This is a genomic window from Mesorhizobium sp. M0077 (assembly GCF_040322955.1).
GTDB lineage: Bacteria > Pseudomonadota > Alphaproteobacteria > Rhizobiales > Rhizobiaceae > Mesorhizobium.
Window position 1 is genome coordinate 169,103 of record NZ_JAMYUL010000009.1, and the last position, 56,148, is coordinate 225,250.

The following is a 56,148-nucleotide window of genomic DNA, read 5'->3' on the forward strand; positions in this document are numbered from 1 at the left end:
CATTGCGGTAGAGCCAGTCGACAAGGCCGAACTGCGCCGGTTCGATCGTCACCGTCAATTCCTCCAGTTCGCCCGACATCCTGGTCTCGATCAGCGCCTTCAGCGCATCGATGCCTTCGCCGGTGACGGCCGAGATGGCGATCGGCGGCGCCTTGTTGGCGTCAGTGCCGTCGGCGAGCAGGCGCTCCCGGTTGCCGTCGTCGAGAAGGTCGACCTTGTTCCACACTTCGACGACGCGCTTGGCATCGCCGGCATCGACGCCGAGATCGGCGAGAATGCGCTCGACGTCCTCGGCTTGCGCTGCGGTATCCGGATCCGAAATATCGCGCAGGTGGATGACCAGATCGGCCTCGACGACCTCTTCCAGCGTGGCGCGGAAGGCGGCGACCAGATGCGTCGGCAGGTCCGAAATGAAGCCGACTGTGTCCGACAGGATGACCGGCGTGCCGTGCGGCAGGCGCACGCGGCGCAGCGTCGGGTCGAGCGTTGCAAACAGCATGTCTTCGGCCAGCACGTCGGCCCCGGTCAGCCGGTTGAACAGCGTCGACTTTCCGGCATTGGTGTAGCCGACAATCGCCACCACCGGGAACGGCACCTTCTTGCGCTTGGCGCGGTGCAGGTCGCGGGTGCGGCGCACCGTTTCCAGCTCATGCTTGAGCTTGATGATTTTTTCCTGCAGCTGCCGCCGGTCCGACTCGATCTGGGTTTCGCCGGGGCCGCCGAGGAAGCCGGCTCCGCCGCGCTGGCGTTCAAGGTGGGTCCAGCTCCGCACCAGGCGGCCCTTCTGGTAGTTGAGATGGGCAAGTTCGACCTGCAGCGTGCCCTCCTTGGTCCGCGCGCGCTCGCCAAAAATCTCCAGGATCAATCCGGTGCGGTCGAGCACCTTGGCATTCATTTCTTTTTCGAGATTGCGCTGCTGCACCGGCGTCAGCGGATGGTCGACGATGACCACCTCCGCGTGACCCTCTTTGACGATCTCGGCGAATTCCGCGACCTTGCCGCTGCCGAGCAAGGTTGCCGGGCGTGGATCGTTGACGGTGACCACCGCCGTGTGGATCAGATCCAGGTTGATGGCGCGGGCAAGGCCGACCGCTTCGTCGTGGCGCGCATCCGCCGAACGCGTCAGCCGTGGACGGTTCGTTTCGTCATCGTTGCGCTGATGCCGGGTAAGCACCGGCACGATGACAACCGCCCGGGTCGGACCTGTGGCTTCCGTCCCGGAATTATGTGCTGGTTTCCCGCGGACGCCGCGGTCCGCGTCTTTTTCACGTGCCAATCAGGCGCCCTGGCTTTCCTCGCCATCGAACATCTGAACCGGCTGGCTCGGCATGATCGTGGAAATGGCATGCTTGTAGACGAGCTGGGAGTGGCCGTCACGGCGCAGCAGAACACAAAAATTGTCGAAGGAAGTGACCACGCCGGTCAGCTTGACGCCGTTGATGAGAAAGATGGTGAGTGGATTTTTGCTCTTGCGAACAGAATTCAGGAACAGGTCCTGAAGGTTTTGCGATCGTTCCGCCATTGTTCTTGTCTTTCGCCGATCCCCTTCGGTTTGCAGGCTAATGCGCCAAATTAGCGGGCACATGTCAAGCTTGCAAACACCCCCTTGCCGTCAGTAACGACAAGCAGAACGAGATATATTGATGTGCAGTCCGTCTGTGCGGTTATCAGGCTGGACTTTTTTCCGCAACGTCAAAAAAGGCTTGCCGCAATGAAAGTGTTATCGAACCGGGGTGCCCATTGGCGACCGCGGCACCGTCGATTGCCACGACCGGCATGGCGATTGTCGTTGCCGAACTGATGAAAGCTTCTCGCGCCGCCTTGGCTTCAGTGACTGAAAACCCGCGCTCCTCGATCGTCAACCCGAGCTTTGCCGCCACTTCGAACATGGTCGTGCGGGTGATGCCGCGCAGGATGCCATGCTCCGCCGGCCGGGTGACCAGAACGCCGTCCCTTGTAACGATCCAGGCGTTGGACGAGCCGCCCTCCTTGACGTTGCCATCGGTGTCGACGAACCAGGCTTCCTGGGCGCCGGCCTCCTTGGCCTTCTGCTTGGCCAGCACGTTGGGCAGCAGGCCGGTGCTCTTGATGTCGACCCGGTCCCAACGGTTTTCCGGCACGGTGATGACCTTGATGCCCGCCTCGGCTCGCTTGGCGGCCGCCACCGGGTCGGCCTTTCTGGCCGTAATCACCAGCGATGACGGTGTATCGGCCGGGAAAACGAAGTCGCGGCTGGCAACACCGCGCGTAACCTGGACATAGACCAGGCCGTTGACGACGTGGTTGCGCCGGACGATTTCGCGCAGAAGAAGCGGCAGCACACCCTTGGTGACCGGCCAGTCGATCGACAATTCGCTAAGGGAGAGGCTCAGCCGGGCAAGATGGCGCGGCATGTCGACGATAAAGCCCTGCGCCACCTCGCAGACCTCGTAGACGCCGTCGGCGAACTGATAGCCGCGATCCTCGATATGCACGGCAGCGTCGGCATGGGCGACATAGCGCCCGTTCACATAGGCAATGCGCGGCATGGGTTATCCCTCAGAACAGTCTCGCTATTTCTAGGCGATTCCGCCGCTGCCGTAACCGGCAATTGCACGGGCCACGGCCCGCTGGACCAACAACAATGGGGATCAGACCCCCAGCGACTTCAGTTTCCGGTGCAGCGCCGAGCGCTCCATGCCAATGAATTCCGCCGTCTTCGAGATGTTGCCGCCGAAACGGTTGATCTGGGCGATCAGATAGTCCTTCTCGAACTGTTCGCGCGCCTCGCGCAGCGGCAGCGCCATGATGTGCTGGTCGGACTGGTTCGGCGTGCGCGGCATGACATCGCCGATCTCCGACGGCAACAGGTCGGCGGTGATCGGCGCATCGATATCGTCGCCACGCGCCAGGATCATCAGCCGTTCGACATTGTTGCGCAGCTGGCGGACATTGCCCGGCCAGTTGTGCGCCTGCAGCACGGCAAGCGCATCGTCGCCGATGCGGCGCGGCTTGATGCCGGCCTGGCGAGCGATCTGCTTCATGAAATTGTCGACGAGATAGGGAATGTCCTCTCGCCGCTCGGCCAGGCCCGGCACCATGACCGGAACCACCGCCAGGCGGTGATAGAGGTCTTCGCGAAAACGGCCGTCGGCGATCATCGCCTCCAGGTTCTGCGAGGTCGAGGAGATGATGCGGACGTCGACTTTGACCCGCTTGGTGCCGCCGACCCGCTCGAACTGCTGTTCGACCAGCACGCGCAAAATCTTGTTCTGCGTCTCGCGCGGCATGTCGGCCACTTCGTCGATGTAGAGAATGCCGCGGTGCGCCTCTTCAAGCGCGCCGACCTTGCGCTCGGTGCCGTTCGATTCGGTGCCGAACAGCTCGATCTCCATGCGCTCGGGCGTGATGTTGGCCGCGCTCAGCGTCACGAACGGCGCGCCCTTGCGCGTCGACAGCGTGTGGATGGCGCGCGCGGCGAGCTCCTTGCCCGAGCCGGACGGACCGATGATCATGACGCGGCTGTTGGTCGGCGCCACGCGCTCGATGGTCTGGCGCAGCTGGCTCATCGCCGACGACATGCCGATCAGGTCGAAAGTTTCGCCGCTGCGCTGCTTGAGGTCGGACACCTCGCGCCGCAATTTCGAGGTTTCGAGCGCCCGCTCGGCGATCAGGATCAGCCTGTCGGCCTTGAACGGCTTCTCGATGAAATCATAGGCGCCGCGGCGGATGGCCGACACCGCTGTCTCGATATTGCCGTGGCCGGAGATCATCACCACCGGCAGGCTCGGATGCATCGTCTTGATCTCGTCGAGCAGCGCCAGCCCGTCGAGGCGCGAGCCCTGCAACCAGATGTCGAGGAAAATCAGCCGCGGCGCCCGGTCGGCGATTGCCGCGAGCGCGCTGTCGGCATCGAATGCCGTGCGGGTTTCATGCCCTTCGTCGCTCAATATGCCCGCGACGAGTTCACGGATGTCTTCCTCGTCATCGACGATGAGAATATCAGACGCCATTACCGACCTTTTCAGTTTCTCGTTCGTGTTCCGTTTCGCCTTGACCGCGTGGCGGCGCGGTTGCGGCAGCTGGCGGCAGGATGATCGAGATCATCGCGCCGCGTCCACCGTGGAAATCCGCGGGCGCATCGTGCAATTCGAGCCGCCCGCCATGGTCCTCCACGATCTTCTTGACGATGGCGAGACCGAGCCCGGTGCCCTTCTCGCGCGTCGTCATGTAGGGCTCGAGCAGCCTTTGGCGGTTCTCGCGCGGCAAGCCTTTGCCATTGTCGATGACGTCGATTCTGATCGCGCCATTCTGCCGGGCAGCTTGAATCCGGATTATGCCGTGCGAACCGTCCTTTTGTTCCAGCCCGTCAATCGCCTCGGCCGCGTTCTTGATGACGTTGCCGAAAGCCTGCGCCATCAATCGGCTATCGAACGTGCCCTTGAGCGGTTCGTTGCCGAACACGCGTTCGAAAGCAATGTCGGCGCGGCTGACTTCGACCAGGAACGACGCCTCGCGCAGCGATTCACGCAGATCGATGGCTTTCATCTCGGGCTTGGGCATGCGGGCGAAAGCCGAGAACTCGTCGACCATGCGGCCGATATCCTCGACCTGCCGGATGATCGTGTCGGTGCACTGGTCGAAAATCTCGCGGTCTTCGGTGATGACCTTGCCGAAGCGTCGCTTGATGCGCTCGGCCGAGAGCTGGATCGGCGTCAGCGGGTTCTTGATTTCATGTGCGATACGCCGCGCCACATCCGCCCAGGCCGACGAGCGCTGTGCCTGGACCAGATCGGTGATGTCGTCGACCGTCACGACGTAGGATTTCTCCTCCTCGCCGTCGTCGCCGGCCTCGATGGTGATCTGCACGTTGAAGGTACGCTCGGCGCCGGTGCGATAGAAGGTGACCTGCTCGCGATAGACCGGCTTGCCGGATTTGCGGCCGATCTCGAAGACACGGCCGACATGCGGTAGCACGGCGGACAGGTTCTGCCCCAGCGCCGCCGTGGCCGATATGGCCAGCATCGTTTCGGCCGATTTGTTGACGATGGAGACGATGCCGTAGGGATCGACGCCGATGACGCCGGCGGTGACGCCGGCCAGCACCGCTTCCGAGAAACGACGCCGTTCGTCGATCAAATCCTTGGCCGACAGGATCTCGTTGCGCTGCGATTTAAGCTCCAGCAGCATCTTGTTGAACGTATCGCCAAGCGAGGCGACATCGCCGTCGGAAGGCCGTACCGGCACGGCGACATCGAGATTGCCGGTCGCAACCTCGTCAGCCGCGCCGATGAGCTGACGGATGGGCCGCACCAGACGGTCGGCCACCGCTATGCCGGTCCAGATGGCCGACAGGATGATGATCAGCGTCAGCGACAGATAGGGCAGCGCGAACGCCACCTGCGACGTCCGCCTGTTGTCTTCCAGGCCGCGATATTCGGCGGTGTTGGACTGGACGATCGCCCTCGCCTTGATCACTTCGGGGTCGACCAGGCGATTGGTGTAGAGGTAGAGGCCTTCGATCTCCCGCAGCTTGATGATGGCGCCCATGATGTTGCGCGTCTTCGGCTCGATCAGCACCGGCTTGCCGTCGGCCGCACTTGCCACCGCGCCCTCAGGCGGTGCCGGCATGGCGAAGTCCGCATCGGTCTGGGCACTCACGACAAAGGAGCCGTCTTCCCTGACCAGCGCCGCATGCACCAGGCTTCTGCCGACGGCTTCCTTGTTCATCAGGTCGAGAAAGCCGGTTCGATCGAGGCCGTAAAGCGTGCGCGACGCATCGAGATCGTAGGCCATCGACAGCGTCGTGCCCTGAAGATTGCGAGCGTTTTCCTGCACATAGGCGTCGGCGATCGACAGCGACGAGTTGACGATCGCCTTGGTGCGGATCTCGAACCAGCGGTCGAGGCCGATATCGAGCGTGATCGAGGCGATGATGGCCACCATGATGGCCGGGATGGCCGCGACCAGCGCAAACATCGTCACGATGCGCACATGCAGCCGCGACGCCGCCTTGCCGTGCCGGCGCGCCATGGTGATGCGATGCACCTCGCGGCCGACGAGGGCAATCAGCGCCAGCACAAATAAGGCATTGGCCGCAATCAGCGTCAGCGTTGTGTTTGCGTCTGGCGTGATCGGCGTGGCGCCGACAAGAATGGCAAACGAGATTGCCGCCGTAACCAGCGCGCCGGCAATTGCCACAACGCCAGGCAACGCAAGCAGCCGGCGTCCATCCCTCTGGCCGGGTCTGCTGAAAAGCGGTTCGTTTGATGTCAGAGCTTGCGAAGCCATGTCGCCGTCTAAGAGCCAGTGATTGCGTCGGATGTATGCAACGCATTGTGGCGATTATGCAACAAGTGTGGCCGTGACGGAAATCTTTCGGCCACCGATCCCCTGAAAAGGGGATGACCTGGCGTCACATCGGGCGGTAGGCGCTCACGATCTCGACGATTTGTAGACGTTGACGCCCAGCTCGCGAATCTTCTTGCGCAGCGTGTTGCGGTTCAAGCCGAGCAATTCGGCCGCCTTGATCTGGTTGCCGCGCGTTGCCGTCATGGAAGCGAGCACCAGCGGATATTCGACCTCGGACAGGATGCGCTGATAGAGACCTGCCGGCGGCAAATCACCGGCGAAAGATGCGAAATAGCGCTGCAGGAAGTGCTCCACCGCCTGGCCGATGGACAGATCGTCCGGGATCAAATTGCCGCCGCCGGGAACGACCGGCCTTTCGCCTGTCTTCAGTTCGGCTTCGATGATTTCGGCTGATATTTCGTCCTGCGAATAGAGCGCCGCAAGCCGGCGCACCAGGTTTTCCAGCTCGCGCACGTTTCCCGGCCACGGATAGCGCTTCATCAATTCGATGCCGCCGGTCGAAATGCGCTTGGTCTGCAAGCCTTCGCTGGCGCCGATCTTGAAGAAATGCCGCACCAGATCGGGAATGTCTTCCGATCTCTCACGCAAACCCGGCAGCCGAAGCGGCACGACATTCAGGCGATAGAACAGATCCTCGCGGAAAAGCCCCTGGTTGATCAGCGTGCGCAGATCCTTGTTGGTAGCGGCGACGATGCGCACATCGGTCTTGATCGGGGTGCGCCCGCCGACCGTGGTGTATTCGCCCTGCTGCAGCACGCGCAGCAGCCGCGTCTGCGCCTCCATCGGCATGTCGCCGATCTCGTCGAGGAACAGCGTGCCGCCCTCGGCCTGCTCGAAGCGGCCGGTCGAGCGGTTCTGTGCGCCGGTGAAGGCGCCCTTCTCGTGGCCGAACAGCTCCGATTCGATCAAATCGCGCGGGATCGCCGCCATGTTGATGGCGACGAACGGACCGCCGCGGCGACGGCCATATTCGTGCAACGCGCGCGCCACCAATTCCTTGCCGGTGCCGGACTCGCCCGAGATCATCACCGTCAGGTCGGTCTGCATCATGCGCGCCAGCATGCGGTAGATGTCCTGCATGGCGGCCGACCGGCCGACCAGCGGCATCGCGTCAGGCTGTTCTTCCGGTCGCGTATCGATCTTCGGTCGGCGCGGCTCTGACAGCGCCCGGTTGACGATGTTGAGCAGTTCGGTCAGGTCGAACGGCTTCGGCAGATACTCGTAAGCACCTGTTTCGGAAGCACGAATCGCCGTCATGAAAGTGTTTTGCGCGCTCATCACGATGACCGGCAGCTCGGGGCGCGCCTTCTTGATGCGCGGCAGCATGTCGAAGGCGTTCTCGTCCGGCATGACAACGTCGGTGATCACCAGATCGCCCTCGCCCGCCGCCACCCAGCGCCACAGCGTCGAGGCGTTGGAGGTCACGCGCACCTCATGGCCGACGCGCGACAGCGCCTGATTGAGCACGGTGCGGATGGCCGCATCGTCGTCGGCGACGAGAATATTGCCGCGAACCGTCATTTGCGGTCTCCTTCGCCTTCATCATCGGCAGTGTCGATGGGTGTTTCTTTCCAGGCCGGCATCAGGATTCGGAAGGTGGTGCCGCGCGGCGTCGAATCGCATTCGATGATGCCGCCATGCTCGCCGACGATTTTCGCCACCAGCGCCAGGCCGAGCCCCGAGCCGTTCGGCTTGGTGGTGATGAACGGATCGAACAGGATCGGCAGAATGTCTTCCGAAACGCCGGACCCATTGTCGCGCACGCAGAATTCAAGCGGTAGCGACACGCGGTCCTGGGTTCCGGGAACGGAAACGCGGATGCCCGGCCTGAACGCAGTCGACAGCACGATCTCGCCCTGCGGGTCGCCGCCGATCGCCTCGGCGGCGTTCTTGACCAGGTTGAGAAACACCTGGATCAGTTGGTCGCGGTTGGCGAAAACCGGAGGCAATGATGGATCATAGTCCTCCAATATCCTGATTCTCTTGGCAAAACCGTTCTTGGCGATTGCCTTCACATGATCCAGCACGACATGGATGTTGACAGGATAGCGGTCAATCGGCCGCTCGTCTGAAAACACTTCCATGCGGTCGACGAGGGAGACTATGCGATCAGTCTCGTCAGTGATGAGGCGGGTCAGCGCGCGATCCTCGTCCGACGCCGAGAGTTCGAGCAGCTGTGCGGCGCCACGAATGCCGGACAGCGGGTTCTTGATCTCATGCGCCAGCATGGCGGCAAGGCCGGTGACCGAACGCGCGGCACCCCTGTGTGTCATCTGCCGGTCGATCTTGTCGGCCATCGAGCGTTCCTGGAACATCACCACGATCGAGCCTGGGAATTCCGGCACCGGCGCGACATAGAGATCGACGACCTTCTCGATGCCGAGACGCGGCGACGACACGTCGACACGGTATTCGTTGACCGGCGCACGGCGCTCGCGCACCTGATCGACCAGCTGCAACAGCGGGCTGCCGAACGGGATCAGCTTGGACAGTGTGTTGCGGGCAAGCATGTTGGCACTTGAACGGAAGAAGTCTTCCGCATCGGCATTGGCGTAGGTGATGAACCCGTCCGGATCGACCATGATGACCGGACGGCGGATGGTGTTCAGCACGATACTGGCGGCATCCGCCATATCGGCGCTCGGTGTAACGGTGGCGTTCATGCGGCGCTCCGCAAGGGCGTGGCTTCGCCGGAAAACACCTCATGCAGCAAGGCAATGACGCGGGCGGGTTCGAAAGAGGTGAGGATGGCTTTCCGCCGCTCATCGGAAACGCCAGCAGAGTGGCGGTCGAGATACCAGCCGAGATGCTTGCGCGCCTGGCGCAAGCCACTTTCGACGCCGTAAAGCGTCAGCATGTCTTCGTAGTGGGAAACGATGTAGTCCGCCATGGCTTGCGGGCTTTCCGGCACGCCGGAGGGCGCGTCGCCCGCAGCCGTTGCCGCGATGTGGCCCGCCGTCCATGGCGCGCCATAATGCGCGCGGCCGATCATCACCGCGTCGGCGCCCGACTGTTCAAGGATTTCGGCGGCCTCCGCGGGCGAGCCCACATCGCCGTTGGCGACCACCGGGATCGAGACGGCGTCCTTGATACGGGCGATGGCGCCCCAATCGGCCTTGCCTTGATAAAACTGGCAGCGCGTGCGCCCATGCACGGTCACCATTTTAACACCGGCCTCTTCGGCGCGGCGCGCCAAAACGGGTGCATTGAGCGCATTGTCGTCCCAGCCGAGCCGCATCTTGACCGTGACCGGCACTTGGACCGCGCCGATCACCGCTTCGATCAGCGACAGCGCGTGGTCGAGATCGCGCATCAGCGCCGAGCCGGCATAGCCGCCGGTCACCTTCTTGGCCGGGCAGCCCATATTGATGTCGATGATGTCGGCGCCCTCGCCGGCAGCGATGCGCGCGCCCTCGGCCATGTGCTCGGCCTCGCGGCCGGCAAGCTGGACCATATGGACGGGCAGCCCGGAATGACGGATGCGCAGGTCGCAGCCGGCCCTGCCCTTGGCAAGCTCGCCGCTCGCCACCATTTCCGACACGACCAGGCCCGCGCCATGCGCGTAGGCGCGCTGCCGGAACGGCTCGTCCGTTATTCCCGACATGGGAGCGAGGAAGACGCGGTTGCGGATCGTCACGCCGCCAATGTCGAGCGGCGAAGGCAATTTTATCACTTCAGGCATGCACAAAAACCAAGCATATCGGATTGCTGCACATTCTCTAGCCATAAGAAAGGCATTGTGCAACGCGCAATGACGTCACATTGCGGCGCATTTGGGAAAATGCTGGCCTTCGCCATAAGCCGCGACTAAGCCTCTCGGCATGACAGACGCAAGCGAAAAACCGGCCGAGGCGACGACCGACAAGGTCGGCGTGGTCATCGTTGCAGCCGGCCGCGGCGCGCGTGCCGGACAGGCCGACGGGCCGAAGCAATATCAGCGCATCGGCGGCCGTGCCGTTATCGCGCGCACGCTGGAGACTTTCCTGGCGCATCCCGAAATTGGTCCCGTCGTCGTCGCGATCCATGCCGATGACCACGCGCTTTTTGACAAGGCAGCCGGCGTATATGCCGAGCGGGTTACCGCCGTGGTCGGTGGCGAGTCGCGCCAGGCCTCGGTCCGGCTCGGCCTGCTGGCGCTGAGGGACCGTACGCCCGGCCGTGTCCTTGTCCATGACGCAGTGCGGCCCTTTGTCGACGCGGCCCTGATCGACCGCACCATTGCGGCCATTGGCGAGCGCCAGGGCGCGCTGCCCGCTTTGCCCGTCGCCGATACGCTGAAGCGCGAGTCGGGCACCGGCATGATCGAGGAGACGGTGCCAAGGGCCGGCCTTCATGCCGCGCAGACGCCGCAGGGCTTTCCGTTCTGGCCGTTGCTCGCCGCGCATGAAAAGGCCCATCATCTCGGCAAGGCGGATTTCACCGACGATGCCGCGATCGCCGAATGGGCGCATATTCCGGTGAAAATCGTCGAGGGATCGCCGGACAATGTCAAATTGACCTGGGCAAGGGATATCGCGATGGCGGATCAACGGCTTACTGGCGAGCGTTTTCCAGACATTCGCACCGGCAATGGCTATGACGTGCACGCCTTCGAGGCTGGCGACCATGTCACTTTGTGCGGCGTCGCCATCCCGCACGGCAAGAAGCTTTCGGGCCATTCGGATGCCGATGTCGGCCTGCACGCGCTGACCGATGCGCTGCTCGCCACTTGCGGCGCCGGCGACATCGGCACGCATTTCCCGCCTTCCGATCCGCAATGGAGGGGCGCGGCGTCGAAGATCTTCGTCGAGCATGCGGCCAGGTTGGTGCGCGAACGCGGCGGCCGCATCGCCAATGCCGACATCACGCTGATCTGCGAGGCGCCGCGCGTCGGCCCGCATCGCGAGGCCATGACCAACGCGTTGTCGGCGATACTGGGCATTTCCAGCGATCGCATCTCCATCAAGGCGACGACCAACGAAAAACTCGGCTTTGTCGGCCGCGAGGAAGGCATCGCCGCCATCGCCACAGCCAGTGTCGTCTTCCCCGGGGAGGTTCCCGCATGAACAACAGCGATCTTGCCAACGCCCTGCTCCAGGTCTGCCAGCAGCGCGGCATCATGCTGGCGACGGCCGAGAGCTGCACCGGCGGCATGATCATCTCGGCACTGACCGACATTGCCGGCTCGTCCGCTGTCGTCGATCGCGGCCTCATCACCTATTCCGATGAAGCAAAGATGGAGATGCTCGGCGTCTCGCCCGCCACACTCGAGGCGCATGGCGCCGTCTCGCGCGAAACGGTTCTGGAGATGGCGGCGGGCGCTCTGGCGCGCTCGCGCGCCGGGCTGGCGCTTGCCGTCACCGGCATTGCCGGCCCAGGCGGCGGTTCGCCGGAAAAACCGGTCGGCCTCGTCTGGTTCGGAGTTGCCCTAAGACGTGGGCCGGTGGCTGCCGAGCTCAATATGTTTGCCGACAATGGCCGCGACTTCATCCGCCGCGAGACGGTCAAGCATGCGCTGGAGATCGGGCTGCGCGCGCTCGGCGACACTCATGAGATGGGCGTCGTTCCGTAGATGACGTCCGCACGTTTTTCGAAGGCTTCGGAAAACATGCGGAAGGCGCGATCGAACATGGTGCCCATCAACACGCCGAGGATACGGCTCTTGAACTCGTAGTCGATGAAGAAGCGAACGTTGCAGCCGCCGCCGTCGGCCGGCTCGAAGCGCCAGATATTGCTTAGATATTTGAACGGCCCATCGATGTATTTGACGTCGATTGTGTTCTCGTCCGGCTTCAACAGCACCTGCGTCGTAAAGGTCTCGCGGATCGCCTTGTAGCCGATGCTCATATCGGCGAGGAGAATGGTGCGGCCATCACGCTCCTTGCGAGAGCGCACCGTCAGCGCCTCGCAAAGCGGCAGAAATTGCGGATAGGTCTCGATATCGGCGACCAGAGCAAACATCTGCTCCGGCGTGTGGGCAACGCGGCGTGTGGCTTCGAATTTCGGCATTGAAGCAGGATTTAACTGGCTTTTTTGAGCTGCGCCTCACGCGCCGCCCGCAGCCTGGCGAAATCGTCACCGGCATGATGCGAGGAGCGCGTCAGCGGGCTCGACGCCACAAGCAGGAAACCCTTGGTCTTGCCGATCGTCGCGAAGGAGTTGAACTCCTCCGGCGTGACGAAGCGGATCACCGGGTGGTGTTTCTTCGACGGCTGCAGATACTGGCCAATGGTCATGAAGTCGACATTGGCCGAGCGCAGGTCATCCATCAGTTGCAGGATCTCGTTCCGCTCTTCGCCGAGGCCGACCATGATGCCGGACTTCGTGAAGATCGACGGGTCGAGCTCCTTGACCCGCTGCAACAGCCGGATCGAGTGGAAATAGCGGGCACCCGGCCGCACCGTCAGATAGTTCGACGGCACGGTTTCGAGATTGTGGTTGAAGACATCGGGCTTGGCCGCCACGACGATCTCCAGCGCGCCTTCCTTGCGCAGGAAATCGGGCGTCAGGATTTCGATCGTGGTCAGAGGTGTCGCTGCCCGGATCGCCCGGATAACCTCGGCGAAATGCTGCGCGCCGCCATCGGCGAGATCGTCGCGGTCGACCGAGGTGATGACGACATGGGTCAGCCCCATCTGCTTGACGGCATGCGCGACACGCGCCGGCTCATCGGCATCGAGCGCGGTCGGAATGCCGGTGGCGACATTGCAGAAGGCGCAGGCGCGCGTGCAGATCTCGCCCATGATCATGAAGGTGGCGTGCTTCTTTTCCCAGCACTCGCCGATATTGGGGCAGCCGGCCTCTTCGCACACCGTGACCAGCTTGTGCGACTTCACGATCTCGCGAGTTTCGGCATAGCCCTTCGACATCGGCGCCTTGACGCGGATCCAGTCGGGTTTGCGCAGCACGTCCTGATCAGGCTTGTGTGCCTTCTCGGGGTGCCGCAGGCGCGGAGCGTTGGCGATCGTGTCGAGAACAGTGACCATCTCAAACCTGACTTGTTGGCGTCTGCCCGTCGGCATTCGCCCTTCTGGCGTCATCTAGGACTTTTCGGTGCAAAGAAAAAGGCTGCGGCGGCGCATGCCGCCACAGCCTTTTTCGCATAGCGGGGATCCAGAGCAATTCCAGGAAAAGTGTGACACGGTTTTCCGTCCGGAATTGCGTCAGAAGAACGAGATAAAACGGCGAGCCGTTTTATCGGCGAATGAGCCGCCCGGCAAAGATCAGCAGGCAGGCGCCGATGAAGCCGGTGATCAGGTAGGCGAGCCAGCCGACACCGAAGGGTTCGATGTTGAGCGCCCTGAGAATTGCGTTCAGCACCACCGCGCCGACAATGCCCATAATGATGTTCATCAAGACGCCGGTATTGCTCTTCATGACCATCTCGGCCAGCCACCCGGCCAAACCGCCGATGATGATGGCCGCAATCCAGCCCACGCCATTCACGTCCATATGCCAACTCCTCCAGTGTCAGGTGAAAATGCATCCGGAAACGAACTGTCTTGCCGTAAGGTTCCTCCGGCGCATGCGTCTGAGTCTCGCGGCACCAATTTATCACGCGTTGAGCGCACGGCCATAGGCATCGAGCACGCTTTCCTTCATCATCTCCGACAGCGTCGGATGCGGGAAGATGGTGTGCATCAGCTCTTCCTCGGTGGTCTCCAGGTTCATCGCCACGACAAAGCCCTGGATCAGCTCCGTCACCTCGGCGCCGACCATATGCGCGCCGAGCAGCTGGCCGGTCTTCTTGTCGAAGATGGTCTTGATGAAGCCCTGGTCCTCGCCAAGCGCGATCGCCTTGCCGTTGGCGCCGAACTGGAAGCGGCCGACACGAATGTCCTTGCCTTCGGCCTTGGCCTTGGCTTCGGTGAGCCCGACCGATGCGACCTGGGGGTTGCAATAGGTGCAGCCCGGGATCTTCAGCTTGTCTGTCGCATGCACGCCCGGGAAACTGGCGATCTTCTCGATGCAGACCACGCCCTCATGCTCGGCCTTGTGGGCGAGCATCGGCGGCCCGGCGACATCGCCGATGGCGTAGATGCCGGGCACATTGGTCTTGCCGTAGCCGTCAATGACGACGCAGCCGCGGTCCGTCTTCACGCCGAGCGTCTCGAGGCCGAGATTTTCGACGTTGCCCTGCACGCCGACGGCGGAGATCATGCGGTCGGCGGTGATCTTCTCGACCTTGCCGTCCTTCATCTCGACGTGTGCGGTGACGGAGTTGGCGCCCTTTTCGACCTTGGTCACCTTGGCCTCAAGGATGATCTTCATGCCTTGTTTCTCGAACTGCTTTTGCGCAAATTTCGAGATCTCGGCGTCCTCGACCGGCATCACCGCCGGCAACAGCTCGACCACCGTCACCTCGGCGCCCATGGTGCGATAGAAGGAGGCGAACTCGATGCCGATGGCGCCCGAACCCATGACCAGCAGCGATTTCGGCATCTCCTTCGGCACCATCGCTTCAAAATAGGTCCAGATCAGCTTGCCGTCCGGCTCGATGCCGGGCAGCGCGCGAGGCCGGGCGCCGGTGGCGAGAATGATGTGCTTGGCGGTATAGGTGCCCTCGCCCTTGACGCCCTTCGGCACCGGCGGCTGCGGCTCCATCGGTTTCTTGGCCGTCTTGGAGACGACGATTTCACCTGGCTTTGAAAGCTTGGCCTCGCCCCAGATGACGTCGACCTTGTTCTTCTTCATCAGGAAGGCGACGCCGCCATTGAGCCTCAACGACACTTTGCGCGAGCGGTCGACGACAGCGGCCGTGTCGGCGCTGACCTTGCCGCCTTCGAGCTTCAGGCCGTAGTCCTTCAGATGGTCGGAATAGTGCATGATCTCGGCCGAGCGCAGTAGCGCCTTGGTCGGGATGCAGCCCCAGTTGAGGCAGATGCCGCCGAGATGCTCGCGCTCGACGATGGCAGTCTTGAAGCCGAGCTGGGCGGAGCGCACCGCCGTGACATAGCCGCCGGGGCCCGAGCCGATGATTATGACGTCGTAGGATTCTGCCACGGGGTTTCTCCCTGATTTTCTCTAGAGTTCCAGCATCACACGCACCAATGGCGCCAATGCGTCACCTATATTGCGCGTGTTTTCGGCATCGAGATGGACCCCGTCGATCGGTGTGGTCTCGGCCACCGTGCCGGCATCGAAAAAGCCGCAGCCGGCCTCGTCGGCGAGCGCGCAATATTGCGGCGCCAGCCGCTTCGAGGCCTCGTCGCCGCCGGCAAACATTTCCTTGAATTCGGCATTGTCCGTGCGGCTGACCGCTGGTGGCGCGACGATCAGGATTTGCGGCGCGGCCCAGTCGAACGGATAATCGTGGCCGCGCACGATGTCGATCAGCCGCTGCACGCCCTGCTTGGCCGCGACCGGATTGCCGTGGATCCAGGGCTTCATGTCGTTGGCGCCGAGCATGATGATGATCAGGTCGAGCGGCGCATGGCTGGTCAGGATCGTCGGCAGCACCTTGGCGCCATTGCGGTCGGCACCAGCCAGGTGATCGTCGAAAGCCGTGGTGCGGCCGTTCAGACCTTCGGCAATGACTTCGATATCATCGTCGCCCAGCGCCGCCTTGAGCACGCTCGGCCAGCGGTCCTCCAGCGCATGGCGCCCGAGGCTTGCCGCGTCATAGCCCCAGGTCAGGGAATCGCCGTAGCAGAGGATCGTCTTCATGCACCCGCACCCGCCTCCGCCTTAAGCCCGCGCCGCACGCGCCATCCCACGAACAGCCACTGCACGATAACCGTGGCGATGCTTGGCAAAATCAGACCGGCGACAACGGGGAGATCGCCCGACCACTGGGCCTTGCCCGGCGGCTGAGAGAAGGTCCAGGCAATCAGCCCGATCCCGGCCAGCACGAACAACGCAACCCCAACAAGCCCCGTCAGATTGATCGCCCTTTGTAGGTTTGGCACCAATTGCGCGATGAAAAACGCCACCGTCGCAACGATAGAGACCAGCGCCGAGGCCATGAAGACAAGGATGAATTCCGAGTTCGCATTGGTGGCGATTGCCAGCCACAGCGCCACCAGCCCGCCGGCCAGGCCGGAAAGGATCAGGGCGAAAAGGCTGGTGACGAATTTCCGCACAGCCTTTCCTTCCTAGACCAGCATGCCCATCGGGTTTTCGATCATGCGCTTGAAGGCGACCAGAAGTTCGGCGCCGAGCGCACCGTCGACGGCGCGGTGGTCGGTCGACAGCGTCACCGACATGATATTGGCGATTTTGATCTCGCCATTCTTGACCACCGGCCGCTGCTCGCCCGCACCCACCGCCAGGATCGTCGCATGCGGCGGGTTGATGACGGCGGCAAAGTCCTTGATGCCGAACATGCCGAGATTGGAGACAGCCGTCGTGCCGCCTTGATATTCCTCAGGCTTCAGCTTGCGGCTGCGGGCACGGCTCGCCAGATCCTTCATCTCGTTGGAGATAGTGGACAGCGTCTTTTCGTCGGCGTGGCGGATGATCGGCGTGATCAGGCCGCCGGGGATTGACACGGCAACGCCGACATCGGCGTGCTTGTGCTTGACCATGGCGCTTTCGGTCCACGATGCATTGGCATCCGGCACCGCCATCAGCGCCATCGCCATCGCCTTGATCACCATGTCGTTGACCGAGAGTTTGTAGACGGGAGCCTCGCCCTTGTCGGTCTTCTTCGTCGGAGCAGCCGCATTGATCTGTGTGCGCAGCGCCAGCAGCGCATCGAGCTCGCAGTCGAGCGTCAGGTAGAAATGCGGGATGGTTGTCTTGGCCTCGACCAGGCGGCGCGCAATGGTCTTGCGCATATTGTCGTGCGGGACGAGCTCATAGGACCCTTCGGCAAACAGCTTCAGCACCTGTTCGTCCGACATCGCCTTGGGTGCCGCAGCCGGAGCCGCAGGTGCCGGAGCGCCGGCAGGTGCGGCTTTCGCGGCCGGTGCAGCCTTGGCGCCACCGCCGGCAATCGCCGCCTCGACATCGGCCTTGACGACACGGCCATGCGGGCCGGTGCCGGTTACGGCGGACACGTCGACTCCGGCATCCTTGGCGATGCGACGAGCCAGCGGCGAAGCGAAGGTGCGCTCGCCTGACGATTGGCTGATCTCCCCCCTTGTGGGGGAGATGGCCGGCAGGCCAGAGGGGGGCGCGACAGACTGAGAGGTCGGCGGGGCAGCGCCCCCCTCTGTCGACTTCGTCGACATCTCCCCCACGGGTGGGGAGATTGACGCCTTATCCTGCTTGGCATCGGCTTTCGCGGGCGCGGCATCGCCACCACCCTTTGCCGCCGCCCCTGCATCCTCGCCTTCGCCGGCGAGAATGGCGATCAGCGCATTGACCTTGACGCCTTCGGTGCCGGCTGGAACGACCAGCTTGGCGACCGTGCCCTCATCGACGGCCTCGACTTCCATCGTCGCCTTGTCGGTCTCGATCTCGGCGATCACGTCGCCCGGCGAAACCTTGTCGCCTTCCTTGACCAGCCACTTGGAAAGATTGCCCTCTTCCATCGTGGGCGACAGCGCCGGCATGGTGATGTTGATTGGCATGATGTCCTCCCGACCGGCTCAGCGATACGTGACGGCTTTGACCGCCTCGATGACCTCGCCGACATTGGGCAAGGCCAGCTTTTCGAGGTTCGCCGCATAGGGCATCGGCACGTCCTTGCCGGCGATGGTGATGACCGGCGCGTCGAGGAAATCGAAGGCGCGCTGCGACACCTGATTGGCGATGTGGTCGCCGACCGAGCTTTGCGGGAAACCTTCTTCCACCACGATCAGGCGGTTGGTCTTCTTTACGGAGGCAATGACGGTGTCGAGGTCGAGCGGGCGGATGGTCCGGAGATCGATGATCTCGGCATCGATGCCCATGCCGCGCAGTTCGGCTTCCGCCTTGATGGCATAGGTCATGCCGATGCCGAACGAGACGATGGTGACGTCCTTGCCCTGCTTGTGAATGCGCGCCTTGCCGATCGGCAGCACGAAATCATCGAGCTTCGGCACGTCGAAGGACTGGCCGTAGAGGATTTCGTTTTCAAGGAAGATGACCGGGTTCGGATCGCGGATCGCCGCCTTGAGCAGGCCCTTGGCGTCGGCAGCCGTGTACGGCATCACCACCTTCAGGCCGGGAATATGGCTGTACCAGGCGGCATAGCACTGCGAATGCTGGGCGCCGACGCGGGCGGCCGCACCGTTCGGTCCGCGGAACACGATCGGTGCGCCCATCTGGCCGCCCGACATATAGAGCGTCTTGGCCGCGGAGTTGATGATCTGGTCGATCGCCTGCATGGCGAAGTTGAAGGTCATGAACTCGACGATCGGCTTCAGGCCGGCCATCGCCGCACCGACGCCGACGCCGGCAAAGCCGTGCTCGGTGATCGGCGTGTCGACGACGCGGCGCGGCCCGAATTCCTGCAGCAGCCCTTGCGTGATCTTGTAGGCGCCCTGGTATTCCGCGACCTCCTCGCCCATGACGAAGACATCGCCGTCGCGGCGCATTTCTTCAGCCATGGCATCGCGGAGCGCTTCGCGCACCGTGGTCGAGACCATCTCGGTGCCGGCGGGAATATCCGGATCGGCGGCAGGTTTGGCCGCCGGAGCGGCGGGAACTGCCTTCGGAGCCTCGCCGGCATCCTGGGGAGCCGCTTTTGTACCTTCCTCGGCTGCATCGGTCCGCTGACCGCCAGCGGAAACGGCATCCTGGGTGGAGGCAGGCTTGCCGCTCTTTTCGACATCGCCTGCACTTTCACCGTCCTGCAGCAACACGGCGATCACCGCGTTGACCTTGACGCCTTCGGTGCCGGCGGGAACCACGATCTTGCCGATCGTGCCTTCATCGACGGCTTCGACTTCCATCGTCGCCTTGTCGGTTTCGATCTCGGCGATGACATCGCCGGCGACGACCTTGTCGCCCTCGTTCTTCAACCATTTGGAAAGATTGCCCTCTTCCATGGTCGGCGAGAGAGCGGGCATGAGAATTTCGATCGGCATGTCCTTGCCCTCCCGTTACAATACGATGTCGGTCCAGAGCTCGGACGGATCCGGCTCTGCGTCGTGCTGGGCAAATTCGGCGGCGTCGGCGACGATGTCGCGGACTTCCTTGTCGATGTTCTTGAGTTCGTCCTCGGTCGCCCACTTCTTGGCCGTCAGCCGCGCCTTGACCTGCTCGATCGGATCATGATCCGAGCGCATCTTTTGCACTTCTTCCTTGGAGCGGTATTTTGCGGGATCCGACATCGAGTGACCGCGATAGCGATAGGTCTGCATCTCGAGGATGATCGGACCGTTGCCGGCACGGCACCATTCGGTCGCCTGATCGCCGGCGGATTTGACCGCACGCACATCCATGCCGTCGACCTGAATGCCGGGAATCTTGAACGAGGCGCCGCGATGCGAAAAATTGGTTTCGGCCGACGAGCGCGACACCGAAGTGCCCATGGCGTAGCGGTTGTTCTCGATGATGTAGATCACCGGCAGCTTCCACAGCGAGGCCATGTTGAAGCTTTCATAGACCTGACCCTGGTTGGCAGCGCCATCGCCGAAATAAGTCAGCGACACATTGTTGTTGTCGCGGTAGCGGTTGGCGAAGGCGAGACCGGTGCCGAGCGAGACCTGCGCGCCGACAATGCCGTGGCCGCCGTAAAAATGCTTCTCCTTGGAGAACATGTGCATGGAGCCGCCCTTGCCCCTCGACAGGCCACCACGGCGTCCGGTCAGCTCTGCCATGACGCCGCGCGGGGAAAGTTCCATCGCCAGCATGTGGCCATGGTCGCGATAGGCGGTGATCATCTGGTCGCCGTTGATCAGCGACATCTTCATGCCGGTGACGACCGCTTCCTGGCCGATATAGAGGTGGCAGAAGCCGCCGATAAAGCCCATGCCGTAGAGCTGGCCGGCCTTTTCCTCGAAGCGGCGGATAAGCAGCATGTGCCGGTAGGCGGCAAGCTCCTCGTCCTTGGTGAAGTCAGCCGGCTTGGGGGCGGAAAGCCCCGTTGATTTGGCGGACGTCGATTTAACGGATTTGGCAGGCGCTTTTTTGGCGGCGGTGGCCATGCATCACTCCCTGTTGGCGTCTCTTTGCGGACACTAAAGCAGACCATGTCTGCTCCGGGGAGGATCAGCTCCTCCCCACCGATTGGAGGGAAGCTAACATGCGAGACCGCGTTTCGCCATGCAGAAAAATGCATGGCTGGCATGCGCCTAAACGCCCAGAATCATTAGAGATAACAGCGATTAACTGAAACTTGGTTATTTCGAATTGGCCGGCAGCATGATGGTGATTTCATCGGGCTGGGACAGATTGAGCGCCCGGCGTGCCTGCTCGTCGAGCATATCCTTTTCAAGCGTACCCTCATGCATCAGCTGGACACGCCGCTCCAGATCGACCCGGCGCGCCTTGATGGCATCGTACTTGGCCTGCAATTCGATGGTCTGCGCTTCGAGCTGATATTTGGAATTGATGCCGAACTCGCCATGATAGGCATGGAAGCCGAAATAGGCCAGGAACGCCACGCAAAGGGACGGGATGATCAGCCGGCCGGTGTTTCTCTGCTTGTGCTGGCGTGTCCACATGGTCGCAATCCTTTGACCGCCATTTGTCGCTCGATTGTGCTTAATGGACGGTTACGGACAGGTGCATTAGCCAGCGGCCGCAACGAAAAGGGCGGGAAAATCCCGCCCTTCCATCGTTTTCGCCAGTTCGGCAGAATTTAGGCTTTGACCACCGACTTGCCAGCGTAGCGCGCCTGCTTGCCGAGCTCTTCCTCGATGCGGATCAGCTGGTTGTACTTGGCCATGCGATCCGAGCGCGACAGCGAACCGGTCTTGATCTGCCCGCAATTGGTGGCGACGGCGAGGTCGGCGATGGTCGAATCCTCGGTTTCGCCCGAACGGTGCGACATGACTGCGGTGTAGCCTGCCTTATGCGCGGTCTCGACAGCGTCGAGCGTTTCGGTAAGCGAGCCGATCTGGTTGACCTTGACCAGGATCGAATTGGCGACACCCATGCGGATGCCGTCGCGCAGCCGCGCCGTGTTGGTGACGAAGAGGTCGTCGCCAACCAGCTGCGTCTTGTTGCCGATCAGGTCGGTCAGGTACTTCCAGCCCTCCCAGTCGTCCTCGGCCAGGCCGTCCTCGATCGAGATGATCGGATAGTCGGCGGCAAGCTTGGCCAGGTACTTGGCCTGCGCCTTGGGATCGCGGGTCCTCTTCTCGCCCTCATAGACGTAATTGCCGTCCTTGAAGAATTCGGTCGCCGCACAGTCGAGACCAAGCGCGATCTCCTCGCCCGGCTTGAAGCCGGCCTTCTCGATCGATTCCATGATGAAATCGAGCGCCACCGGCGCACTCTTCAGATTGGGCGCGAAGCCGCCTTCGTCGCCGACATTGGTGTTGTGGCCGGCATCCTTGAGCTTCTTGCGCAGCGTGTGGAAGATTTCCGAGCCCCAGCGCACGCCTTCGCGCAGCGTCGGCGCGCCGACCGGCAGGATCATGAATTCCTGGAAATCGATCGGATTGTCGGCATGCGCGCCGCCATTGATGATGTTCATCATGGGCACCGGCAGCAAATGCGCCTTGGTGCCGCCGACATAGCGGTAGAGCGGCAGGCCGGCGGCTTCCGCCGCGGCCTTGGCGACCGCCAGCGAGACGCCGAGGATGGCGTTGGCGCCGAGCCGGCTCTTGTTGGGCGTGCCGTCGAGCTCGATCATGGTCTGGTCGATGTGGATCTGGTTTTCGGCTTCCAAGCCGCCGATCGCCTCGAACAGCTCGCCATTGACGGCCTCGACCGCCTTGAGCACGCCCTTGCCGAGATAGCGGGCGCCACCGTCGCGCAGTTCGACGGCCTCATGCGCGCCGGTCGACGCGCCCGACGGCACCGCGGCGCGGCCCATCGAGCCGTCTTCGAGGACGACGTCGACCTCGACGGTCGGATTTCCACGGCTGTCCAGGATTTCACGCCCGACAATGTCGATGATGGCGGTCATTGCGATGTCCCCGATTGATCGATTGAAAGCGTCGCGCCCCTCTTAGCCAAAGTGCCGCAAAAGGCAATCAGGAATGGCATGAAATAATGGTGACGATCGCCCCATGCGCTCAGGCCGTGGGGCATGGGCGACGCCATCTGAACGCAAACAGCCCGCCCTGACGTCATATGTCTGGCGCGGCATGGGGTGGGTGCCCCGCCCCTGCGGCAATGCCTTTGTCACGAAACCAGGCGGCACACAAACTCCACCCGATGCTTCAAAAGAGGCTACCGCCAACGTGACAAACTTCACAATGCAGAGAATTCGAAGATGTTAGCGTCACATCTACAACGCGAACTATTTGGCGACCACAGTGAAATCAACACACTTGAACTCTTTGGGGAGGCGGCAATGGCAGCGATTTCAGGCACTGGCTGGGAACTTCTTATTAGCCGCAAAGTCGAGCATATGAGGGGCACCAGACGCAGGACGGTTGGTACCTATAAAGTCTTCCACAACGGCACGGCAGTAACGGGTCTATCGGGGTTCGTGTGTGAATCTCGCGGCCCAGGCGACAATTCCAAAGAAGACAATGGCAGGCGCATCGAGCCCGGCACCTATCCGCTGGCGACACAGGCCGGAGGCAAATATGTGACCATCGGCTACACTGGCGCCAAGACGCCACCCAAACCTGGACTCGAACTGCTGAAGACCAACAAGCGCACCGAAATCCTGATCCATCCGGGCGTCAATTTCCTGTCCAGCGTCGGATGCATCAACCCGACGAAGAAGGTGAGCGGTCCGCTTTCCGACATGGATTTCACGGAGAGCCGGACACGCGTAATCGCCCTCATTGACGATCTGAAAACCTTTGCCGGCGGTGGCTTCCCGAAAAGCAACGGCAAGCGAATTCCCAATGCTTCGGTGGTCGTCGAAGGCGAACCGGTGCTGTCGACCGAGAGTGTCGAGAGCGTGCTCGAAGCGGTTGCGGGCGATCCGAACAAGGGTTTGCCGGCAGCGGTCTTCCAGAAATTCGCGCCGAGACCGGCAAGCGGTTCCAAGCGAACAATCTATGACGGTTACATCGGCGCCTTTACCTCCGACAAGGGCCTCAAGGCACTTGGCGATCATGGCGTGTGCAACAATTATGATCGGCTGATGCATTTCTTCGCTCAAGCGGCGATGGAAACCGGTGGCTTCACCCTCATTCGCGAATCCCTGACCTACACGACCGTGGCGGCAATCCGGAACGCATGGAGGTCGCGAGCCGCGGGCAAGACCGATCAGTGGATCGGGGACAACCTGCTGCGCAAGCCGCAAGCCCTGGGCGACTGGGCCTATGGCGGCCGCATGGGCAATGTGAAAGGAACGTTGGACGGCTTCAATTTCCGCGGCGGCGGCACGTTCCAGACCACCGGGCGCGACGCGTACACGGCCAAGGGCAAGCTCGCCAAGGTTGACCTCGCCAATCATCCTGAACTGATCGAGGATCCGCAGACTTCGCTGCTCGCAGCTTGCGCCGAATGGAAAGGGTCAGGCTGCAATGCCTTTGCCGATGCCGGCCTGATCAAAAAGATCTCGCGCGCGATCAACGTCGGCAACGCCAATTCCGCCACGCAGGCCAATGGCGAAGCGGATCGGATCGCCTGGCACGAAAAGGTTTTCAAGGCGGTGAAGAATGCCGGACTCCTCGGCTGAGCATGCCTCGGATCACGTTCGACAACACCACGTCATCATAATTCAGAGATAACAATCTCTGTGTCGACTAGGATGGTGATGCGCGGGGCGAAACAGGAGGAGTTTCGCCATGTCCGAGTTGAGCGGTATCGTGAGTTTGTTCCTGATCGCGGCGGCGTTCCTGACGTCCTGCGATACGCAGCAGCCGCCCAGGGCGGCGACGCAGCTGTCTACGCTTCATGCAGCAGAATAATTTAGAAACTGTCGGGTTGCACTGAAAAGGCCCCCGTTTCGGAATTCGGGGGCCTTTTCACGTCAGGCGTCAGCGCAGCTGATCAATGCCAATACGGCGTGACCTTGTAGTAATCATAGGAAGCATCACGTGCGGCCTCGCCATCGGCGCCGGCCAGTTCATTGATCGAATAGGCGGGTGCTGCCTTCAGCTGCTCCTTCGAGAACGGCACGACATAGCCGCCCTTGTCCTCGTCATAGTCGAGGCTCGCCCACGGAATGGCGTGATACTTCTCGCCAATGCCGAGAAATCCACCGAACCCGATCACCGCGAACATGATGCCGTTCGACGTCTTGTCGAGCATGATGTCCTCGATGCTGCCGATGCTCGTGCCCTCGGTGTTGTAGACCGACGTGCCGATGACGCGCGAAGCGGCGATTGCTTCGGTGTGGCCTGTTTGGGTGGTCATGGCTGATGCTCCTCATGTCATTGATCTATACTTTGACAATGAGGTGCGCGGGCGAAAGTTCCCGTTTTTTCGAGCGGGCGGTTACTCCGCGAGGATGAACGTCACCTTCATGTTGACGCGATACGCCGCGATCCTGCCGTCCTCGACGACGATCTTCTGGTCCTGGATCCAAGCGCCTTCGACGTTCTTCAGGGTTTTGGATGCGCGCTCAATCCCCTTCTCGATGGCGTCCTGAAAGCTCTTTTTCGACGACGACGTGATTTCGGTGACGCGGGCGACGGACATGGCTTCCTCCTGCCAAGACGCTCATTTGCAGGAGCGAGCCTACAGCCGGCTTATGCCTTCCACAAGCAGGGCAGCGCGCGCGCCATAGCCGAAACCATCAGCCTCGGTTCAGGTCAGCAGCATTCTTGGCGATGCGGTCGAATGCCATCAGTCTTTCGAGCAGCGCCGGCATGTCCTTCAGCGGCAGCATGTTGGGCCCGTCGGAGGAGGTCGAATTGTCGGGATCCTGGTGGGTCTCTATGAACACGCCGGCGACGCCGACGGCAACGGCAGCCCGCGCCAGCGTCTCGACAAAGCGGCGCTCACCACCGGAGGAACCGCCCTGCCCGCCCGGCTGCTGCACCGAATGGGTGGCGTCGAAAATCACCGGCGCGCCGATCTCGGCCATCACAGGCAAAGCCCGCATGTCCGACACCAGCGTGTTGTAGCCGAAAGACGCGCCGCGCTCGGTGGTCAGCACATTGAGGTTGCCCGAACCGGTGATCTTGGCCACCACGTTCTTCATGTCCCAAGGCGCCAGGAATTGCCCCTTCTTGACGTTGATCACCTTGCCGGTCTTGGCGGCGGCGACCAGCATGTCGGTCTGGCGCGACAGGAAGGCCGGAATCTGCAGCACATCGACATGGTGTGCGACGATCGCGCACTGCTCCTCGGTGTGGACATCGGTCAGAATGGGAAGCGAAAACGCCTTGCGCAACTCGTCGAACACCGGAAGCGCCGCGTCCATGCCGGCGCCGCGCGTTGCCGACAGCGAGGTGCGGTTGGCCTTGTCGTAGCTGGTCTTGTAGACGAGGCCGATGCCGAGCTTGCCGGTCAGTTCCTTCAGCGCGCCGGCCATGTCGAAAGCGTGCTGGCGCGATTCGAACTGGCACGGGCCGGCGATCAACGCCAAGGGCCCGCTGTTGTCGAAGACGACGTTGCCGACGGTTACTGACGAATTCGGCGCCAGCGAATTGGGCCCTTGCGGCTTGCTCATGGGGTCTCCCGGAAGATGAAAGCCGCGCCCTGTCCGGATGCCGGCTGCACGACGATTTCGTTGCCCGCTATATCGTGCCCGACGGCGTTGTCTGCAAGCAGCCTCGCGACAGCGCCGATACTGCGGGCCGAAAAGACGATCGCGGCGAAGCGAAGGTCCGTCGGCGCGCCAGCCGACATGCCGAAGCGCTCAGCGAAAGCCGCGGGCTTGAGAACGCTCAAACGCGCGTTCGCCAGGTCGAACGCCGTGCTGCTCCTCTGCCTCGAACCCGTCGCTGTCTCGATCAGGTGGCGCTTTTCGGATGGCACGCCGCTGACCGCGACGATTTCGGCAATGCCGGTCACGCCGTTGGCATGGGCCTGCAGTGCCGTACGGTCGATTTGAGGGGCGTTGATCCGCTCGCAAGCGAACAGAAAGGCGTCCATCGTCTCGGCGCCGGCGGCGAAAGCCAGTTTGAACGAGGCCATGTCGCTCTTTCCGGCCGTGTCGGTGAAGGCGCGGGAAAAGCTCAGTACGTCTCCCGCCGACAGGCCGGCTTTGATAAAGCGCGCATGGTCCGCATCGGCATCGTCGGTGGCCAGCACCACGGCGGAAAAGCCCTCATCGCCCAGCCTGGCGCGATAGAGCCGGTCGCGCGCGACAAAGACATTGCCACCGGCAAATGCCTCGTCTGCAGCCTGTTCATTCCCGACCGCCAGCGGTTCGAGGTAGGTGCCGTCAGCGAAGAAGACGCAGCAATTTTCGGTGCCGAAAGGGTGGATGCCGGTTGGTGCGACGATGAAGCCAAGCGATGTCAGCCGCGCCCGCGCCACGGCGAGGCTCGCCGTCGGCAACACAAGATGGTCAAGCGGATGGATCGTGCTGGTCATGCCGGCGCGGTGTGCATCATTCCGGAAATCGGTTCAAGGCCTCTTGCCAGCCCGATCAGGCCATCGCCACGACATCGGCCGAATAGCGCAATTCGCGCAATGGTTTGACCCGACTGGTCGTCTCGGCATAGAGCGGGTGCGCCTTGTAGGCGGCAAGCGCGGCATCATCCTCGAACTCGGCATAGACGACCACGTCGATCGCATCCGACAGCGGATCGACCTTGGTGTTGAGCGTCACCTCGAAGAGGCTTGAATGCGGGATCTTGCCCAGCGCGAGCAAGCCCGTGCGCACGGCCTCGACATCGTCCTTGCGCCGCGCGCTGAAGAAAACGATATGCCGGATCACACCTGCCTCCACGTTCGATTTGCGGCATGTTTTGTGTGAGCGGGACCGTCGCGTCAACCGCCACGATGTCGCGCCCGGCAATGCCGGCAGGCGACTTTGCAGAGGCGCAAAAGCTAGGCTTTGCCGGTGACGTAGCGCACGACGCGCGACATTTCCCTGACCGTCGTGTCGAGATAGCGGCCCTGATTATAGAGGCCATCCCAGATCAGGAAAAAGGCGATGGCGGTGATGACGATGACGTAACGCATGGCTGAAACTAACGTATGTGGCTGTTCCTAACCATAGCGATTTCACCGGCGGTCGCTCGCCCTCACCGATTCTGGCCCCAGGCACGCCACCTGGGCCAGTGCCGGGCACGGCTTGCCTCTTGAAGTTCCGGTCGATGCGGTGGAAGATTGTGGCGAAAATTTAAGCAGGCTACGGCGTTCGCGCCTGGCGAATGAAAGTGGAGGATGTGGAGGCCGGCAGATCTTGCGCCGCCCCCGCGGAAGTCCAGGGGGGTGTGAGATGGCTGTCAGGGAATACAAAGGCATCGGCGACGCCATCAGGCTGGACGAACTCAATTTCGCCGAGATCGTCAAGGGCCTGCCGGCCAAGGCGCGCATGGTGCTGTCGGCGGCGATGAAATTGCCGCGCGGTTCGCTGAAGGTGAGGATGCCGGATGGCCGGGCGGTGCTTGTCGGCGGCAACGGACCCGGGCCGGATGCCGAGCTGGTGTTGAAGAACTGGCGCCTGCCCGGCCGTGCCTTTTCCGGCGGCACCATCGGCGTTGCCGAATCCTACATGGACGGCGACTGGGAAAGCCCTGATGTAACCAGCTTCCTCGAACTGTTCGTCGTCAACTCGGCCGTTGGGGAACGCATTGCCGGCGGCGCCAACTGGCTCATCAACACGGTCCAGCGCATCCGCCACTGGTTCAACGAAAACACCCGCACCGGCTCGAAGCGCAACATCTCGGCGCATTACGATCTCGGCAACGCCTTCTACAAGCAATGGCTCGATCCCAGCATGACCTATTCGTCGGCGCTCTATGCGACCGGCGCCAACGACCTGGAAAGCGCTCAGGCCGCCAAATACCGCGCGCTGGCCAAGGATACCGGCATCGGCAAGAAGGACCATGTGCTCGAGATCGGCTGCGGCTGGGGCGGTTTTGCCGAATTTGCCGCGCGCGAGATCGGCTGCCGCGTCACCGGCCTGACCATCAGCCGCGAACAGCACGATTTCGCCAAGGCGCGCATCCAGAAGGCGGGACTGTCTGACAAGGTCGACATCAAGCTGCAGGATTACCGAGACGAAACGGGCACTTACGACCGCATCGCCTCGATCGAGATGTTCGAGGCGGTCGGCGAAAAATATTGGCCGGTATTTTTCGGCAAGATGAAGGCGTGCTTGAGGCCCGGCGGCACCGCCGGCCTGCAGATCATCACCATCAACGAGGCCGCCTACGACACCTATCGGGCGAGGCCGGATTTCATCCAGCGCTATGTCTTCCCAGGCGGCATGCTGCCGACGCCGTCGATCCTGAAGACGCTGGGCAGCGACCATGGCCTTGCCCATCTGCGCGAGCGCGTCTTTCCGGACGACTATGCCCGCACGCTTGCCGAATGGCGCAACCGCTTCTGGGCGTCGTGGGAAAAGATCGTCCCGCTCGGCTTCGACGACCGCTTCAAGAAGCTTTGGGAATTTTATCTCCACTATTGCGAAGCCGGCTTTAGAGCCAGCTACATCGACGTGCGCCAAGTGGTCTACAAAGCCTGATCCGAAGCGTGATTGAGCGGGCGTATGCCCGCTCGTTTTCCCTGTTAGCTGCACGTTGCCTCAAAGCAGGATGCGATACTTCGCAAACCCGGATTCGCCCTCGCCGGCCGGCTCGATCTTGAGCGATTTCACTCCCGATATAAAATCCTTCGCTTTGGGGCCGGTCTCGAACACGACGCTGGTGCCGGGCAGCGGCGTGAACGACCAATTGTCGTCGGCCGAGGGATTGATCGTGCCTTCGCTGACGACGTAGCGCACGATCACGTCGCGGTTGGTGTCCGGCGCCTCGTAGATGATCTTCGAGGCATTGATGTCGGGGAAATTGCCGCCACCGCCGGCGCGGTAATTGTTGGTGGCGACGACGAATTTCGCTGCCGGATCAATAGGCTTGCCGTCGAAGCTGAGGCCGACGATGCGGTTCGAGCCGGCATTGGCGACGCCACCCTTGGCATCGTATTTCGGCAGCTGCGACAGGTCTATTCCGTAGCTGACGCCATCGATCACATCGAAATTGTAGGACGGGAATTCGGTGTCGATGAGCGCCTGGTCGGCCTTGCCCGGCTCGATCTTCCTGAAAATGCCGGCCGACATTTCCAGCCATTCCTTCACTTGCGCGCCGGTGATTTCGACGGCGCGCACCGTGTTCGGATAGAGATAGAGGTCGGCGACGTTCTTGATGGCGATGTCGCCCACCGGCACGTCGGTATAGTAGTCGGCGCCGTTGCGCCCGCCGGCCTTGAAGGGTGCTGCCGCCGACAGCAGCGGCACATCCTTCCACTGCGTGCTCTTCAATATGTCCTTGAGGTACCAGCTCTGCGCCTGGTTGACGATCTGCACCGACGGATCGTCGGCGACCAGCGCGAAATAGGAATAGAGCGGCGCCGAGGTCTTGCCGACCGGTCGGCGGACATAGGCAAGTGTCGCCTCATGGTCCGCCTTCAGCGCATCGACGACGCGCTGGTCGTCCGCCACCGTCGGCTTGTTTGCCTTGTCGACGCGCTGGTAGATCGGCCTTGCCTCCGATGTGGCCGAGGCTACGCGCCATTTCGATCCGTCCCGTTCCAGAAGCAGATCGATCAGTCCCATATGCGAGCCCCAGAAACCGCCCATCACGGCGGGCTTGCCCTGCAGCGTGCCTTTCTCGGTGTCGACGCCTTCGAGCGCCTGAAAATCCTTCTTGCCGGGGAAGACGAGATGCTGATGGCCGGTGAACACCGCATCGATGCCTTCGACGCCGGCGACGAAGAAGGAGGCGTTCTCCATGCCGTCGCCCTGCTTGATATCGATGCCGGAATGCGAGAGCGCGATGACGATGTCGGCGCCCTCCTCCTTGATCTGCGGCACCCATGCCCTGGCCGCCTCGACGATGTCGCGCGTCCTGACATTGCCTTCCAGGTTCTTCAGGTCCCAGACCATGATCTGCGGCGGCACGAAGCCGATGATGCCGATCTTGATCGGCTGCTCGACGCCCGACCCGTCCTTGATCTTCTTGTCGAGGATGACATAGGGCTTGAGGTAGAGCTTGTCGTCGCGCGGGTTGGCGGCAAGCTCGGTGCCGCGGATCAGATTGGCGCAGACGAAGGGGAAATTGGCTCCGGCCAGCACCTTGTCGAGGAACGACAGGCCGTAATTGAACTCGTGATTGCCGAGCGTCGAGCATTCATAGCCCAGCAGGTTCATGCCCTTCATGATCGGATGCAGATCGCCTTCCTTGAGGCCCTTCTCATAGGCGATGTAATCGCCCATCGGATTGCCCTGCAAAAGATCGCCATTGTCGATCAGCATCGCATTGGTGGCTTCCTTGCGCACCGCCGCGATCAGTGAGGCCGTCCGCGACAGGCCCATCGTGTCGTTGGCTTTATCGGCGTAGTAGTCGTAAGGCAGCACATTCACATGGATGTCGGTGGTCTCCATGATCCTCAGATGCGCCTGGTTGGCCTGCGCGCGGGCGGAAAACGGATGCAGCATGATCAGCGCCCCGCTGGCGGCCGCACCGGCAAGAAAACTACGGCGGGAGACGGGGTTGAGCAAATGTGACATTGGTTTTCCTTCCCAGCGACGTGACAAGATCCCAGCCCCGGGCGGAAGCTTCGCGCCGAAAACCGGCCATGTCCATCGGGAAGTCAGTCGATCAGCAAAAGGTGACGGCTGGATGAATATCCTTGGCCGCGGTTGAGAACCTCAGCCCTTGTTATCATCGCCCTGGGTGATCAGTCGCGCGCTCCGCTGGCCGGTGAAATAGATCCATAGCCAGCTAAGCGACACCGACAGCCGGTTGCGGAAGCCGATCAGGAAGTAGATATGCGCCACGCCCCACAGCCACCAGGCAAGCCATCCCGTGAGCTTGATCCGGCCGAAATCGATCGCGGCTGCCCACTTGCCGATCGTCGCCAGGTCGCCGGCATGTTTGTAGCGGAAAGGGCGCGGCGCGCCATCGCCGGCCAGCCGCGCCCTGATCGTCGCGGCGACGTGCTTGCCCTCCTGCTTGGCGGAAGGCGCCACGCCTGGCACCGGCTTGCCGTCCGGCCGCAAGACATGCGCGGTGTCGCCGATGACGAAGATTTCAGGACTGTTCGGCACGGTCAGATCGGGCTCGACCATTACCCTGCCCGCCCGGTCCACCGGCGCTCCCAGCCACTCTCCAGCGGGCGAAGCCGCTACGCCGGCGGCCCACAGGATGGTTCGCGCCGGCAGATGCGTATCGCCAAAGACGACGCCTTCGGCATCGAGGCGCGTGACGGCGCGGCCAAGCTCGACCGTGACGCCCCGCCGCTCCAGCGCCTTGCGCGCATAGTCGGACAGCTTTGGCGCGAAATTGGCGAGGATCCTGTCTCCGGCCTCGACCAGCACCACACGCGCCTCACGCGTGTCGATGTTGCGGAATTCGCCGCGCAGCGTTTCGTGCGCGAGTTCGACAATGGTGCCGGCAAGCTCCACGCCGGTCGGGCCGCCGCCGACGATGACCAGTGTCAGCAGTGCCTGGCGCTTGGCCGGATCGGTCTCGCGCTCGGCCTGCTCGAAGGCGAGCAGGATGCGCCGGCGAATGGTGGTTGCGTCTTCAAGCGTCTTCAGCCCAGGCGCGAAAGGCTCCCATTCGTCGTGGCCGAAATAAGCATGACGCGCGCCGGTGGCGAGCACCAGCGTGTCGTAGGGAACAGAACTGCCGTCCTCAAGCAGCACGCGTTTGCCTGGACGGTCGACGCCGGTGACGTTGCCGAGCAGGGTCGTCACGTCCTCGCGCTTGCGCAGCAGATGACGGATCGGCCAGGCAACTTCCGAGGTCGCCAGCGAGGTGGTCGCCACCTGGTAGAGCAGCGGCTGGAAAAGGTGATGGTTGCGCTTGTCGATCATGGTGATGCGCACGGGTGCGCCGGCCAGCGCCCGCGTGAGTTCGAGACCGCCGAACCCTGCGCCGACGACAACGACATGATGGCTGGTTTCACTCATCGCATTCACCCCTGTTTGTCTCCCTTTATCTAGTGATTTTTGTGCACCGCAACAATGTCGCGGCGCGCTAGACTGCCGCGCGTAAGGCTGCCCAGGACTCGTCGCCGGATGTCGCGAATGCCTATGTCGGCAAGCCTGGACGGGTATAGCCTTGCAGGGGCTGGAACCACGGGAGTGAAGCATGGCCAACGACGATGACAAAGATGGCAAAGGGCGGGCGCAATATTCTTCGCCGCCTTGCTTCATGCACGAACTCGATCCGGAATTTCGCGCGCCCACGTCCGATTGGACCGATGTGCGCCGTTGGCGCAAGGCCGAGCGCGAGCGTCTGATCGCGGCACGGTTGGCGGTTTCGGCCGATGCGCGGGTGGCGATGTCGCGGGCTATCACCGAAGGCCTCGACGCGGCAATCGGCGACATTGCCGGCCGCATGGTCAGCCTCTACTGGCCGTTTCGCGGCGAGCCGGACCTGCGGTCGTGGATGGCGTCGATCAACCAGCGCGGCGGCCGCACGGCACTGCCAGTCGTCATCGAGAAGGGCCAGCCGCTGATCTTCCGCGCTTATGTGCCTGGCGACCGGCTGGAAAAAGGCGTCTGGAACATCCCTATCCCCGCCGAAGGCGACCCGGTGCTGCCCGACATCGTCATCTCGCCGATCGTCGGCATCGACCCGCGAAACTACCGCCTGGGCTATGGCGGTGGCTTCTTCGACCGCACGCTGGCTGCCATGCCGTTCAAGCCATTGGTCATCGGCGTCGGCTACGAACTGCAGCGCATAGCCACCATCTACCCGCAGCCGCACGATATTCCGATGGATAGGCTGGTGACCGAGGCTGCTCAGGGCTAAGCCAGTTCCGGCTTCATGCCCATGGCCGTGCGATCGACGATCTCGCGCAGGGCAAACGACGAATTGATCTTGGTCACGTGCGGCATCGCCGACAGCCATTCCTTGTGGATGCGCTCATAGTCGACCAGGTCCTTGGCGGCGATGCGCAGGATATAGTCATATTCGCCCGACATCAGGTGGCAGGACAGCACATTGGGGCAGCGCTTGATCGCCGCCTCGAAATCCGACAGCGTCTTTTCGAATTGTCCCGACAGCGATATGTGCACGATCGCCGTCATCTGGTGGCCGAGCGCTGCATTCGAAAGCCGGGCGTGATAGCCGCGGATGGTGCCGGATTTCTCCAGATTGTCGAGCCGGCGCGAACAGGCCGACTGCGACAGGCCGACCCTTTCGGCGAGCGCCGCATTGGGTATGCGGCCATCCTTCTGCAGTGCCTCGAGAATGGCGACATCGATCCTGTCGAGCGGCATTTCTCGTGATTCCTGCGAAATTTCCTTGACTTCGCGCAACGATTATCGAAACGCGTGACCCCGCGCAAGCGCATTCGCAAACACCTGCGCAACGATTCGTGGTTCACTCGGTTGATACAGGGAACGAGCCCGAAGGGCCGGATCAGGAGAAGACTATGCGCGTCGGTTGCCCCAAGGAAATCAAGAACCACGAATACCGCGTCGGCCTGACGCCGGGCTCCGTCCGCGAATATGTCGCGCATGGCCATGAAGTGCTGGTCGAAAGCGGCGCCGGCGCCGGCATCGGCGCCGATGACAATGCCTACCGCGCCGCCGGCGCCACCATCGCCAGGACCGCCGCCGACGTGTTCGCCAAGTCCGACATGATCGTCAAGGTCAAGGAGCCGCAGCCCAACGAATGGGCGCAGCTGCGCGACGGTCAGATCCTCTACACCTATCTGCATTTGGCCCCGGATCCGGAGCAGACCAAGGGCCTGCTCGCGTCCGGCGTCACCGCAATAGCCTATGAGACCGTAACCGACGACCGCGGCGGCCTGCCGCTCTTGGCGCCGATGTCGGAAGTTGCCGGCCGCCTGTCGATCCAGGCCGGCGCGACCGCGCTGCAGAAGGCCAATGGTGGCCGCGGCGTGCTGCTCGGCGGCGTGCCCGGCGTACTGCCCGGCAAGGTCACCGTGCTCGGCGGCGGCGTCGTCGGCCTGCATGCCGCCCGCATGGCGGTCGGCCTCGGCGCCGACGTCACCATCATCGACCGCTCAATCCCGCGCCTGCGCCAGCTGGACGACCTCTTTACAGGCCGCGTCCACACCCGCTACTCCACAGTCGAGGCGCTTGAGGAAGAATGCTTCTCGGCCGACATCGTCGTCGGCGCCGTGCTCATCCCGGGTGCTGCTGCACCCAAGCTGGTGACCCGCGAAATGCTGTCGGGCATGAAGAAAGGCTCGGTGCTGGTCGACGTCGCTATCGACCAGGGCGGCTGCTTCGAGACTTCGCACGCCACTACCCATGCCGAGCCGACCTATGAGGTCGACGGCGTGATCCATTACTGCGTCGCCAACATGCCGGGCGCCGTGCCGGTGACCTCGGCGCACGCGCTCAACAACGCGACGCTGCATTATGGCCTGCAGCTGGCCGACAAGGGCCTGAAGGCACTGGTCGACGACCACCATTTGCGCAACGGCCTCAATGTCCACAGGGGCAAGATCACCAATCGCGCCGTCGCCGAAGCACTCGGCTATGAGCTGGTCGAACCGAAAGTGGTTCTGGCTGCCTGACCAGACGCCTTAATCGACTCAAGCAGTTCTGCCTCCCTCACCCGCCGGTTGCGCCGGCGGGTTTTTTATTGGCCGCGTGCTCACAAATTGCGGGCTCTAAGGCAACATCACGGCGAAACGGCCCGGCTTGGCGGTGCTTTTGCCTGCCGATGTGGCATTTTTGTCATTCCAATATTGGCGAGCGTCCTGTTAGAACACGGACGGGTTTGTTCTTATGCTAAGGGGCTAAAATGTTCATCTCTGCTAAATCCGTTCTTCTCGGGGCCGTTTCGGCAATGGCTTTGATATCGGTAGCGCATGCCGCCGATGTTGTGCAGCCGGTGGAAGAACCTGCCGGTTTCAACTGGAGCGGCGCCTATGTCGGCATCGGCGGCGGCTTCGGCGCCACCGTGCATCGCATCAGCGTCGACCCGGTGATCGACTTCAACGGGATCGGCGGCAACGGCGTGTTTGGCGAAATCACCGCCGGCTACGACTATATGGTCTCCGAGCGCTTCCTGCTTGGCGGCTTCATCGACGCCAACATCGGGAATATCGGTCCGTCGATCAGCCTTCCGGGCGCTGATATCGACCTGACGAACGCTTATGGCTTCGACGTCGGCTTGCGCGCCGGCTATCTCTTGAACCCCGATACGCTCGGCTATGTGCTCGGCGGCTACACCTGGAACCATTTCAAGCTCGAGGGTTCGGGCTTTGCCGACGGTCTCGATTTCACGGAGAACCGTGGCGGCTATGTTCTCGGCGTCGGCATGGAAACCGTGCTGCGCGGCAACTGGACGCTGAAGACCGAATACCGCTACGCCAACTATGGCGACGACTCGGTGGCTGACCTCGGCATTATTGGCGGCCCGGGAACCTCTCTGGATGTCGAGCCATCCAGCCACACCTTCCACATCGCGGCCAATTACCGCTTCGGCGCCCAGAATGGCGGCGGGGCCTTGTTTGCTGCTCCGACCTACAACTGGACCGGCTTCTATGTCGGCGGCGCGCTTGGCGCCGGCACTGTAGTGCATGACCTGACGCTCGCCAGCGCCCTCGAATTGGATGGCATCGGCGGCGAAGGCGTGTTCGGCGAGGCGAGCATCGGTTACGACCATGATTTCGGCGGCTGGGTCGCCGGCGTTCTGGTCGACGCCCGCTATTCCGGCATACGCTCGAAGCTGGACATTCCGGGTGGGTCGATCAAGGGCGATGCCGACTATGGCTTCGATGCCCTGGCCCGCATCGGCGCCAAGGTCAACGAATCGACGCTGGCCTATGTCCTCGGCGGTTACAGCTGGCAGCATTTCGACCTGCATGCCTCCTCGCCCGTTGGCGACATCGTCGACTGGGGCTCGAGCGGCTTCTCGGTCGGTGGCGGCCTGGAAACGGCCGTTTCCAGCAACATGACGCTTGGTCTCGAATACCGCTATTCGCAGTATGAGAAAGAGGATTTCGGGTCGGACGGCTTCCTCACCGACGAGCCTTCCTTCCAGACCGTTCGCGTCGGCGCGAAGTATAAATTCAACTAAACGCCGCACACACACACGGCAAAGGCCCGTCGGTCAATTCCGGCGGGCTTTTTCTTTGCGCAAAATTCCTGGCGCCGGAATTGAACAGGCTGGCGGACAACAAAAAAGCGGAGCCAAAGCCCCGCTTCCTCGGTGGTCGAGATCCCCGCCGGTTCATCCGCGGTCGGCAAATCCATCGACACTCGTCTTTTAATGGACGAATGCGACGGGAGTGCGACAGCTCACCGGCAATCGGCGCGCCACCACGCCGGCGACGATCGCGGTGCTGTATGAAGTGCTTCACATCCGCCATTCGAAAAGCATGCGCAGACAGAGCTGCCAACTTGACGGCTCGTGCCGTCACACGGTTCCCAACTGCCCGCCAGACCACCGGCGGGCATCTTTTTGTCAGAAACGCTCGATGCGGCACTGATAACAATTGTTGCGCGCCGAGCGGACGTGGACATAGGCGATGTCAGCGCGCTCAAACAGCGTCTCTGCCCGCGCCGCAATGCCGCCAGCCGGAATGACGCCGCCGCTGCCATAGACGATGCGGTCATCCGCACCATAGCCGCGCACGATATAGTCGCTGCTGTCAAGCATCTCTGGAAGCGCTTCCGTCTCGGCTGCGCGTTCGCATTCCTGCGCATGCAGGAAGATCGGTCCTGTCTCGGCGTAAGGCTGCAACGCCGGAAACGGCCGATAGGCCATGATCAGATAGCCATCGCCTTCGGCGACGTTTCTTAGGCAATGCCGGCACGGCACCCCGTCGCCATCGGAAACCTTCCGCTCCGGCGTTTGCCCGTAGGCGTCCGGCCCGCCGCGCTGCAGCGCTCTCACATCTTCTGTCGGCAAGGCTTTGAACTGGACGGTCATGGCTAAATCTCCGGTGTGGTTGACCGGAAATTATGCCCCCGCCGAGGTGCTTCCCACCCGATTCCTGTCAACTGTCAGCAGCCCGGCCAGTCTCAGGCCGGACTGCTTCGGCATTGGGCAGGTCCCGCGCCGGCTCAGCGGATGAAATCGTCGAAGCGGCGCAGCGTCACCCGGTGCCTGCGCCAGTTCTCGTCATGGGTCCGCACGAGCAGGAATTCCTCGCCATGAACGGTCGGTTCGGCCTTCAGTCGGAGAAAGTCACGGCCGCATGACGCTGGCCGAGCGCTCGGCGAACGACAGCGGATGCACGGTCTCCTTCTTTTGCGCCACCGGTGCAAAACCGAGCTTCTGGTAGAGCGGCAAGGCAGCCGGATGGTCGAGCGTGCAAGTCTGCACCGTTACCCGTTTCGGTCCATACGACCATGCTGCGGCGATCGCCGCACCGAGGAACCAACGGCCGATGCCTTGCCCGGTCGCATGTTCCATCATGCCGAAATAAGCGAGTTCGACTTCCTCTGGCAAATGCGGCTTGAGGTCGAAGAACCCGGCCGGCGCGCCGTCGAGATAAAGCACCCTGATGTCGCGGTCCTCGCGGTGGATGCCGGCGGCAAGCTCGTCATCGTCCAGCCTCAGCACATTAACCCAATGCCATTTGCGCCCGACCCGATCCATCAGATAACGGTAGAAATGCAGCGGAATGTCCTTGGTCCTGAGCAGCGCAATCTGCCTGTTGTAGGGCAAGGGCGGCGAATAGGCCGGCGGCACATGCATTTCCAGAAACGTGACGGTGACCTCGATGTCGTCCAGCGCGCCGTTTTCCATCGCCATCATCCCTTGCCCGTCACCACGGGCGTGTCTGCCAGCCCGCCCCATTCCGTCCATGAGCCGTCATAGAGTCGGTTGTCGGTGTGACTGAGCGTCTCCAGCGCCAGAGTGACCACAGCCGCCGTGATGCCGGAACCGCAAGAGGTGACGACCGGTTTCGACAGATCGATACCGGCATCCTCAACGGCCTTGCGCAACTGGTCCTTCGACAACAGCGCGCCATCCTGTGACAGCGCCGAATAAGGCAAATTGTGCGCGCCGGGCATGTGGCCGGAGCGAACACCCGCGCGGGGCTCTGGCTCGGCGCCGGTGAAGCGGCCCGCGCCTCGGGCGTCCGCAATCTGGCTCTCGCCAGTCTCGACGATGCGGCGCATGTCGGCAAGGCTGGCGACGCGAGCGGCATCGAAATCGGCATGAAACACATTCGGCGCGATCTTGGTCGGCTCCGCCGTCACCGGCCGGCCCGCCGCCTTCCAGCGGTCGAAGCCGCCGTCGAGCACATAGACCTGGAACACGCCCATGACGCGGAACATCCACCAGGCGCGCGGCGCCGAGAAGAAACCCGGACCGTCATAGACGACAATGGTGTCGTCGGCCGAAATTCCCATGGCGCCTACATATTGCGCGAAATGCTGTGGCGAGGGCAGCGTGTGCGGCAGCTTGGCATCAGGATCGGAGGCCGCATCATGATCGAAGAATCGCGCGCCCGGAATATGCGCAGCCTCATACTCGGCGCGCGCATCGCGCTTCTGCGCCGGCAGATACCAGGATGCATCGACGATCGTCAGGCCGGGCTCGCCAAGACGGCTCTGCAACCAGTCCGCATCGACGGTGAAAGGGCTGTCATCGGCCATTGTTCTTCTCCTGCTCCGCCTTGGCGAGGCATTGCTTCCTGTTGACCATGATCGTCCCCGAAAACCGGCTTCCACTTTTCGGGATCATGGTTCGTTCAAGCTACCGGCGGCGGTCCGAAGCGAATGCGAAAACGCCGGTTTTCGCGGCCCTTCTTCTCGATCTTGCCGATATGGATTTCACCGACTTCGCCGGTGCTTTTGACATGGGTGCCGCCGCAGGGCTGGCTGTCGATCGAAGCGTTGTCGCCGATGCAGACCAGGCGGATCTTGCCGGTGCCGGCGGGCGGCCGGACATTCTTGGATTTCACCAGGCCAGGATTGGCTGCCAGTTCCTCGTCGGTGATCAGCCTGACGAAGATCGGATGATCGGCCCGCACCAGCTCCATCAGCCCGGCGGTGACGTCTTCCCTGGTGAAGCCGGCATCGGGAGCGTCGAAGTCGACGCGGCTGTCATCTTCGGAAACCGCAGCACCGGTAATCGGAAACGGACAGACGACGGTGAGCAAATGGCAAGCTGCGTGCATGCGCATCAGGAGATGCCGCCGCTCCCAGTCGATGGCGAGTTTCACCCGCTCGCCGACCTCGGGTGCCGGCTGCTCCGGCGCCGGTACATGGATGATCTCGTCCTTGGTCTCGCCGGTGATGGTGGCGGCAATGGCGATGCGGCTGCCGTCGGCGCGCTCTAATGTGCCGGTATCGCCAGGCTGGCCGCCCGATGTGGCATAGAAGATGGTCCGGTCGAGAATGATGCCGCCGCGTTCGTTGATGGCGACAACAGTGGCGTCAGCCGCTCTGACATAGGCGTCGTCGCGAAACAGCGCTTCTGTTCTGTGCGCCATCAGGCGACCTTCTCATACGGCACCGAAATTGTGCTGCGCTCATCCATCCAGCCCGGCACCGGCAGGTTCTTCTCGCGCAGGAATTCCGGGTTGAACAGCTTCGACTGGTAGCGCGTGCCATAGTCGGCAAGGATGGTCACGATGGTGTGGCCGGGCCCAAGCTCGCGCGCCAGCCGGATCGCGCCGGCAATGTTGATGCCGGTCGAACCGCCGACGCACAGGCCTTCTTCCTGGATCAGGTCGAAGACGATCGGCAGCGCTTCCTCGTCCGGCACCTGGAACGAGAAGTCCGGCGTGAACCCATCGAGATTTGCCGTGATGCGCCCCTGCCCTATCCCTTCGGTGATCGAGCTGCCGTCGGACTTCAATTCGCCACTGGTGTAGAAGGAATAGAGCGCCGCACCCAGCGGATCGGCGAGCGCGATCTTGACGTTGCTGCTCCTGGCCTTCAGCCCGAAGGCGACGCCGGCCAGCGTTCCGCCCGAACCCACCGCCGAGACGAAACCGTCGACCTTGCCGCCGGTCTGCGTCCAGATTTCTTCCGCCGTGGTGCGGATATGGCCGTCGCGATTGGCAACGTTGTCGAACTGGTTGGCCCAGATCGCGCCGTTCGGCTCCGACCTCGCCATCTGCTCGGCTAGCCGCCCCGACAGTTTCACGTAGTTGTTGGGGTTCTTGTAAGGCACCGCCGGCACTTCGATCAGCTCGGCGCCAAGCAGCTTGATCGTGTCCTTCTTTTCCTGGCTCTGGGTGTCGGGAATGACGATCACTGTGCGATAGCCCAGCGCCTTGGCAACCAGCGTCAGGCCAATGCCGGTATTGCCTGCCGTGCCTTCGACGATGACCCCGCCCGGCTTCAACAGCCCGCGCTGTTCGGCGTCGCGGATGATGAACAGGCCTGCGCGATCCTTGACCGACTGGCCGGGGTTCATGAACTCGGCCTTGCCCAGGATCTCGCAGCCGGTCTGCTCCGAGGCCTTGTTGAGGCGGATCAGGGGCGTGTTGCCGATCGCTTCGATCACAGAACGGGGCATCCGGGATTCCTTATGTAGCTGCGGCGAGACCCTAGAAACCCGAAGCGTGCGTTTCAAGGCAAGAATTCGCCTGGTCCAGTCGCATTTCGGGCACTGCAATCTCCCGCGGCCGGACAACGCGCGATGACGATCATTTCAACCAGTACGGAAAAGCGCTCTTTTCATTCGATTTTTTCACCGCTAGAGCACTAATGACAGATCGGCAGGGCGCAGAATGACACTTTACCGGGCCAACCCGAAGCACGGCGTCGCCTGGATAACCGGCGGCAGCAGCGGCATCGGCCGTGCGCTGGCAAAGGACCTCGCGGCAAAGGGCTTTGTCGTCGCGGTCACCGCACTCGACGGCGACCCACTCGACGCGCTCATCGTCGAGACTGCGCAGATGCCGGGACGTGTCGTCGCCTACCCTTGCGACGTCACCGATGAGCCGCGCATGGCAAGCACGGTGGCGGCGATCGAAAAGGAGCTCGGCCCGATCGTGCTCGCCGTCTTCAACGCCGGCAACTACATCGCCACACCCGGCGAAGACCTCAGGGTCCGCGACTTTCGCCAGACCTTCGAGGTCAACTATTTCGGTATCATCAATGGCCTCGTCCCGCTCATGGAGCGCATGCGCATCCGTGCGCGCGGCCATATCGTGCTTGTCGGGTCGGTCACCGCCTATTTCGGCTGGCCGACCACGGCGGCCTATGGCGGCTCGAAGGCGGCGATCAACATCTTGGCCGAGTCGCTGAAATACGATTTCGACAAGATGAATGTACGCATTCAGGTGATGAATCCGGGCTTCATCGACACGCCGCTGACCGAAAAGAACATGCTGCCGATGCCGGGACTGATGCCGGTCAACCGCGCCTCGCGCCGCATGCTGCGCGGCATCGAGCATGGCGGCTTCGAGGTCACCTTCCCTCACCGGCTGAGCTGGGGGCTGAAGCTGCTGGCACTGCTGCCAAGGCCAGTCTGCCGGTGGTTCATCAGCACGGCGACCCGCTGGACAGGGCGGCCGCTGAATTTCGACCGCAAGCCGCCGAACCAATAGCTGTCCATAGCCCGGCTGTTGCCTGACTGCACCGGCCGCCATAGCTTTAGAATTGTCGTGGAGTCTGAGATGGGGCGGCGGATCGTGCTTGCGGTGCTGGGCGTCGTCATGATCCTTGTCCTAGCCTTCCTGCTTGGTCCGCGCGTTCCCGTCGACACCACGATCCATTTCGATGACAAAGTGATCGGCGACGACCCGCAAGCGTATGTCGCGCGCGAAGAGGCTGCCGTCCCCAATATCCGCGACGGGCTCGAGAAAGAAATCATCTGGGCCGATCCGATGGTTCACGCCAGGACGCCATTGGCGATCGTCTATATCCATGGCTTTTCGGCATCGAAGGGCGAGGTTCGCCCGCTGGCCGACGAGGTCGCCGACCAACTCGACGCCAACCTTTTCTACACCCGCCTCACCGGTCATGGGCAGGACGGCGCCTCGATGGCGCAAGGCAGCGTCAATGCCTGGATCAACGACTATGAGGAGGCGCTCGCCATCGGCCGGGCCATCGGCGACAAGGTGATCGTCATCGGCACCTCGACCGGTGGATCGCTGGCGGCATGGGCGGCGACTGAGCCTGGCGCATCGGACGGCGTCGCTGCAATCGCATTCATCTCGCCGAATTTTGGCATCAGGGCTTCAGGCGCCGAGCTGCTGACCATGCCCTGGGGCAGGCAGATCGCCGAGTTCGTCGGCGGCAAGGAGCGCAGCTTTCCGACCCGCAACGCGCTGCACGAGAAACTCTGGACGCACACCTATCCAATGGCGGCCGTGCTGCCGATGGCCGCGCTGACCAACCTTGCCTACGCAGCGCCTGTGGAGAAGGCAACCATACCGGCGCTGTTCATCTTCTCGGATTCCGACAAGGTGGTGCGCCAGGATCGCACCCGCGAAATCGCCGGGCTCTGGGGCGCACCGCATGAACTGGTGCCCGTCGACGACAATGGCGATCCCGACGACCACGTCATTGCCGGCGACGCGCTGTCGCCCTCGACCACGGCTTTCCTGGCGCAGCGGATCGTCGTGTGGGTGAAGGCAATTACCGGGCAGCCCTAAACGAAAAGGACGGCCGAAGCATTGCCCCGGCCGTCCTCATATTCAATCGTCAGCAATCAAGCCAGGCTCGACGAGCCTGACCGGTTCGTCTGATCAGGCAGCCCGCGCCGCGGGCCGCTTGCCGCCGAAGCGGCGCTTGTTGTTGCCCTTGAAGGCCTTGGCGCCTTCCGGCTTGCGCTCACTTGCACCCGCAAAAGCCGGCTTGTCACCAAAACGCTTCTTGGCGAAGCCGTTGTTCTGGCCACCGGGCCGCCTGCCGTCGCGACGGCCATTGCGGTCGTTCCGATCATTGGCGGGCTCGAAGCGCTCGTTCTTTTCGGCCGGATTGCGCACCGGATCGGGGCTGCCGAGATGGTCGGCAACGATCGGCAGCTTGCTGCGGATGATGCGCTCGACCTGACGCAGCTTGCTGTTTTCGGAAGGATCGCAAAGCGTGATGGCAATGCCGTCCATGCCGTTACGGCCGGTACGGCCGATGCGGTGGACATAGCTTTCGGCCTCATCCGGCAGGTCGAAATTCACCACATGGCTGATGCCGGGAACGTCGATGCCGCGCGCCGCGATGTCGGTCGCCACGAGAATGCGCACCGAGCCCTCGCGGAAATCGTTGAGCGCCTTCTGGCGGGCGTTCTGCGACTTGTTGCCGTGGATGACGGCGGCCTTGAAGCCGTCGCGTTCGAGGTCCTTGGTCACCCGGTCGGCGCCATGTTTGGTGCGCGAAAAGATGATGACGGACTTCATCGCTTCGTCGGCGAGCATCGTCGACAGCACCTGGCGCTTCTGCTTGGTGCGGGCAAAGACAACGCCCTGCACGATTTCGGCAGCAGCGGTGCTCTGCGGCGCGACTTCGACGCGGATCGGGTTCTTCAACAGGCCCTTCGCCAGTTCGGCGATTTCATTGGGCATGGTGGCCGAGAACAGCACCGTCTGACGGTCGGGCGCGGTCGCCTTGGCGATCCGCTTGACGTCGTTGATGAAGCCCATGTCGAGCATGCGGTCACCCTCGTCCAGCACCAGCCATTTGGTGTCGGAGAGAATGAGGTCGCCCTCGCGCACCAGGTCGGTCAGGCGGCCGGGCGTGGCGATCAGGATGTCGACGCCGGGAGCGACCTTCTTCACCTGGCTGAAGCGCGAGACGCCGCCAAGCACGAGAGCGGTCGAGACATGCGCGCCCTTGGCGAGGATCTTGATGGTGTCCTCGATCTGGACGGCGAGTTCGCGCGTCGGCGCCAGGATCAGCGCACGGGTGGTCTTGGCCCGGCGCTTGGTGCCGAGCGCGATGATCTTCGACAGGATCGGCAGCGCGAAGGCCGCGGTCTTGCCCGAGCCGGTCTGGGCGATGCCGAAGATATCACGGCCTTCCATCTGCGGCGGGATCGCCTGCGTCTGGATCGGCTTCGGCTCGGTGAAGCCGGCGCCATGCGTCGCCTTGAGAAGCGCGCCCGTGATCCCAAGAGCTGCGAAACCGGTGAGGTCCGCAGTGTTGCCGGTCGAGATCGCGTTACCGGCTGAGGTGTTTTCGTTGGTCAAAATAGTCTTCTTTCACGCGGTCTTGGCCGCAAACATCGATGGCGGCAGGGCGCAACCTGCCGTCGAAAAATTTGATATGAAACGACAAGGCGGGCGGACGGAAACGTCCACTCGGCTGCGCTGTCGTGCCCGCAGGCGTCATGCCACGGGGCTCTTTCGCCACTTCGTGATGTATCGGAAAGAGAGGCCGATATACCGGAAAGAGGGAAAACAGACGCAACCAGTCTCATTTGTCGAGAAGGCCGGAATCTCCGGCCCAAGCGCCTATGGGCTGCATATGGCTGAGTTCGCTCCGGAATGCAAGGGGCCACATGTTGCAGCGCAATAATCGAGGCCGAAAGCGGCGCTTGCACACGCCTGCAGGCATCATTACCACAAATGCAGCTGCCATTTCTGGAGACCGAGCGATGAAGGACGTGCTGAAGGAACTCGAGCGCCGCCGCGAGATCGCCCGCATGGGTGGCGGCCAGGCCCGCATCGACGCCCAGCACAAGAAGGGCAAGCTCACCGCGCGCGAGCGCATCGATGTCTTTCTCGACGAAGGCTCGTTCGAGGAGTTCGACATGTATGTCGAGCATCGCTCGACCGATTTCGGCATGGAGAAGACCAAGATCGCCGGCGATGGCGTCGTCACCGGCTGGGGCACGGTCAATGGCCGTCCGGTCTATCTCTTCGCCAAGGACTTTACCGTCTTCGGCGGCTCGCTGTCGGAGGCGCATGCCGAAAAGGTCATCAAGGTGCAGGAGATGGCGCTGCGTAATCGCGCGCCGATCATCGGCCTCTACGACGCCGGCGGCGCCCGCATCCAGGAAGGCGTGGCGGCGCTTGGCGGCTATGCCGAGATCTTTCAGCGCAACGTGCTGGCCTCCGGCGTCATCCCGCAGATTTCCGTTATCATGGGTCCGTGCGCCGGCGGCGACGTCTATTCGCCTGCGATGACCGACTTCATCTTCATGGTCCGCGACACCTCTTACATGTTCGTCACCGGGCCGGATGTGGTGAAGACCGTCACCAACGAGACGGTGACCGCCGAGAGCCTTGGCGGCGCGTCCGTCCACACGACCAAATCGTCGATTGCCGACGGCGCCTACGGCAATGACGTCGAGGCGCTGTTGCAGATGCGCCGGCTGGTAGACCTTTTGCCCGCGTCAAATACGTCGGAGCTTCCTGAGATCGAGTGCTACCAGTCGGTCACCGACCATGATCTGTCGCTCGACCGGCTGATCCCGGACAACGCCAACAAGCCTTACGACATCAAGGATCTGATCCTCAAAGTTGCCGATGAAGGCGATTTCTTCGAGATCCAGCAGAACTTTGCCAAGAACATCGTCACCGGTTTCGGCCGCGTCGAAGGCCGCACCGTCGGCTTCGTCGCCAACCAGCCGATGGTGCTGGCCGGCGTGCTCGATTCCGACGCAAGCCGCAAGGCGGCGCGCTTCGTGCGCTTCTGCGACTGTTTTTCCATTCCCATCGTCACCTTCGTCGACGTCCCCGGCTTCCTGCCCGGCACCGCGCAGGAATATGGCGGACTGATCAAGCACGGCGCCAAGCTCTTGTTTGCCTACGCCGAGGCAACCGTGCCGAAAATCACCGTCATCACCCGCAAAGCCTATGGCGGCGCCTATGACGTGATGGCCTCAAAACATCTGCGCGGCGATATGAACTATGCCTGGCCGACGGCGCAGATCGCGGTGATGGGGGCGAGAGGCGCGGTCGAGATCATCTACCGCAAGGATATTGGCGACGCCGAAAAGATCGCAGCTCACACAAAGGCTTACGAAGACCGCTTCCTGTCGCCCTTCGTCGCCGCCGAACGCGGCTATGTCGACGAGGTGATCATGCCGCATTCGACCCGCCGCCGCGTTGCCCGGGCACTGCGCATGCTGCGCAACAAGGACATGCAAAATCCCTGGAAGAAGCACGACAACATCCCATTGTAATACATCCAGACAAGCTCGTGAGTCGCTCACTCCTCTTCCGCCGCCCCGAACCCCGCATCGCTGGGGGCGCTGGTCGCGGTCGCCCAAGGCGTTGCGTGGTTGTCGATGCGCATCTGGAAGATGAAATAGGTCGGCGAGCAGTAGCCGATGCCTTTTACCTTGTCGGCGCCCGGCGTGTCCGGCGGCAGCGACTGGCACATATAATCCTCGCGGCAGAAATGATCGGCCGAACATGCGGGACGGTTGCCGCGGTTGACCGCGCCGCCGAGGCACTGGTCGAAATTGTTGGTGGCGACGCAGGTGTCGAATTTCTTGCCGCCGACCATGCCGCAAATTTCCGATGGCATCGGCTTGCCCGTCTTGAAGGCGGCGAAGCTGCGGTCCTTGTCGTCGCAGGCGCGATAAGCGATGCCTGCCGGTACGCCGATTTTCGGTGGCCGGCAGGTGTAGGCGGTCCGCGAAAGGGTCGGCGCAAAAGCGGCGAACTGGCCGGTGATCTTGTAGCGGTCGTTGAACGGCTGAGACGGGTTGCTGGAGATCGACCCGGTCAGGCAGGGATGGCCCGAAAACATCTTTGGACTGTCCTTGGGCAACAGACATTGCGCCAGCGTGGTGCGCACGCCTGAGGCCGTCGCCAGCGGCGTGCAGACGGTGCCGCCACCGCATTGCCAAGTCGCGCCGAAGCGTTTTGCATCATCCGGCATCAGGCACGGCATCGCGATCTCGGCCGGGGCGTAGCCGACATCGCCGGCATCGGTCCATGTCGCCGGCGGCGCGAAGGACAGCGGCCGGTAGCGGTTCGGCTCCTTGCCTTCTTCCGTCGCGCGCAGCCAGGCCTCACGTCGCGGAATCTCGGCATGGAGATGCGGCGAGATGCCGACCTCGATCCGGTTGAGAGGCGACGTCGTTTTGTCGTCGAGGCCGATGAAGTGAAAGCCGGCCGTCGAGCCTGCCTGGTGGCAGCCCTGGCAGGCGCCATTGTCCAGCCGCTCGACCAGCGCCTCCGGTGTCCGCACCAGTTTCAGCGCCGCATAGTCCAGGCCGGCGAAATCCGCTGGCTGGAACAGCGGCGTGAACGGATGGTTGGCCCGTCTCGCGCTGCCGAAGGTCGACCACGAGATGATTTTCTTCGCCAGGAATTCGTCGGGGATTTCGTAGACGCCGAGATCGACGGCCGCGACATTGGCGCTGACGTAGTCGGCGAGCCTTTTCTTGAGTGCAGCATTGTCCGAGAGCCGCGCAACGTCAGGCGTATTCTCCAGCGGCTTCTCGCTGATGGCAGCGCCATCGATGCCGAAGATCCGCATCAGATAGGCCGCCTGCCCGCCGAACTCGGTCTCCTGGCCCGAGGGAAAGCGCACCACTTGCGCGTTGAGTTCGAGCTGTTTGAAAGTCAGTTCCTCCGGTGCCAGCGGCCCGCCGACCAGCCAGCCGGCATCGACGTTTTCGTCGATCTGCGGTGTCCAGCGCCCGGCAACGCCGACGCAGCCGCCATCGGCATCCGGCGCCACGCTGTAGACGGCGTTGAAATTGAATGGCAGCCGCGATGCCAGAACCTTGCCGTTCTTGCGGAAACTGTAGGCCAGGCGATAGACAAAGCGCACCTCGCCACAGCTCTTGTCACCTTGCAGCGCGGTGAAGTCACGCCGGTCCAGCCGGTTGACGACGCCGACCAGGCGGAAGCGCGCGGCCTCGGTCTTCAGCCAGCGCATATCCATGATGCGGCCGACATTGCCGTCGGTCACCTCGTAGAGCGTGCGCCCGCCGGCCTTTATCTCGGCCCGCAGCGTGGCAATATCGGTCGCCACCATGTCGACGATTGCACGATAGGCCGGCGCCTCGCCGTAGAGCGACTTCAAATCGTCCTCGCCATCGACGGCGAAAACCCCGGCGAAACCAAAGCCCTTGGCATCGAGGGCGGCGAGCACCGCCGGATCGTCGACAATGGTCACCGGTTGCTCGGCGCGCACGGCATGCGATGCGAACAGCGCGATGATGGCCGCAACGACGAACGCGAAATGCTTCATCTGATCGCCACCTTCTGCCGTGCATCGACCAGTTCACGCAGCACCGGCACCAGGGCCAGCGGCAGATCCTCCGCGATCAATCCAGCACCGAAGCGGCTGCCGGCCTCGGCATGGATCCAGACAGCGGCGCAAGCTGCTTCGAAGGGCAACATGCCTTGCGCCAGCAGCGCGGCAATTATGCCGGCAAGCACGTCCCCTGACCCGGCGGTGGCCAGCCATGGCGCGCCATTGGCGTTGATCGCGGCGCGGCCGTCGGAAGCCGCGATGACGGTGTCGGCGCCCTTGTAGACCATGATGGCGTTGGCTCGTTCAGCGGCTGCGCGCGCCTTGGCGAGTTTCGACTGCTTCTTGTCCTTCGCGATGTCGGGAAAAAGTCTGGCGAATTCGCCTTCATGCGGCGTCAGCACCAATACCGGCGCCAACGGGAGCAGCGCGGCGTCGAACAGGGCCTGAGGCTGATGCGCCAATGACGTGATGGCGTCAGCATCCAAGACAATGGCAGGGCGCTGAATTCCGAATGAACTCGTCGACGTGCGGTTTAGGTCAGCGACCGTCGCGATCAATTGCAACGCGAAATCCCCCACTTTGGGTTTCGGCCCGAGCCCTGGTCCGAACACAAGTACTTCGGGGTGCCTCGCCGACAAAAATTCCTGCACTTCCTCCATCGAACCGGCCTCGCGCAGCATGATCGATGTCAGATGCGCGGCGTTTACCTGCATGGCATTTTCAGGCGAGAGCACGGTCACCGCCCCTGCCCCGGCTCTGGCTGCAGCCATCGCCGACAGCCGCGCCGCACCTGTCGCGCTCGGCCCGCCGGAAAAGACGCTGACGTGGCCGCGCTTATACTTATGTGTATCGACCGCCGTTTTCGGAAAACTGTATAGCCAAAAGTCAGGCGTGTTCTCGAACGTCTTGATCTTGAACTCATCGACGATCGCATCCGGAATGCCGATATCGGCGATGATGATCTCACCGCAGAGGCTGCGCCCCGGCATCAGCAGATGGCCGGGCTTTTTCCGCACGAACGTCACCGTCACGTCGGCCTTGAAATAAGCGTTGCTCAAGCCGGTCTCGCCCGACACACCAGAAGGCAGATCGATTGACACCACAGGCACGCGCTCCGCCGCGGCCAATCCTGAGACGGCAGAGGCATGCAGGGATATCTTCTTCGACAATCCCGCACCATAGAGCGCGTCCACGACGACTTCACCCGGTTCCGGGTAGCAGTGTCCGATGTGCTCGACCGGCAGATTGCAGGCCTCGGAAGCTCGCGCCGCATCACTCCCGGGCTTCTGCTTGCCTTCGGCCCAGAGCGCCACATTCACACCGGCCTCGGCCAGCAACCGCGCTACAACATAGCCGTCGCCGCCATTGTTGCCGGGGCCGCACAGCACGTGGACACGGCTCGCCGCGGGATAGCGCGCCAGCACGACAGCAGCGACCGCCTCGCCGGCACGCTGCATCAGGCCATAGCCGTCGAGCGGACCGGCTGCGATTGCCAGCCGGTCGGCCTCGCCCATCTCGGCCGGCGACAGGACTTCATTGCTCATGGATTGCCGATCCGCATTTCGCTCGACTTCTGTTTCGGTCGAGCATTGTCCAGTTTCGGGTTCGAAGCAAACGGCCAGGCGCTGCGTTGGCATGCGGCCAATCCTTTCGCAGACTGGCGCGCCGGATCCGCGCGGGCCTGCAAAATGCGCAATCTGCCTAATTATCGTGCAGACGCCCGAAGCGGCAATGTGTAGGCTTCGGGCAGCTTTGCCGCAGCCGAAGCAGAGGATGACGCGAATGTGCATCCCGGCGCGGCGCGGCATTGGAATTGCGCGAAACCGCTTCGCGTGGGCTGAAATTGGCACAGTTCGTGCTTGATGGAGGCGCAAGCGGGGCGCACAACCCGTTTTTTTTGGCAGTGGAGGCCACTTTTTACATGAAAAAGATCGAAGCGATCATCAAGCCGTTCAAGCTAGACGAAGTGAAGGAAGCGCTTCAGGAGGCCGGTCTGCAAGGCATTACCGTCACCGAGGCCAAGGGCTTTGGCCGCCAGAAAGGCCATACCGAACTCTATCGCGGCGCCGAATATGTCGTCGACTTCCTGCCCAAGGTGAAGATCGAAGTGGTGCTGGGCGACGACGCCGTCGAAGGCGCCATCGAAGCCATCCGCAAGGCGGCGCAGACCGGCCGCATCGGCGACGGCAAGATCTTCGTCTCCAACATCGAGGAGGTCGTTCGCATCCGTACCGGCGAAACGGGGATGGACGCCGTCTGAGCTTTCTGATTTCAGATTAACGTCTCCTCGAAACGTCATCACACAGGGAAGAAACGACATGACGACAGCCAAAGACATCATGAAGCAGATCAAGGACAACGACGTGAAATTCGTCGACCTGCGCTTCACCGATCCGAAGGGCAAGCTGCAGCACGTGACGATGGATGTCATCGAGGTCGAGGAAGACATGTTCGCCGACGGCGTCATGTTCGACGGCTCCTCGATCGCCGGCTGGAAGGCGATCAACGAGTCCGACATGGTGCTGATGCCCGATGCGGACACCGTCCACATGGATCCGTTCTTCGCCCAGTCGACCATGGTCATCCTGTGCGACATTCTCGATCCGGTCTCCGGCGAATCCTACAACCGCGATCCGCGCGGCACTGCAAAGAAGGCCGAGGCCTACATGAAGGCCGAAGGCATCGGCGACACCATCTATGTCGGCCCCGAAGCCGAATTCTTCGTCTTCGACGACGTGAAGTACAAGGCCGATCCCTACAACACCGGCTTCAAGCTGGACTCGACCGAACTGCCGTCCAACGACGACACCGATTACGAGACCGGCAATCTCGGCCACCGCCCGCGCGTCAAGGGCGGCTATTTCCCTGTGCCGCCGATCGACAGCGCGCAGGACATGCGCTCCGAAATGCTGACCGTGCTCGCCGAAATGGGCGTGCGCGTCGAAAAGCACCATCACGAGGTTGCCGCTGCCCAGCACGAGCTCGGCATCAAGTTCGACACGCTGGTCCGCAACGCCGACAAGATGCTGATCTACAAATATGTCGTGCACCAGGTCGCCAACGCCTATGGCAAGACGGCCACCTTCATGCCGAAGCCGATTTTCGGCGACAACGGCTCGGGCATGCACGTCCACCAGTCGATCTGGAAGAACGGCAAGCCGACCTTCGCCGGCAATGAATATGCCGGCCTGTCCGAGTCGTGCCTGTTCTACATCGGCGGCATCATCAAGCACGCGAAGGCGATCAACGCCTTCACCAACCCGCTGACCAACTCCTACAAGCGCCTTGTGCCTGGCTATGAAGCACCGGTTCTGCTCGCCTACTCCGCGCGCAACCGTTCGGCCTCCTGCCGCATTCCGTTCGGCTCGTCGCCGAAAGCCAAGCGCGTCGAGGTCCGCTTCCCCGATCCGGGCGCGAACCCCTACCTCGCTTTCGCCGCCATGCTGATGGCCGGCCTCGACGGCATCAAGAACAAGATCCACCCGGGACAGCCGATGGACAAGGATCTTTACGATCTGCCGCCGAAGGAACTGAAGAAGATTCCGACCGTCTGCGGTTCGCTGCGCGAAGCGCTGCAAAGCTTGGACAAGGACCGCGGCTTCCTGAAAGCCGGCGGCGTCTTCGACGACGACCAGATCGACAGCTATATCGAGCTCAAGATGGCCGAAGTGATGCGCTTCGAAATGACCCCGCATCCGGTCGAATACGACATGTACTATTCGGTCTGAACGATAAGCCTCAGCGACAAGGAAAAACCCCGGCGTCAGTTCAGACGCCGGGGTTTTTGTTTGACCAATAGCAGACCGTAGATGTGGTAGCAGCAGGCTACGGCGCAGGCTTATGAAGCCTGCGCCGCTATAGATGCTCAAGCAGCAGCCGAGACCTGCGCGCTGGTCGAAACCTCCGCGATGGTCTTCAGGATCTGCGAAGCGATCTGGTAGGGGTCGCCTTGCGAGTTCGGACGGCGGTCTTCCAGGTAACCCTTGTAGTCATTGTTGACGAAGGAATGCGGCACGCGGATCGAGGCGCCTCGGTCGGCGATGCCGTAGCTGAAGCGGTTCCACGGAGCGGTCTCATGCTTGCCGGTCAGGCGCTTGTCATTGTCCGGGCCGTAGACGGCGATGTGGTCCATCAGGTTCTTGTCGAATTGAGCCATCAGCGCTTCGAAATAGGCCTTGCCGCCGACTTCGCGCATATAGGCGGTCGAGAAGTTGGCGTGCATGCCCGAGCCGTTCCAGTCGGTGTCGCCGAGCGGCTTGCAGTGATACTCGATGTCGATCTCGTACTTTTCGGTCAGGCGCTGCAAGAGATAGCGGGCCATCCACATCTGGTCGGCGGCCTTCTTGGAGCCTTTGCCGAAAATCTGGAATTCCCACTGGCCCTTGGCCACTTCGGCGTTGATGCCTTCATGGTTGATGCCTGCTGCGAGGCAAAGGTCGAGATGCTCCTCGACGATCTGGCGCGCGATCGGGCCGACATTCGAATAGCCGACGCCGGTGTAGTACGGGCCCTGCGGCGCCGGATAGCCGCTCTCGGGGAAGCCGAGCGGACGGCCGTCCTTGTAGAAGAAATACTCCTGCTCGAAGCCGAACCAGGCGCCCTCGTCGTCGAGGATGGTGGCGCGCTTGTTGGACACATGCGGCGTCACGCCATCTGGCATCATCACTTCGCACATCACCAGCACGCCATTGCTGCGGGCCGGGTCCGGGAATACGGCGACCGGCTTCAGCACGCAGTCGGAGCTGTGGCCTTCGGCCTGCTGCGTGGAAGAACCGTCGAAGCCCCACAGCGGCAGCTGCTCGAGCGTCGGGAACTCGGCGAACTCCTTGATCTGGGTCTTGCCGCGAAGATTGGGGACCGGCGTGTAACCATCGAGCCAGATATACTCGAGCTTGTATTTCGTCATTCTAGAGCCTCTCGTTGCTTGATCACCGAACCTGGATGACGCCGGCGCGCCGAGCCATCCAGCAGCCCAGCTGCCGGTCGATAAAATGCAAACCGTGTGCCAGATCAGTTGGTCAGGGTGCGGCAAAAATGCCCTTTCATCCCGCCGGTGATGGCAAGCCGCCTAAGCGATGCGCCCGGATCAATCAAAGGCAGAATTTGCTTAAATAACAGGCAAATGCCGATCTTTCTTTAGGCATCTTGCCTAAAAGGATTGCAGGACCTACCTTGATGGAAAGATGAATCGAAGAGCCTCTCCACAAGAAAGGAGACCGACCATGGAAATCACCTCAGCCCGTCCGTCGGCCAAAATCCTGATGTTCCCGGTGGCAGCGCGTGCGGGTGCCTCAAATTTAGGCGTAAAGGCAAAGTTTGCGGCAGAGCTTGCTTCGCTGCGCGATCACCCGCTTCACCATGGCGAGGCCTGGTATCATGAGGCCGCCATTGCGGAGGCCGAACAGCCTCGCAAGAGCTAGGCGTCTTCCGCGCTGATAGATCGAACAGGCCCACAAATCAAAAACCCGGCGCGATCGCTCGCGCCGGGTTTTTTGTTTGATACAGGGCCGTCGGCTACTGCTTGGTATGCAGGTCGGTGCCGAGCGTATCCCTGACGAAGATCATGCCGATGATCAGCGTCACCGCCGCGATCACCACCGGATACCAAAGGCCATAGTAGATATCGCCCTTGTAGGCGCTGAACGCGAACACGATCGCGGGCAGCAGCCCGCCGAACCAGCCATTGCCAATGTGATAGGGCAGTGACATGCCGCTGTAGCGGATGCGGGTCGGGAACATCTCGACCAGGATCGCCGCGATCGGCCCATAGACCATGGTCACGTAGAGGACCAGGATGAACAGGATGCCGATGACCTTGGCCCAGTTGACCTGTGCGGGGTCGGCAAACATCGCGAACGCGCCCGCTGCCGGAACGCTGTAGACGGTCACCTCGGTGGCGCCCGCGGCTTCGTCCTTGGTCAGCACCTTGTCCTTGATCGCCTGTTCGGTCGGGACCGCAGTCTTTTCGCCGGCGCGGATGGCTGCCGCGTCGAGCTTCAGTTCAGGATTGGCCGCGACAAAGGCGTCGAGCTTCTGGTCGGCAACCTTGGCGGCAGCACGCTTCAGCGGATAACCGCCACTCTGAAGCGCGAGGTTGATACCCTTCTTGAAGGCAGCGTCGCTGGCAGCCTTCTTGTCGCCCGCGGCCGTGGCATCATAAGACGCCACGGTTTCGCTGCCGATCATGACACTCGCCGGGGTCCCCGCCGCCGCCGTCGAGACGATGTCGTAAGGCACCGAGTTCTTGGCAAGGAAATCGGTCGCGATATCGCACGAACTCACCGGTACGCGTGTTCCGGTCGGATTGAACTGGAAGTTGCAGTCTCCCGGAGCCGCCGTCACCGTGGCGCGCGTGTTCTGCTGTGCGGTGGCGAGCGCCGGATTGGCGGCCCAGGTCAACGCCTTGAACAGCGGGAAGGTGGTGACGACCGCCAGCGCAAGGCCGGCCATGATGATCGGCTTGCGGCCGATCTTGTCGGACAGCCAGCCGAAGAAGACGAAGAAGCCCGTACCGAGTGCCAGCGCAATGGCGATCATGATGTTCACCGACTGCGCGTCGACCTTGAGCACATTGGCCAGGAAGAACAGTGCGTAGAACTGACCATTGTACCAGACCACGGCCTGACCGGCGGTGAGGCCGAACAGCGCCAGGATGGCGATCTTGGCGTTTTTCCACTGGCCGAAGGCTTCCGACAGCGGCGCCTTGGAACTCTTGCCCTCCTCCTTCATGCGCAGGAAGGTCGGCGATTCCGAAAGCGACAGCCGGATCCAGACCGAAATGCCGAGCAGGATGGCCGAGACCAGGAACGGAATGCGCCATCCCCAGGCGTTGAAGGCGTCCTTGCTTACCGAATTCTGCACCAGCAGGATGACAATCAGCGACAGGAAAAGGCCGAGCGTCGCCGTCGTCTGGATCCATGACGTGTAGAAGCCGCGACGGTCATCCGGCGCATGTTCCGCGACATAGGTCGCGGCGCCGCCGTACTCGCCGCCAAGCGCCAGGCCCTGCAGCATGCGCAGCGCGATCAACAGGATCGGCGCCAGAATGCCCAGTGTCTCTGAACCCGGAAGCAGGCCGACAAGGAAAGTCGACAGACCCATGATCATGATGGTGACAAGGAATGTGTATTTGCGGCCGACGAGATCGCCGATGCGGCCGAACACCAGCGCGCCGAACGGGCGCACGATGAAGCCGGCGGCGAAGACCAGCAGCGTGAAGATGTAGCGGGTGCTTTCGGGAAACGAGTTGAAGAAGGTCAAGCCGATCGCGCCGGCCAACGCTCCGTAGAGATAGAAATCATACCATTCGAAAACCGCGCCCAGTGAGGAGGCGAAGATGACCTTCTTCTCCTCTCGTGTCATGCCGCGGCTGGCTCCGCCGGCGGTCGATGCCAATGCCATTGAACTGTCCTCCCGTGAATCGTCTGCCTTCGACGCTGGGCGTCATCGTCGGCGCTCCCTCCGAACGCGACTCGAACCAGCCATCGGCGTAAAAAATGACAGAAAGCGACCGCCGGAGGCAGACAGACCTTGGATTTATGACTTTGGTATTAGGTGCAGTGCGGCAAAGGCCGAGGATCAGGTCTTCAGCGCATCGAGCAGGCCGACGGCCGCCATCATGTCGCGTTTGCGGGCCGAGCGGCGTGCGACAGCCTCGGCATCCTGGCCCCAATGCTCGATCTGCCAGTCCTCGTCGACATGGCCGGCGGCCCAAGCCGCATCGCCATCGAGCGCAC

General features: G+C 62.4%; 53 protein-coding genes (2 of these 53 only partly in view). 14 read left to right on the forward strand and 39 right to left on the reverse strand.

The genetic code is table 11. The features are described from left to right. The 8 genes from hflX to dusB form a co-directional block, all read right to left on the reverse strand. Positions 1–1,276: the 5' portion of a GTPase HflX gene (gene hflX, locus NKJ57_RS18915; RefSeq protein WP_352511975.1), read on the reverse strand. It extends 116 nt beyond the left edge of the window; the window shows 1,276 of its 1,392 coding nt (coding positions 1–1,276); the start codon lies at positions 1,274–1,276; its stop codon lies beyond the left edge, outside the window. Next, positions 1,277–1,522, reverse strand: a complete 246-nt coding sequence (gene hfq / locus NKJ57_RS18920) for an RNA chaperone Hfq (protein WP_006202172.1) — start codon at positions 1,520–1,522, stop codon at positions 1,277–1,279. Positions 1,523–1,667: 145 nt separating this feature from the next. Beyond that, complete coding sequence (locus tag NKJ57_RS18925; protein ID WP_352511974.1) at positions 1,668–2,528, reverse strand: D-amino-acid transaminase; 861 nt, start codon at positions 2,526–2,528, stop codon at positions 1,668–1,670. A gap of 102 nt (positions 2,529–2,630) precedes the next feature. After that, positions 2,631–3,992: a nitrogen assimilation response regulator NtrX gene (ntrX, locus tag NKJ57_RS18930; RefSeq protein WP_023668929.1), complete on the reverse strand. Its 1,362-nt coding sequence runs from the start codon at positions 3,990–3,992 to the stop codon at positions 2,631–2,633. Beyond that, positions 3,982–6,270, reverse strand: a complete 2,289-nt coding sequence (locus NKJ57_RS18935) for a sensor histidine kinase NtrY-like (protein WP_023688460.1) — start codon at positions 6,268–6,270, stop codon at positions 3,982–3,984. The genes ntrX and NKJ57_RS18935 overlap by 11 nt, the downstream gene beginning before the upstream one ends. 144 nt (positions 6,271–6,414) lie before the next feature. Further along, on the reverse strand, positions 6,415–7,872 hold the full coding sequence (gene ntrC, locus NKJ57_RS18940) for a nitrogen regulation protein NR(I) (RefSeq protein WP_023691281.1): 1,458 nt from the start codon (positions 7,870–7,872) through the stop codon (positions 6,415–6,417). Beyond that, entirely contained in the window at positions 7,869–9,014 is a 1,146-nt protein-coding gene (locus NKJ57_RS18945; RefSeq protein WP_352511973.1) for a two-component system sensor histidine kinase NtrB, read from the reverse strand. The genes ntrC and NKJ57_RS18945 overlap by 4 nt, the downstream gene beginning before the upstream one ends. Beyond that, on the reverse strand, positions 9,011–10,033 hold the full coding sequence (gene dusB, locus NKJ57_RS18950) for a tRNA dihydrouridine synthase DusB (protein ID WP_023710530.1): 1,023 nt from the start codon (positions 10,031–10,033) through the stop codon (positions 9,011–9,013). Before dusB ends, NKJ57_RS18945 begins: the two co-directional genes overlap by 4 nt. A 139-nt stretch (positions 10,034–10,172) precedes the next feature. Between dusB and NKJ57_RS18955 the strand changes: the two genes are divergently transcribed. Together NKJ57_RS18955 and NKJ57_RS18960 are read left to right on the forward strand one after the other, a co-directional pair. Beyond that, positions 10,173–11,396, forward strand: a complete 1,224-nt coding sequence (locus NKJ57_RS18955; protein ID WP_023710531.1) for a bifunctional 2-C-methyl-D-erythritol 4-phosphate cytidylyltransferase/2-C-methyl-D-erythritol 2,4-cyclodiphosphate synthase — start codon at positions 10,173–10,175, stop codon at positions 11,394–11,396. Further along, on the forward strand, positions 11,393–11,902 hold the full coding sequence (locus NKJ57_RS18960; protein WP_023682551.1) for a CinA family protein: 510 nt from the start codon (positions 11,393–11,395) through the stop codon (positions 11,900–11,902). The genes NKJ57_RS18955 and NKJ57_RS18960 overlap by 4 nt, the downstream gene beginning before the upstream one ends. Here NKJ57_RS18960 and NKJ57_RS18965 read toward each other — a convergent pair. The 11 genes from NKJ57_RS18965 to eno form a co-directional block, all read right to left on the reverse strand. Continuing rightward, positions 11,878–12,339 (reverse strand): type II toxin-antitoxin system RatA family toxin, encoded by a 462-nt coding sequence (locus NKJ57_RS18965; RefSeq protein ID WP_023710532.1) that lies wholly within the window; start codon positions 12,337–12,339, stop codon positions 11,878–11,880. The genes NKJ57_RS18960 and NKJ57_RS18965 overlap by 25 nt on opposite strands. 11 nt (positions 12,340–12,350) lie before the next feature. After that, positions 12,351–13,316, reverse strand: a complete 966-nt coding sequence (lipA, locus tag NKJ57_RS18970) for a lipoyl synthase (RefSeq protein WP_023688453.1) — start codon at positions 13,314–13,316, stop codon at positions 12,351–12,353. A 208-nt stretch (positions 13,317–13,524) separates the two neighbouring features. Beyond that, positions 13,525–13,782: a GlsB/YeaQ/YmgE family stress response membrane protein gene (locus tag NKJ57_RS18975; protein WP_023668920.1), complete on the reverse strand. Its 258-nt coding sequence runs from the start codon at positions 13,780–13,782 to the stop codon at positions 13,525–13,527. 102 nt (positions 13,783–13,884) lie between these two features. Continuing rightward, entirely contained in the window at positions 13,885–15,333 is a 1,449-nt protein-coding gene (gene lpdA / locus NKJ57_RS18980) for a dihydrolipoyl dehydrogenase (protein WP_352511972.1), read from the reverse strand. 21 nt (positions 15,334–15,354) lie between these two features. Next, positions 15,355–15,996, reverse strand: a complete 642-nt coding sequence (locus NKJ57_RS18985) for an SGNH/GDSL hydrolase family protein (RefSeq protein WP_352511971.1) — start codon at positions 15,994–15,996, stop codon at positions 15,355–15,357. Then, positions 15,993–16,412: a hypothetical protein gene (locus tag NKJ57_RS18990; protein ID WP_023748669.1), complete on the reverse strand. Its 420-nt coding sequence runs from the start codon at positions 16,410–16,412 to the stop codon at positions 15,993–15,995. Before NKJ57_RS18990 ends, NKJ57_RS18985 begins: the two co-directional genes overlap by 4 nt. A 12-nt stretch (positions 16,413–16,424) precedes the next feature. After that, the gene (locus tag NKJ57_RS18995; RefSeq protein ID WP_023668916.1) at positions 16,425–17,846 is read right to left on the reverse strand and encodes a pyruvate dehydrogenase complex dihydrolipoamide acetyltransferase; all 1,422 of its coding nucleotides are present in this window, start codon (positions 17,844–17,846) and stop codon (positions 16,425–16,427) included. A gap of 18 nt (positions 17,847–17,864) precedes the next feature. Continuing rightward, complete coding sequence (locus tag NKJ57_RS19000) at positions 17,865–19,286, reverse strand: pyruvate dehydrogenase complex E1 component subunit beta (protein ID WP_352462431.1); 1,422 nt, start codon at positions 19,284–19,286, stop codon at positions 17,865–17,867. 15 nt (positions 19,287–19,301) lie between these two features. After that, entirely contained in the window at positions 19,302–20,348 is a 1,047-nt protein-coding gene (gene pdhA / locus NKJ57_RS19005) for a pyruvate dehydrogenase (acetyl-transferring) E1 component subunit alpha (protein WP_023682559.1), read from the reverse strand. 195 nt (positions 20,349–20,543) lie between these two features. Further along, a complete protein-coding gene (locus NKJ57_RS19010) occupies positions 20,544–20,867 on the reverse strand; it encodes an FtsB family cell division protein (RefSeq protein ID WP_023688447.1) in 324 nt (107 codons plus the stop codon). 137 nt (positions 20,868–21,004) lie between these two features. Next, entirely contained in the window at positions 21,005–22,279 is a 1,275-nt protein-coding gene (eno, locus tag NKJ57_RS19015; protein WP_023701745.1) for a phosphopyruvate hydratase, read from the reverse strand. Positions 22,280–22,669: 390 nt separating this feature from the next. Between eno and NKJ57_RS19020 the strand changes: the two genes are divergently transcribed. After that, the gene (locus NKJ57_RS19020; RefSeq protein WP_352511969.1) at positions 22,670–23,956 is read left to right on the forward strand and encodes a glycoside hydrolase family 19 protein; all 1,287 of its coding nucleotides are present in this window, start codon (positions 22,670–22,672) and stop codon (positions 23,954–23,956) included. 109 nt (positions 23,957–24,065) lie between these two features. Continuing rightward, on the forward strand, positions 24,066–24,188 hold the full coding sequence (locus NKJ57_RS19025) for a hypothetical protein (RefSeq protein WP_023682563.1): 123 nt from the start codon (positions 24,066–24,068) through the stop codon (positions 24,186–24,188). A gap of 82 nt (positions 24,189–24,270) precedes the next feature. Here the strand turns inward: NKJ57_RS19025 and NKJ57_RS19030 are convergent, their stop codons facing one another. The 6 genes from NKJ57_RS19030 to NKJ57_RS19055 all read right to left on the reverse strand — a co-directional run bounded on the left by NKJ57_RS19030 (position 24,271) and on the right by NKJ57_RS19055 (position 27,360). Then, positions 24,271–24,636 carry a PRC-barrel domain-containing protein gene (locus tag NKJ57_RS19030; protein WP_023668909.1) on the reverse strand — a complete coding sequence of 122 codons (366 nt, stop codon included), beginning with the start codon at positions 24,634–24,636 and terminating at the stop codon, positions 24,271–24,273. An 81-nt stretch (positions 24,637–24,717) separates the two neighbouring features. After that, on the reverse strand, positions 24,718–24,921 hold the full coding sequence (locus tag NKJ57_RS19035; RefSeq protein WP_023668908.1) for a dodecin family protein: 204 nt from the start codon (positions 24,919–24,921) through the stop codon (positions 24,718–24,720). 97 nt (positions 24,922–25,018) lie between these two features. Beyond that, positions 25,019–25,897 (reverse strand): 3-deoxy-8-phosphooctulonate synthase, encoded by an 879-nt coding sequence (kdsA, locus tag NKJ57_RS19040; protein ID WP_031196594.1) that lies wholly within the window; start codon positions 25,895–25,897, stop codon positions 25,019–25,021. Beyond that, positions 25,894–26,766: a VOC family protein gene (locus NKJ57_RS19045; RefSeq protein WP_352511967.1), complete on the reverse strand. Its 873-nt coding sequence runs from the start codon at positions 26,764–26,766 to the stop codon at positions 25,894–25,896. Before NKJ57_RS19045 ends, kdsA begins: the two co-directional genes overlap by 4 nt. 55 nt (positions 26,767–26,821) lie before the next feature. Next, positions 26,822–27,112, reverse strand: a complete 291-nt coding sequence (locus tag NKJ57_RS19050; RefSeq protein ID WP_023682566.1) for a Dabb family protein — start codon at positions 27,110–27,112, stop codon at positions 26,822–26,824. 113 nt (positions 27,113–27,225) lie between these two features. Continuing rightward, complete coding sequence (locus NKJ57_RS19055) at positions 27,226–27,360, reverse strand: hypothetical protein (RefSeq protein ID WP_023668905.1); 135 nt, start codon at positions 27,358–27,360, stop codon at positions 27,226–27,228. Positions 27,361–27,619: 259 nt separating this feature from the next. Between NKJ57_RS19055 and NKJ57_RS19060 the strand changes: the two genes are divergently transcribed. Continuing rightward, positions 27,620–28,870 carry an SAM-dependent methyltransferase gene (locus NKJ57_RS19060; protein WP_023668904.1) on the forward strand — a complete coding sequence of 417 codons (1,251 nt, stop codon included), beginning with the start codon at positions 27,620–27,622 and terminating at the stop codon, positions 28,868–28,870. A gap of 60 nt (positions 28,871–28,930) precedes the next feature. Here the strand turns inward: NKJ57_RS19060 and NKJ57_RS19065 are convergent, their stop codons facing one another. Together NKJ57_RS19065 and NKJ57_RS19070 are read right to left on the reverse strand one after the other, a co-directional pair. Continuing rightward, a complete protein-coding gene (locus NKJ57_RS19065) occupies positions 28,931–30,910 on the reverse strand; it encodes a bifunctional 2',3'-cyclic-nucleotide 2'-phosphodiesterase/3'-nucleotidase (protein ID WP_352511966.1) in 1,980 nt (659 codons plus the stop codon). Between the two features lie 141 nt (positions 30,911–31,051). Continuing rightward, complete coding sequence (locus tag NKJ57_RS19070) at positions 31,052–32,317, reverse strand: NAD(P)/FAD-dependent oxidoreductase (RefSeq protein WP_023682568.1); 1,266 nt, start codon at positions 32,315–32,317, stop codon at positions 31,052–31,054. A gap of 181 nt (positions 32,318–32,498) precedes the next feature. Between NKJ57_RS19070 and NKJ57_RS19075 the strand changes: the two genes are divergently transcribed. After that, positions 32,499–33,164: a 5-formyltetrahydrofolate cyclo-ligase gene (locus NKJ57_RS19075; protein ID WP_352511965.1), complete on the forward strand. Its 666-nt coding sequence runs from the start codon at positions 32,499–32,501 to the stop codon at positions 33,162–33,164. Here NKJ57_RS19075 and NKJ57_RS19080 read toward each other — a convergent pair. After that, positions 33,161–33,634, reverse strand: coding sequence for an Lrp/AsnC family transcriptional regulator (locus tag NKJ57_RS19080; protein ID WP_352511963.1), 474 nt, complete (start codon positions 33,632–33,634; stop codon positions 33,161–33,163). The genes NKJ57_RS19075 and NKJ57_RS19080 overlap by 4 nt on opposite strands. Positions 33,635–33,789: 155 nt before the next feature. Between NKJ57_RS19080 and ald the strand changes: the two genes are divergently transcribed. Then, a complete protein-coding gene (gene ald, locus NKJ57_RS19085) occupies positions 33,790–34,905 on the forward strand; it encodes an alanine dehydrogenase (RefSeq protein WP_023688436.1) in 1,116 nt (371 codons plus the stop codon). A 275-nt stretch (positions 34,906–35,180) separates the two neighbouring features. Further along, positions 35,181–36,416 carry an outer membrane protein gene (locus NKJ57_RS19090; protein ID WP_352511961.1) on the forward strand — a complete coding sequence of 412 codons (1,236 nt, stop codon included), beginning with the start codon at positions 35,181–35,183 and terminating at the stop codon, positions 36,414–36,416. Between the two features lie 387 nt (positions 36,417–36,803). On the opposite strand, the gene NKJ57_RS19095 is transcribed toward NKJ57_RS19090, so the two are convergent. The 5 genes from NKJ57_RS19095 to NKJ57_RS19120 all read right to left on the reverse strand — a co-directional run bounded on the left by NKJ57_RS19095 (position 36,804) and on the right by NKJ57_RS19120 (position 40,823). Continuing rightward, entirely contained in the window at positions 36,804–37,271 is a 468-nt protein-coding gene (locus NKJ57_RS19095) for a DUF1203 domain-containing protein (RefSeq protein ID WP_352511959.1), read from the reverse strand. A 258-nt stretch (positions 37,272–37,529) separates the two neighbouring features. Next, positions 37,530–38,093 carry a GNAT family N-acetyltransferase gene (locus NKJ57_RS19105; protein ID WP_023682574.1) on the reverse strand — a complete coding sequence of 188 codons (564 nt, stop codon included), beginning with the start codon at positions 38,091–38,093 and terminating at the stop codon, positions 37,530–37,532. A gap of 5 nt (positions 38,094–38,098) precedes the next feature. Continuing rightward, the gene (sseA, locus tag NKJ57_RS19110; protein WP_023710546.1) at positions 38,099–38,950 is read right to left on the reverse strand and encodes a 3-mercaptopyruvate sulfurtransferase; all 852 of its coding nucleotides are present in this window, start codon (positions 38,948–38,950) and stop codon (positions 38,099–38,101) included. A gap of 95 nt (positions 38,951–39,045) precedes the next feature. After that, on the reverse strand, positions 39,046–39,789 hold the full coding sequence (locus tag NKJ57_RS19115) for an alanyl-tRNA editing protein (protein ID WP_352511957.1): 744 nt from the start codon (positions 39,787–39,789) through the stop codon (positions 39,046–39,048). Next, positions 39,789–40,823, reverse strand: coding sequence for a cysteine synthase A (locus NKJ57_RS19120; protein WP_023738892.1), 1,035 nt, complete (start codon positions 40,821–40,823; stop codon positions 39,789–39,791). Before NKJ57_RS19120 ends, NKJ57_RS19115 begins: the two co-directional genes overlap by 1 nt. A gap of 214 nt (positions 40,824–41,037) precedes the next feature. Between NKJ57_RS19120 and NKJ57_RS19125 the strand changes: the two genes are divergently transcribed. Both NKJ57_RS19125 and NKJ57_RS19130 read left to right on the forward strand, forming a co-directional pair. After that, positions 41,038–41,859 carry an SDR family oxidoreductase gene (locus tag NKJ57_RS19125; protein WP_023726794.1) on the forward strand — a complete coding sequence of 274 codons (822 nt, stop codon included), beginning with the start codon at positions 41,038–41,040 and terminating at the stop codon, positions 41,857–41,859. 69 nt (positions 41,860–41,928) lie between these two features. Beyond that, the gene (locus NKJ57_RS19130) at positions 41,929–42,909 is read left to right on the forward strand and encodes an alpha/beta hydrolase (RefSeq protein WP_352511954.1); all 981 of its coding nucleotides are present in this window, start codon (positions 41,929–41,931) and stop codon (positions 42,907–42,909) included. A 93-nt stretch (positions 42,910–43,002) separates the two neighbouring features. Here NKJ57_RS19130 and NKJ57_RS19135 read toward each other — a convergent pair whose 3' ends face one another. Beyond that, positions 43,003–44,439: a DEAD/DEAH box helicase gene (locus tag NKJ57_RS19135; protein ID WP_031193338.1), complete on the reverse strand. Its 1,437-nt coding sequence runs from the start codon at positions 44,437–44,439 to the stop codon at positions 43,003–43,005. 407 nt (positions 44,440–44,846) lie between these two features. On the opposite strand from NKJ57_RS19135, the gene NKJ57_RS19140 reads away from it, so the two are divergent. Beyond that, positions 44,847–46,379: an acyl-CoA carboxylase subunit beta gene (locus NKJ57_RS19140; RefSeq protein ID WP_352511952.1), complete on the forward strand. Its 1,533-nt coding sequence runs from the start codon at positions 44,847–44,849 to the stop codon at positions 46,377–46,379. Positions 46,380–46,405: 26 nt separating this feature from the next. Here NKJ57_RS19140 and NKJ57_RS19145 read toward each other — a convergent pair whose 3' ends face one another. Together NKJ57_RS19145 and NKJ57_RS19150 are read right to left on the reverse strand one after the other, a co-directional pair. Next, on the reverse strand, positions 46,406–48,406 hold the full coding sequence (locus NKJ57_RS19145) for a hypothetical protein (protein ID WP_352511950.1): 2,001 nt from the start codon (positions 48,404–48,406) through the stop codon (positions 46,406–46,408). Beyond that, on the reverse strand, positions 48,403–49,956 hold the full coding sequence (locus tag NKJ57_RS19150) for an NAD(P)H-hydrate dehydratase (protein ID WP_352511948.1): 1,554 nt from the start codon (positions 49,954–49,956) through the stop codon (positions 48,403–48,405). The genes NKJ57_RS19145 and NKJ57_RS19150 overlap by 4 nt, the downstream gene beginning before the upstream one ends. Positions 49,957–50,333: 377 nt before the next feature. On the opposite strand from NKJ57_RS19150, the gene NKJ57_RS19155 reads away from it, so the two are divergent. Together NKJ57_RS19155 and glnA are read left to right on the forward strand one after the other, a co-directional pair. After that, complete coding sequence (locus NKJ57_RS19155) at positions 50,334–50,672, forward strand: P-II family nitrogen regulator (RefSeq protein WP_006205430.1); 339 nt, start codon at positions 50,334–50,336, stop codon at positions 50,670–50,672. Between the two features lie 58 nt (positions 50,673–50,730). Continuing rightward, a complete protein-coding gene (gene glnA / locus NKJ57_RS19160) occupies positions 50,731–52,140 on the forward strand; it encodes a type I glutamate--ammonia ligase (RefSeq protein WP_023672775.1) in 1,410 nt (469 codons plus the stop codon). Between the two features lie 137 nt (positions 52,141–52,277). Here glnA and NKJ57_RS19165 read toward each other — a convergent pair whose 3' ends face one another. Then, positions 52,278–53,318 (reverse strand): glutamine synthetase beta-grasp domain-containing protein, encoded by a 1,041-nt coding sequence (locus tag NKJ57_RS19165; protein WP_023691256.1) that lies wholly within the window; start codon positions 53,316–53,318, stop codon positions 52,278–52,280. A 316-nt stretch (positions 53,319–53,634) separates the two neighbouring features. Between NKJ57_RS19165 and NKJ57_RS19170 the strand changes: the two genes are divergently transcribed. Then, positions 53,635–53,832: a DUF2735 domain-containing protein gene (locus NKJ57_RS19170; protein WP_023698802.1), complete on the forward strand. Its 198-nt coding sequence runs from the start codon at positions 53,635–53,637 to the stop codon at positions 53,830–53,832. Between the two features lie 94 nt (positions 53,833–53,926). Here NKJ57_RS19170 and NKJ57_RS19175 read toward each other — a convergent pair whose 3' ends face one another. Together NKJ57_RS19175 and NKJ57_RS19180 are read right to left on the reverse strand one after the other, a co-directional pair. After that, entirely contained in the window at positions 53,927–55,813 is a 1,887-nt protein-coding gene (locus NKJ57_RS19175; protein ID WP_352511945.1) for an MFS transporter, read from the reverse strand. Between the two features lie 177 nt (positions 55,814–55,990). Continuing rightward, positions 55,991–56,148 carry the 3' portion of an ATP12 family chaperone protein gene (locus tag NKJ57_RS19180; RefSeq protein ID WP_352511944.1) on the reverse strand. Its footprint extends 634 nt past the window's final position, so 158 of the gene's 792 nt are visible here — the last part of the coding sequence; the start codon falls outside the window, past its right edge — the gene reads right to left on this strand; its stop codon occupies positions 55,991–55,993.

Excerpts from the sequence above, each read along its gene's own strand:
- hfq (WP_006202172.1), bottom strand. The coding sequence starts at position 1,522 with ATGGCGGAACGATCGCAAAACCTTCAGGACCTGTTCCTGAATTCTGTT.
- NKJ57_RS18925 (WP_352511974.1), bottom strand. The coding sequence starts at position 2,528 with ATGCCGCGCATTGCCTATGTGAACGGGCGCTATGTCGCCCATGCCGAC.
- ntrX (WP_023668929.1), bottom strand. The coding sequence starts at position 3,992 with ATGGCGTCTGATATTCTCATCGTCGATGACGAGGAAGACATCCGTGAA.
- NKJ57_RS18935 (WP_023688460.1), bottom strand. The coding sequence starts at position 6,270 with ATGGCTTCGCAAGCTCTGACATCAAACGAACCGCTTTTCAGCAGACCC.
- ntrC (WP_023691281.1), bottom strand. The coding sequence starts at position 7,872 with ATGACGGTTCGCGGCAATATTCTCGTCGCCGACGACGATGCGGCCATC.
- NKJ57_RS18945 (WP_352511973.1), bottom strand. The coding sequence starts at position 9,014 with ATGAACGCCACCGTTACACCGAGCGCCGATATGGCGGATGCCGCCAGT.
- dusB (WP_023710530.1), bottom strand. The coding sequence starts at position 10,033 with ATGCCTGAAGTGATAAAATTGCCTTCGCCGCTCGACATTGGCGGCGTG.
- NKJ57_RS18955 (WP_023710531.1), top strand. The coding sequence starts at position 10,173 with ATGACAGACGCAAGCGAAAAACCGGCCGAGGCGACGACCGACAAGGTC.
- NKJ57_RS18960 (WP_023682551.1), top strand. The coding sequence starts at position 11,393 with ATGAACAACAGCGATCTTGCCAACGCCCTGCTCCAGGTCTGCCAGCAG.
- NKJ57_RS18965 (WP_023710532.1), bottom strand. The coding sequence starts at position 12,339 with ATGCCGAAATTCGAAGCCACACGCCGCGTTGCCCACACGCCGGAGCAG.
- lipA (WP_023688453.1), bottom strand. The coding sequence starts at position 13,316 with ATGGTCACTGTTCTCGACACGATCGCCAACGCTCCGCGCCTGCGGCAC.
- NKJ57_RS18975 (WP_023668920.1), bottom strand. The coding sequence starts at position 13,782 with ATGGACGTGAATGGCGTGGGCTGGATTGCGGCCATCATCATCGGCGGT.
- NKJ57_RS18985 (WP_352511971.1), bottom strand. The coding sequence starts at position 15,996 with ATGAAGACGATCCTCTGCTACGGCGATTCCCTGACCTGGGGCTATGAC.
- NKJ57_RS18995 (WP_023668916.1), bottom strand. The coding sequence starts at position 17,846 with ATGCCAATCAACATCACCATGCCGGCGCTGTCGCCCACGATGGAAGAG.
- NKJ57_RS19000 (WP_352462431.1), bottom strand. The coding sequence starts at position 19,286 with ATGCCGATCGAAATTCTCATGCCCGCTCTCTCGCCGACCATGGAAGAG.
- pdhA (WP_023682559.1), bottom strand. The coding sequence starts at position 20,348 with ATGGCCACCGCCGCCAAAAAAGCGCCTGCCAAATCCGTTAAATCGACG.
- NKJ57_RS19010 (WP_023688447.1), bottom strand. The coding sequence starts at position 20,867 with ATGTGGACACGCCAGCACAAGCAGAGAAACACCGGCCGGCTGATCATC.
- eno (WP_023701745.1), bottom strand. The coding sequence starts at position 22,279 with ATGACCGCCATCATCGACATTGTCGGGCGTGAAATCCTGGACAGCCGT.
- NKJ57_RS19020 (WP_352511969.1), top strand. The coding sequence starts at position 22,670 with ATGGCAGCGATTTCAGGCACTGGCTGGGAACTTCTTATTAGCCGCAAA.
- NKJ57_RS19025 (WP_023682563.1), top strand. The coding sequence starts at position 24,066 with ATGTCCGAGTTGAGCGGTATCGTGAGTTTGTTCCTGATCGCGGCGGCG.
- NKJ57_RS19030 (WP_023668909.1), bottom strand. The coding sequence starts at position 24,636 with ATGACCACCCAAACAGGCCACACCGAAGCAATCGCCGCTTCGCGCGTC.
- NKJ57_RS19035 (WP_023668908.1), bottom strand. The coding sequence starts at position 24,921 with ATGTCCGTCGCCCGCGTCACCGAAATCACGTCGTCGTCGAAAAAGAGC.
- kdsA (WP_031196594.1), bottom strand. The coding sequence starts at position 25,897 with ATGAGCAAGCCGCAAGGGCCCAATTCGCTGGCGCCGAATTCGTCAGTA.
- NKJ57_RS19045 (WP_352511967.1), bottom strand. The coding sequence starts at position 26,766 with ATGACCAGCACGATCCATCCGCTTGACCATCTTGTGTTGCCGACGGCG.
- NKJ57_RS19055 (WP_023668905.1), bottom strand. The coding sequence starts at position 27,360 with ATGCGTTACGTCATCGTCATCACCGCCATCGCCTTTTTCCTGATCTGG.
- NKJ57_RS19060 (WP_023668904.1), top strand. The coding sequence starts at position 27,620 with ATGGCTGTCAGGGAATACAAAGGCATCGGCGACGCCATCAGGCTGGAC.
- NKJ57_RS19065 (WP_352511966.1), bottom strand. The coding sequence starts at position 30,910 with ATGTCACATTTGCTCAACCCCGTCTCCCGCCGTAGTTTTCTTGCCGGT.
- NKJ57_RS19070 (WP_023682568.1), bottom strand. The coding sequence starts at position 32,317 with ATGAGTGAAACCAGCCATCATGTCGTTGTCGTCGGCGCAGGGTTCGGC.
- NKJ57_RS19075 (WP_352511965.1), top strand. The coding sequence starts at position 32,499 with ATGGCCAACGACGATGACAAAGATGGCAAAGGGCGGGCGCAATATTCT.
- NKJ57_RS19080 (WP_352511963.1), bottom strand. The coding sequence starts at position 33,634 with ATGCCGCTCGACAGGATCGATGTCGCCATTCTCGAGGCACTGCAGAAG.
- ald (WP_023688436.1), top strand. The coding sequence starts at position 33,790 with ATGCGCGTCGGTTGCCCCAAGGAAATCAAGAACCACGAATACCGCGTC.
- NKJ57_RS19090 (WP_352511961.1), top strand. The coding sequence starts at position 35,181 with ATGGCTTTGATATCGGTAGCGCATGCCGCCGATGTTGTGCAGCCGGTG.
- NKJ57_RS19095 (WP_352511959.1), bottom strand. The coding sequence starts at position 37,271 with ATGACCGTCCAGTTCAAAGCCTTGCCGACAGAAGATGTGAGAGCGCTG.
- NKJ57_RS19105 (WP_023682574.1), bottom strand. The coding sequence starts at position 38,093 with ATGGAAAACGGCGCGCTGGACGACATCGAGGTCACCGTCACGTTTCTG.
- sseA (WP_023710546.1), bottom strand. The coding sequence starts at position 38,950 with ATGGCCGATGACAGCCCTTTCACCGTCGATGCGGACTGGTTGCAGAGC.
- NKJ57_RS19115 (WP_352511957.1), bottom strand. The coding sequence starts at position 39,789 with ATGGCGCACAGAACAGAAGCGCTGTTTCGCGACGACGCCTATGTCAGA.
- NKJ57_RS19120 (WP_023738892.1), bottom strand. The coding sequence starts at position 40,823 with ATGCCCCGTTCTGTGATCGAAGCGATCGGCAACACGCCCCTGATCCGC.
- NKJ57_RS19125 (WP_023726794.1), top strand. The coding sequence starts at position 41,038 with ATGACACTTTACCGGGCCAACCCGAAGCACGGCGTCGCCTGGATAACC.
- NKJ57_RS19130 (WP_352511954.1), top strand. The coding sequence starts at position 41,929 with ATGGGGCGGCGGATCGTGCTTGCGGTGCTGGGCGTCGTCATGATCCTT.
- NKJ57_RS19140 (WP_352511952.1), top strand. The coding sequence starts at position 44,847 with ATGAAGGACGTGCTGAAGGAACTCGAGCGCCGCCGCGAGATCGCCCGC.
- NKJ57_RS19145 (WP_352511950.1), bottom strand. The coding sequence starts at position 48,406 with ATGAAGCATTTCGCGTTCGTCGTTGCGGCCATCATCGCGCTGTTCGCA.
- NKJ57_RS19150 (WP_352511948.1), bottom strand. The coding sequence starts at position 49,956 with ATGAGCAATGAAGTCCTGTCGCCGGCCGAGATGGGCGAGGCCGACCGG.
- NKJ57_RS19155 (WP_006205430.1), top strand. The coding sequence starts at position 50,334 with ATGAAAAAGATCGAAGCGATCATCAAGCCGTTCAAGCTAGACGAAGTG.
- glnA (WP_023672775.1), top strand. The coding sequence starts at position 50,731 with ATGACGACAGCCAAAGACATCATGAAGCAGATCAAGGACAACGACGTG.
- NKJ57_RS19165 (WP_023691256.1), bottom strand. The coding sequence starts at position 53,318 with ATGACGAAATACAAGCTCGAGTATATCTGGCTCGATGGTTACACGCCG.
- NKJ57_RS19170 (WP_023698802.1), top strand. The coding sequence starts at position 53,635 with ATGGAAATCACCTCAGCCCGTCCGTCGGCCAAAATCCTGATGTTCCCG.
- NKJ57_RS19175 (WP_352511945.1), bottom strand. The coding sequence starts at position 55,813 with ATGGCATTGGCATCGACCGCCGGCGGAGCCAGCCGCGGCATGACACGA.